We start from the raw sequence: 57,671 nt of genomic DNA, 5'->3' as shown, positions 1-57,671 counted from the left end.
CCCACGACGATCGCGCCGGCGCGCTGCGCCTCGAGGGCGAGGATGCCGATCATCGCCTCGTGGTCGTAGGTGACGTAGGTGCCCTCGGAGGCGGGGGAGCCGTCGGGGATCCACCAGAGGCGGAACAGGCCCAGCACGTGGTCGATCCGCAGGGCGCCCGCATGGCGCAGCAGCGTGCGCAGCTGGTCGCGCCAGGGCCGGTACCCGGCCGCCGCGAGGGCCTCCGGATGCCAGGGCGGCTGATGCCAGTTCTGCCCCTGCTGGTTGTACTGGTCGGCGGGAGCGCCCACGCCCACGCCCCGCGCGAGGACGTCCCCGAGCCGCCAGGCGTCCGCGCCCACTTCGGTGACGCCCACGGCCAGGTCGTGCATGAGCCCGATCCGCATGCCGCCCTCGCGCGCTCCCGCCTGGGCGGCCGCGAGCTGCTCGTCGAGCACCCACTGCACCCAGGCGTGGAAGGTGCTGCGGTCCGCGAGCTCGGTCCGGGCCTGCTGCGCGGCGGGGGAGTCGGGCGAGGCGAGCTCCTCCCGTGTCCGGTCGGGCAGCTCCTCGCGGTGCTCGTCCAGCGCGCACCAGAGGGCGAAGTCCTCGAGGCCCCGGCCCTCGCGCGCCCGATAGGCGTCGAACAGAGCCTGGCGCGCGGGGGTGCGGGGCGCCGCGAAGATCTCCTCGAGCGCCTCCATCTTCGACGCGAGCACGGGGTCGCGCTCGAGGCGATCGGCCCGCGTGTTCGCGGGGGAGACCTCGCTGCGCAGCGCGGCGATCCGCTGACGGGCGTGCTCCGGCAGGTCCCGGAACTCGGGGACGTCCTCGGGGCGCACGTACAGGGCACTCGTGAAGCGCCGGGTCACCGGCAGGTAGGGGGAGGGCAGCATCGGCGGCAGGGGCCGGGAGGCGTGCAGCGGGTTGATGAGCAGGAAATCGGCGCCGTGGCGCACACCCAGGATCGCGGCGAGGTCGCGGGCGTCGGCCAGGTCGCCGATGCCCCAGGAGCGGGGCGAGCGCACCGAGTACAGCTGCGCCTGCACACCCATGGCCCGGCGATCGCCGAGCCCGTCCTGCACGGTGATGCGCGTCGGGGTCACCACGAGCGGGCACTCGCGCTCGCCCTCGCTCGTGTGCGCGCGGATCGTGTGCCACCCCAGGGGCAGGCCGCGCGGGATCCGGAACGAGGCCTGGCCCCGCCGGGTCCCGTCGAGGTCGTAGGGCGCGGTGAAGTCCTCGACCTGCGTCAGGGGCCGACGGGAGCCGTCCTCGAGAATCGCCTCGACGTCGACGGGGGTGCCGTCCACGACGTGCACGGCCAGCGACTCCTCGCGGTCCTCGCGCAGGACGACCACGCGGGGCAGCGTCGCCGCCCAGGCGGCGCGGGCGCGATCGGCGCGGATGCGGCGCACGTCGGCGTCGTCGGCGACCTCGTGGCCGAGGGCGGCCAGCACGCGCACCAGGGTCGTATCGGCCACCTGCTTGCGGGTGCCGTCCCACCCCCAGAAGTCCGTGCTGACGCCGAGGTCGCGGGCGAGGGAGCGCAGCGCTCCGGGATCCAGGGACATGGCCACATGCTAGTGGCGTCGGCCACGTGCGGCGCCTTCAGGTCCGTGCGGCTCCGATCAGGTCCAGCTGGGCAGCCACATCCTCCACTCCCACTGGTCGACGTCGATCACCTGACCCGTCCAGATCGGCCAGAAGAACGCGGAGACCAGCACGATCAGCGTGAGCAGGCTGCCGGCGAGAAGGGTCCCCGCGAGCCGGCGCTCGCCGTCGGCCGACCGGGAGCCGACGAGCAGACCGATCACGTACGCGAGGCACAGGATCATCCAGGGCTCGTAGACCACGGAGTAGAAGGTGAAGATCGTGCGGTCCATGTACATCAGCCACGGCAGGTAGCCGCCGATGATGCCCGTCAGCGCCGCCCACGCCCGGCCGTCGCGCTTCCAGATCGCGACCACGAGCACGATCAGGATGCTGAGCGCGCCGAACCACCAGATGAGGGGATTTCCGACGGACAGCACCTGGGAGGCGCACTTCTCGACCTCGCAGCCCATCTCCCCGTAGTCGTAGGAGCGGTAGTAGAAGTTCGTGGGCCGGATCTGCAGGAGCCAGCCCAGCGGGTTCGCCTGGTAGGGGTGCGGGGAGTCCAGGTGGATGTGGAAGTCGTAGGCCTGCGCGTGGTAGTGCCACAGGGAGCGCAGTGCGTTGATCACGGGATTGCCTCCCGCGTGGCCGTTCTCCTCGGCCCAGTGGCGCATGTACCCCTTGGAGGACGCGAACCATCCGGACCACGAGGCCACGTAGACCACGAGCGAGGTGCCGACCATCGCGACGAACGCGGGAACCGCGTCGCGGAACAGACCGTTCTCCCACCAGCGCCGTTCGCCCACCCGCCGGCGGGCCCACCAGTCCCACAGCACGGTCATGATGCCGAAGACCGCGAGGAAGTAGATGCCCGACCACTTCACCGAGCAGGCGAGCCCGAGCAGCACGCCGGCGCTCAGGCGCCAGGGCCGGAAACCGGCCCGGTAGCCCAGCAGCGGGAGCTCCTCGCCGCGGGCGCGGGCGGCGGCGACCGAGCGCGCCAGGCCTTCGCGGAAGCGGTCGCGGTCGATGAGCAGAGCCCCGAACGCGGCCAGCGCGAAGAACATGAGCACGAGGTCCAGCAGCGAGGTGCGGGACATGACCAGGTGCAGGCCGTCGACCGCGAGCAGCAGGCCCGCGATCAGGCCGATGCCCGTGGAGCGGAACAGACGCCGCCCGATCCGCGCGAGCATGAGCACCGAGAGAGCCCCCAGCAGCGCGACGGAGATCCGCCAGCCCCACGCGGAGTCCCCGCCGAGGGCGAGCATCCCCAGGCCGATGACCCATTTGCCGATCGGCGGATGCACCACGTACTCGCCGCTGTCCTCGGAGGAGTTCACGTCGCCCGAGGTGAAGGCGGGGTCGGGGTCGTCGGGCCAGCTCATCTCGACGCCGTGGTGGACGATCGTCCAGCCGTCCTTGACGTAGTAGGTCTCGTCGAAGATCAGCTCGTGGATCGAGCCCAGGTGGTAGAGCCGGAGGACCAGGGCGAGGGCGAAGAGGAGCAGCGCCCCGAGCCAGGGCTTCGTGCGCCCCGTGAGATCCATGCAGTGCAGGCGCGTGCGCAGCGACGCCAGGAGCGTGCCCTCGCTCTCGGCCTCGACGGCGTCCTCCCGGGCATCGCGCAGGTGCCGGTGCGGCGCCGCGTGATCGGACTCGGTGCCGACGGTCCCGTTGCCGACAATCCCGGTGCCGACGGCCTCGGGCCCGTCGGTCCCGGGTTCGGGGCTCCGGGGACCCTCCGGCCCCTCGGCCGCGTCCGCTGGCGTGGTCTGCTGCACGCGGTCATGCTAGGCCATGCCACCTGCGGATCCTCGGTCGACGGGGCCGGGGCGGGGTGGACGTCGGCCCGATCCGACCGCCCTATCATGGGGCGCATGCTCGCCCCCGGAGTCCTGGTCCTGGCCGCCACCCCGATCGGCAACCCGCTGGACGCCTCGGTGCGCCTCGTGCGCGCGCTGGGCGAGGCCGATCTGATCGCCGCCGAGGACACGCGGCGGCTGCGGCGCCTGACCCGCGAGCTCGAGGTCGAGCCGACCGGCCGGGTCATCTCCTACCACGAGCACAATGAGGACGAGCGGACGCCCTGGCTGCTCGACGCCCTGCGCGAGGGGCAGCGCGTGCTGCTGGTGACAGACGCCGGCATGCCCGTGGTCTCCGACCCCGGCTACCGGGCGGTGCGGGCCGCGGCCGAGGCGGGCCTGCCGGTGCAGGTGATCCCCGGCCCCTCGGCCGTCCTCACCGCGCTCGCCGTCTCGGGGCTGGCACCCGACCGCTTCTCCTTCGAAGGGTTCGTGCCGCGCGGTCCCGGGCAGCGCGAGAACCTCTTCGCCCAGCTCGCCGACGCCCGGCGCACGCTCGTGTTCTTCGAGTCACCGCGCCGCACGTCGTCCGCGCTCGCCGCGATGCGCGACGGCTTCGGGCCCGAGCGCCGCGCCGTGCTCGCCCGCGAGCTCACCAAGACCCACGAGGAGGTGCTGCGCGGCACCCTGGCCGAGCTCGCCGCGCACACCGCCGAGCACGAGGTGCTGGGTGAGGTCGCGATCGTCGTCGCGGGCGCGGACACCGTCGAGGCGGACCCGGAGGACCTCGTGGCGGAGGTGCTGCGCCGCACCGAGGCGGGGGAGCGGATGAAGGACGCGGCGAAGGCCGTCGCCCGCGGCGCCTCGGGCGTGGGGGCCCGCGAGCTCTACGACGGCGCGCAGAAGCGGCGCGGCTGAGCGCGCTCGGGGAGCGAGCGCGTTCCGAGGAGCGGCGCCGGACCCCGGACATGCGAGAGGGCCCCGACCATGCGGTCGGGGCCCTCTCGGGAGTATCTGCTGCGGGAGATCAGTCGTCGATCTCGATCAGGCCGCGCTGGTAGGCCTTCGCCAGGCGGCGCGGCACGGACGCGGTGCGACCGCGGACCGTCACCTGCACGAGGTCGGCGTTCTGGGCCTTCCACTGCGATCGACGCGAGTGGGTGCGAGCCCGGGACATCTTGAACTTGGGCACTGCCATGGGAACGCTCCTTGACGGTCCTGGATGATGGTCGACGAGGGTGTCCGCCCAGCGGGCTGGCCCGTCCCGGAGGACTGAGGCGACACGGGGCCGCCGGGCGCGCGGAAGGACACGCAACGGTCGATCATTCTGCCACATTCCCCTGGCCACGGCCCGGGCGGGGCAGGTGAGATGCACCACCGGCCTCGCCGTCGACGCCGGCGGGCTCCATCGGGCGCGCGCGGGGTCCCGCCTACGATGTTCCCATGCCGAACGCCCCCGAGGACCCGCGCGCAGGGTCCGCAGCGCCCGACCCCGTCGCGCCCGTGCACCACCGCGAGGACCTCGACCCCCGGCGCTCCTCGCGCGACCGCTCCTGGCCGCCGGTCCCGGAGGCGCTGCCGTCGGTCGTGATCGACAACCACTGCCACCTCGACTTCGCCGACGGCGAGGAGGGGCTGAGCATCGCCGAGCACGTCGCCCGCGCTGCGGAGGCGGGCATCGCCGCGCAGATCACCATCGGCTCGGACCGCGAGGCGGCCCTGTGGACCGCGCGCCTCGTGGGTGCGCAGGACTGCCCGCCCAGCCTGCGCGGCGGCGTCGCCGTCCACCCCAACGAGGCCGCGCTGCACGCCCGCGGCCACGACCACGAGGGCCGCGAGCTCATCGGCCTGGACGACGCGCTCGCGGAGATCGACTCCCTGGTGCGCGGCCCCGGGATGGTCGTCGTCGGCGAGACGGGCCTGGACTGGTTCCGCACGTCGAAGAAGGACGAGCAGGCGCGCTCCGCGCAGATCGACTCCTTCCGCCACCACATCGCGCTGGCCAAGGAGACCGGCCTGCCGATGCAGATCCACGACCGCGACGCCCACGCCGACGTCCTGGAGGTCCTCGACGCCGACGGCGCGCCCGAGCGGACCGTCCTGCACTGCTTCTCCGGGGACGTGGAGTTCGCGCGCGAGTGCGTCGCGCGCGGCTTCTACCTCTCCTTCGCCGGGAATGTGACGTTCAAGAACGCCCAGAAGCTGCGCGACGCCCTCGCCGACGTGGGCCTGGGGCGCGTGATGGTCGAGACCGACGCCCCCTTCCTCACACCCGTGCCCTACCGCGGGCGCCCGAACTCCTCGTACCTGATCCCGCACACGATGGCGACGATCGCCGAGGTCACCGGCACCGACCTCGGCGCCGCCTGCGAGCGGATCGCCGCGACCACGCGGGAGGTCTACGGATGGCCGGCGGCATGAGCGGGGACGCGGGCACGGGGGAGAGCGGCTCGATCCTGCTCAGCGGTCGCGACATCCGCGCTCTCGCCGAGGGCGCGGGCCTGAGCCCCAGCAAGCAGCGCGGCCAGAACTTCGTGGTGGATCCCAACACCGTCCGCGTCATCGTCGAGCGCGCCGGGGTGCGCGCGGGGGAGGCGGTCCTCGAGGTCGGTCCGGGGCTCGGCTCCCTCACCCTGGGCCTCCTCGAGGCGGGGGCCGACGTCGCCGCGATCGAGCTCGACAGGGGCCTGGCCGATCTGCTCCCGCGCACGCTCACGGGCCGCGGCATCGACGAGGACCGCTTCCGGCTGGTCCACGCCGATGCGCTGGCCGTCACCGAGCTGCCTGCGCTGCCGGGGGCGGGGGAGCCGACAGCGCTGGTCGCAAACCTCCCCTACAACGTCGCGACCCCGATCCTGCTGACCGTCCTCGAGCGCTTCCCGGGCATCGAGCGCTGCCTGGTCATGGTGCAGTCCGAGGTCGTCGACCGTCTGGCCGCCGAGCCCGGCTCGCGCGTCTACGGCGCCCCGAGCGCGAAGGCCGCCTGGTACGGGGAGCGGGAGCACGCGGGCCGGATCTCCCGGCGCGTGTTCTGGCCGGTCCCGAACGTCGACTCCGCGCTCGTGCTGCTCACCCGGCGCGCCGAGGCGCTCGGCACCGAGGACGAGCGCGAGCGGACCTTCCGCGTGATCGACGGGGCCTTCGCCCAGCGCCGCAAGATGCTGCGCGCGGCCCTCTCGGGCTGGGCCGGGGGCTCCGCCCGCGCGGGCGACATCATCGCGTCGGCCGGGATCGATCCCACCCGCCGCGGGGAGACGCTCGCGATCGAGGACTTCCTCGCCATCGCGCGAGCCGGCGCCGAGGCGGGCGCCGGGGCCGAGGGGGCGGCGCCGCCGGCGTGAGACCGCACGCCCCTCGGCGGCGCGTCGCCTGTAGCGTGAGATCGGTGCCGTCCGCCGCAGGGGCGGGCGCCAGGTTCGGACGGAGCGGGACGCGACCCCATGTGCGGAATCGTCGGCATGGTCGGCAACGGGCCGGTCAACCAGGACATCTACGACGCCCTCCTGCTGCTGCAGCATCGCGGGCAGGACGCGACCGGGATCGCGACCGCCGAGGCGGACGCGATGATGCACATCGCCAAGGGCCAGGGCATGGTCCGCGAGGCCTTCCGCACGCGGGACATGCGCGCCCTGCGCGGCGAGACGGGCCTGGGCCACGTCCGCTACGCGACCAAGGGCGAGGCCTCCCGCGAGGAGGAGGCGCAGCCCTTCTACGTCAACGCGCCCTACGGGATCGTCCTCATCCACAACGGGAACCTCACCAACACCCGTGAGCTCGCCGAGGAGATGGCCCGGCGCGATCGCCGCCACGTGAACTCCACCAGCGACACCGAGCTGCTCGTGAACGTCCTGGCCGGGGAGCTGCAGGAGACCACGTCCTCGGAGCTCCTCGAGCCCGAGGCGATCTTCGAGGCCGTCGGCCGCACCCACGCCCGCATCCGCGGCGCCTATGCCGTGATCTCCGTGATCGCCGGCCACGGGCTGCTCGCCTTCCGCGACCCCCACGGCATCCGCCCGCTGATCCTGGGGCGGCGCCCGGGAGCGACGAGCGAGGAGCACGACGAGTGGGCCGTGGCCAGCGAGTCCCTGGTCCTGGAGAACGGCGGCTACGAGATCGTCCGCGACGTGGAGCCCGGCGAGGCCGTCTTCATCCGGCACGACGGAGCCCTGTTCATGCGCCAGTGCGCAGCCGCCGAGGGCGCCTCTCCCGCCGCGTGCACCCCGTGCGCCTTCGAGTACGTCTACCTCGCCCGCCCCGACTCCGTGATGAACGGCGTGAGCGTCTACGAGTCGCGCCTGCGGATGGGGGAGAGGCTCGCCGCCACCATCGCCGCCCACGTGCCCGTCGAGGAGATCGACGTGGTGATGCCGATCCCGGACTCCTCGCGGCCCGCTGCGATGGAGGTCGCCCGCAGGCTCGGCATCGAGTACCGCGAGGGCTTCTACAAGAACCACTACGTCGGCCGCACCTTCATCATGCCCGGTCAGGCCGTGCGCCGGCGCAGCGTGCGTCAGAAGCTCAATGCGATGTCCCTCGAGTTCCGCGGCAAGCACGTGCTGCTGATCGACGACTCGATCGTGCGCGGCACCACCAGCCAGCAGATCATCGAGATGGCCCGCCGCGCGGGCGCCGCCTCCGTCACCTTCGCCTCCGCCGCGCCGCCGATCCGCCACCCCCACGTGTACGGGATCAACATGCCCTCGCGCGAGGAGCTCGTGGCCCACGGCCGCACGATCCCCGAGATCGCCGAGGTGCTGGGCGCCGACCATCTCGTCTACCAGGAGATCGAGGACCTGCGTGCGGCGATCGTCGAGGGCTCCGAGCTCACCGACCTGGACATGTGCTGCTTCGACGGCCGCTACGTCACGGGCGACATCGACGAGGAGCATCTCGCCTGGGTGCAGGCGTCGCAGGCGTCGTGAGCCGTCGCGGGGCCGGGGTGCTGTAGTCCTCGCCGTTTCGCCTGGTCAACGCCGATTTCGCGTCCGGCGACCTCGCCTTCGCCTGCACGATGACCGGTGTCATCCAGCAGATGCTCGCCGTGGTCTCCGAGCGCTTCGGCCCGGACCTGGGCAGCCGCTCGATGAGCGCCGCCCCGTTCATCACGTGCGCTAACTGTTCGTGCGCATCCGGTCCCGGCGCCAGCTGGGCGGGCAGGAGTCCACGATCGGACTCGGCATCCGCGAGAACAATCCCGAGGCCACCCGCACCGCCGAGCAGCTCGCCACGATCGTCCGGCTGCGCCTGGGCGAGGCGCTCTTTGCCGACGAGGTCTCCTACCCCGCGCTCCACATCGCCCGGATGACGCTCGATGCCGGGGTCACGAGGCTGATTGAGACTTCCCCGGCGCGAGTAGTGCCTCGGGGCGGGAGCAGGGCGGGGCGGCGTCGTGACGGGACGGAATGGGCGCGTCGGCGTCCTGGGCGTTTCTGAGCGCGTCGAGTCCTCGGCGGAGATTCGCTGATCGGTTCCCCCACAATGGGGTGTTTTCCACGGGGTTATCCACTGCTGAGAGGGTGGAGGCGGGGGAGGGGAAGCTCTTTCGCTGGCTTGTCCACATTCTCGATAGGGGTCTGGTTTTCTGGTGTGCGGCGGGATAGAATTGGACATATCGATCAGGGGTGAGAGGTCGCGGCTTCATTGGTGAGGCCGACGAATCTTGCGGTTGCGCCAGTTGAATCAGTATCCCGATCTAGATATGTCGTGTGGGTCGGTGGAATGTCAGGGGAGGGGGTGGGTGTCGTGAGTGCGGTGGAGCAGCCGGAGTCGCAGGGGCGGCTGGACCTGCCCGGGGAGCCGGCGATCGAGTCGACCTTCTCGATCCTCGACGATCTGGAGAAGATGTCCGAGCGTCAGCGCGAGGACATGCACGTGCACACGCCCCGGTTCGTGGCCGCGCCCCCGGAGGGTGTGAAGCCCTTGTTCTTCGTGAAGGAATCCAAGAAGCCGGTGTGCAGGGATGTGGTGGCACGCAGGGTCAAGGCCCGCCCGGATGCGGAGCTCACTGCGCAGGTCCGTGCCCTGTGGGACGAGGGAGTCGATGAGTCCTATGAGCTCTCCCGGCGTTTCGTGGCCCTGGCGCCGTTCTGGGCGGGTCGTGAGGACATGGACGCGGACCCGTACGAGGTCGAGCAGCAGGACCTGATGGTCGCGGTGGCGATGCGCTGCACTCGCGGTCAGGCTGCGAAGGCCATCACGGACGCCCACCGGGCCGTGGACCTCCTCCCACGCTGCACTCAAGCATTGGAGGCGGGGGAGTTTCCTGCGGAGTGGTTCCGGACCCTGTTGCGGCGCACTGCGGATTTCACGCCGGCGGAAATGGTGCTGGTGGATGTCACGGTCGCTTCGTGGTGTTTGGCGATCATGCCGAGGGTGTTCACGAAATGCCTCGACCTGCTGGTGACGAAGATTCAGCAGCGACACCCGAAAGAACCCGAAGAAGTCTCCGCCACCCGTCGCCGCATGGTCCTGGACCCCGGAACTCTCGACGGCGTCGCGTCCCTGCGGATCATCGGCCCGGCCCCCGAGATCAAAGCATTGGCCGGGAAGTTCGATCAGGCGGCTCGTGCGATCCAGAACGCCCAGCGTCACGCCCTGATGGAGGGCACCGAGATCCCGCTGGATCCGGATCGTCGGGTGGAGAACGAGGGCATGCCCCTGTCGCTCAACCTGATCCGGTATCACCTCGCCCATGCCGCCCAGCTCGACACCGGTGGCATCACCGTCCCGGAGGCACGGTTCCGGTTGAACGTCCTCGTCCCCTTCCTCACCCTGGCCGGCGGCGACGACGCCCCCGGCGTCCTCGAGGACGGGACCCCGATCCCCGCGCAGATGGCGAGAGAGATCGCCGGAAAGAGCGAGGAATGGTTCCGAGTGCTGACGGATCCCTCGTCGGGGGAGTTCTTGCCGCGTCCGGCGGACAAGTACCGGCCCACGGGGGCGATGCTCGAACACCTCCGCCTCCGCGGCCAGTCCTGCGGCGTCCCCGGCTGCGAACGCGCAGCGTCGGTCGCCTCGGAGGCCGATCACATCGTGGAGTACAACCATGCGGACCCGGTGTGTGGTGGTCGGACGGCGGTGGAGAACCTGCACTTCCTGTGCTGGTTCCACCACGCGATGAAAACCGCCGGGAAACTCGACCCCGTCCGTGTCGAGGCGGACGAGTCCCCGGCAGGGACCGCGGGCACGGTGTGGGAGATGCACGAACGCTTCCGCGTGTTCCGCGAAGACGACACCGACCTCCTCACACCCCAAGCCGTCGCCCAACTCGACGCCGTCTGGGACTCGACGCAACGCAGGCAAGACGACTACGAGCAGCAACGCGATGCCGAGGACGGAACCAGTGCAGAGGCACCGACTCCCGATCCCTCCCGGTTGGACTCGCCCTGGCCGATCCGGCCCGGGCCACCTGACCCGTGGCCCCGCGTGAACATGGACCACGCCGGCGCCTCTGATCTCGAAGAGGTCCCGGTCGAGAAACCCGTCCGGCGCAGGTACCAACCGCTCCCGACGTTCCATTACGACGGAGACATCCCCATCAGCGCCACCACCCGAAGGCCACGCAAACGCCAGGATCCACCTCCGAAGTTCGACCCCGGACCACCACCCTTCTGACCCGCAGGACCAGCCCGCCATCGCAGGCCAGCAAGGTCAGAACCCCGAAAGCAACACCACCCACCCCCACCTGTAGAGGGACACACCACCGTGCCCCTCTACAGGCATGCCCGGAAACGAAGTTGCGGCGGGGCGAGTGGGGGAGTGGGATCGGCAGTATGAGCGATTCCAGCCCAGCGCCGGACCAACACGTCCCGAATTCAGTGTTCCTCGAGGTGCCGGCGGACCAGAGGGTCGCGCAGAACGAGCTCGTCTTCGCCCTCCGCGATACGAATCCGGTCTCCCCTGGGCACACGCTCATCATCCCGTTCCGCCAGATCACGACCTGGTTCGATGCGGACCCGAGCGAGTGGGCCGCCGCGTGGGACCTCATCGGTCGCTGCAAGGATGAGCTCGACAGCGCGCTCGCTCCCGACGGGTACAACGTCGGGTTCAATGCGGGACGAGCGGCAGGGCAGACGGTCCCGCATGCCCATCTCCACCTGATCCCGCGCTTCGCCGGCGACGTGCAGGACCCGGTAGGGGGAGTACGGCACGCCGTGATCGGGCGCGGATTCTACGAGTGACCCGACCGGAGCGCGGCCGACGGCGGCACCAGCCGCAGCGGCGGCACCGCACCCACTGTCGGAGTGAGGCGCTCAGCCCACCTGCTCGGACAACTCCAGCCAGCGCTCCTCGGTCTCGGCGAGCTCGCCCTGGACCTCCTGGAGCGTCGCGCCGAGCTCCTGGAGCCCGGAGACGTCCCCCGGATCGTGCGAGGTCATCTGCGCGGTGAGCTCCTCGGCGCGCCGGGTCAGCTTCTCCATCCGCCTCTCGACGGCGGACAGCGCCTTCTGCGCCTCCCTCAGCTCGCGGCCCGAGAGGCCGGTGACGGGGGAGGCCGCCGTCGGCTGAGCATCGGGGGCCGGCGCCGACGCCTCCGACGCCCCCGCCGACGTCCGTGCGTCGCCCTCGCCTGCGCCCGCCGCCCGCAGCGCGAGGTACTGCTCGACGCCGCCCGGCAGGTGCCGCACGTGGCCGTCCAGCACCGCGTACTGGAGGTCCGTCACGCGCTCGAGCAGGTACCGGTCGTGGGAGACCACGATCAGCGGTCCCGGCCAGGTGTCCAGAAGATCCTCCATGGCCGCGAGCATGTCGGTGTCCATGTCGTTCGTCGGCTCGTCGAGCACCAGCACGTTGGGCTCGTCCAGCAGCGTCAGCAGCAGATCCAGTCGCCGCTGCTGCCCGCCGGAGAGGGAGCCCACGCGCACCTTCTGATGCGCGGTGGTGAAACCGAGGCGCTCGAGCAGCTGGCCCGGGGTGACCTCGTCCTTGCCCGCCCGGAACGTGGTGCGGTAACGGCCGACGACGTCGCTGACCCGCTCGTCCAGATGTTCGGCGAGGCCCTCGAGCTTCTGGGTGACCTGCTGGACGGTGACGGTCTTCCCGCGCTTCACGCGTCCGGCCATCGGGTCCAGATCCCCGGTGACCAGGGCCAGCAGCGTCGACTTGCCGGCGCCGTTCGGGCCCAGCACGCCGATCCTGTCCGCCGGGCCCACATGGAGGGTGACGTCCTGGATCACCGCGCGTCCCTCGTACCCGGCGGTCACGCCCTCGAGGTCGATGACGTCGCGGCCCAGTCGCGAGGTCGCCAGCTGCGTGAGCTCGACCGTGTCCCGCAGGGGCGGCTCGCCGGCGATCAGCTCGTTCGCGGCGTCGATCCGGAACTTCGGCTTCGACGTGCGTGCGGGAGCCCCGCGGCGCAGCCACGCGAGCTCCTTGCGCATGAGGTTCTGGCGCTTGGCCTCGATCGCGGCGGCCTGGCGGTCGCGCTCCACCCTCTGCAGGACGTACGCCGCGTACCCGCCCTCGAAGGGGTCGACCACGCCGTCGTGCACCTCCCACATGCGGGTGCAGACCTCGTCGAGGAACCAGCGGTCGTGGGTGACGACCACGATGCCCCCGCTGCGCGAGGGCCAGCGCCGCTTCAGGTGGCCCGCCAGCCAGGAGATGCCCTCGACGTCCAGATGGTTCGTGGGCTCGTCCAGGAGCATCACGTCCACGTCGCGCACGAGCAGCTCGGCGAGGTGCACGCGGCGCAGCTGCCCTCCGGAGAGGCTCGTGAGCTCGGCGTCGAGGTCGAGCTCGCCCAGCAGGCCGGAGAGCACGTCGCGGATCCGGGGGTCCGAGGCCCACTCGTGCTCGGGGCGGTCGCCGACCACGCGCGAGCGGACGCTCTCCCCGATCTCGGCCACGTCCTGCTGGGACAGCGCGCCCACGCGCAGGCCGCCGCGCACGGTCACGCGTCCGTCGTCGGGCGTCTGAGCCCCCGCGAGCACGCGCAGCAGCGTGGACTTGCCGTCGCCGTTGCGTCCGACGACGCCGATGCGGTCGCCGTCCTCGATGCCCAGGGTGACGGCGTCCAGGAGGACGCGGTCGGGCAGGGCGACGTGGATCTTCTCGGCTCCCAGCAGATGGGCCATGCGGTCGGGGCTCCGTATCGGTTTCCGCGGGCCCGTGCCGGTGGCAAGGGCCCGCGTCGGTGGTTCTGGTGCGTCAGTTCTCGGTCTCGAAGGGCAGCAGCAGCTCGCGCAGCGCCCTGGCGAGCATCGCGCCGTCGGCGCGCTGCCCGTCGACCTCGTGCCCGTCGGCCCGCTGCTCCTCGTGGCCGCCGCCGAGGACCTCGCGCTCGGCCTCCAGGAGGATCTCCATGGCGGCGTCGACCTTCTCGGTGCCCGCGGGCTCGAGGCTCACGCGCACGGCGCGGCCGTCCCGCGGATCCTTCTCGCGCCGCACGAGCCCGCGCGAGGCGAGCTTCTCGAGACGCGTGGACATGGTGCCGCTGGTCACGAGCGTCTGCCGCATGAGCGCGCCGGGGCTCAGGGGCTCGCTTCCCGCGCGGCGCAGGGCCGAGAGGACGTCGAACTCCCAGCCCTCCAGGCCCGTCGCGGTGAAGGCTGCGCGGCGCGCGGTCTCCAGGTGGCGGGCGAGGCGCGAGATGCGGGAGAAGACCTCGAGGGGCGAGGTGTCCAGATCGGGCCGGGCCTGGGCCCAGCCGGCGACGATCCGGTCGACCTCGTCGGTGCGTGGGGCGGCAGGCGGCATGGGGGCGAGTCTACGGAATCGCCGGGGAGGAGCTGATGCGCACCTGGGCGGCGCTCCACCCCCGCCTCCGATCCCCGCCTCCGCTCCCGGCCTCACTTCCCGCGCAGCTGCGGGTCCTTCTGCAGGGCGCCCAGGCCGAACCAGGAGAGGTTCACCATCCGTGCGGCCACGTCCTCCTTCGCGGGGATGCGCGTCTCGAGCCACCACTGGCCGGTGAAGGCGACCATGCCCACGAGCATCTGCGCGTACAGGGCTGCGTCGGCCGCGGTGTAGCGGCGCAGCCGCAGCTGCGCGGTGAGGATCGACTCGACCTTCGCGGCGACGTCCCCGAGCAGCGTCGAGTACGAGCCGCCCTGGTGGGTCGCGGGGGAGTCCCGCACCAGGATCCGGAAGCCGTCCTCGCGCTCGTCGATGTAGGTGAGGAAGGCGAGCGCCGCGCGCTCCATGAGCGTGCGCGGATGAGCCCGGTGATCGTCCAGCGCCGCCTCGAGCGCGCCCAGCAGCGTCGAGGTCTCGCGGTCCACGATCACCGCGTACAGCCCCTCCTTGCCGCCGAAGTGCTCGTAGACGATCGGCTTCGAGACCTGGGCCCGGGCGGCGATCTCCTCGACGCTGGTGGCGTCGTAGCCCTTCTGGGCGAACACCGAGCGGCCGATCATCACGAGCTGCTCGCGGCGCTCGCGCCCGCTCATCCGAGGGGAGCGCGCGCGGGAGCCGCCGGCGCGGGCGGACGGCTTCTCGGAAGCGGTGGCCATGAGGCGAGTCTCCCATGCCTCGCCCCGCCGCTCGCCCGCCGGACGTCGGCCGATAGGATCCCGATGGCCCCGCCCCGGGGCGCTCCGCCATGGTGTAATCGGCAACACCTCAGATTTTGGTTCTGAAGTTTCAGGTTCGAGTCCTGATGGCGGAACGGTCCGCCGGCGCTCGCGTCGGCGCCGGATCCGGAACCGTGCCAGCGCCCAGCGCACCGAGGAGAACCACGTGAACGTCCCCGCACCTGCCGCCGTCATCGTGCTCGCCGCAGGAGCCGGCACCCGCATGAGATCCAGGACCCCCAAGGTCCTGCACCCCTTGTGCGGCCGCTCCCTGCTGCTGCACGCGATCGAGGCCGCTCGCGGCACCTCGCCCGCCCAGCTGATCGCCGTGGTCCGCCACGAGCGCGAGAAGGTCGCCGGCCACCTCGCCGAGCACGCGCCCGACGTCCTCATCGCGGACCAGGACGCCGTCCCCGGCACGGGACGCGCCGTCCAGTGCGGACTCGAGCAGGTAGGCGCCTCCTCCGGCACCGTGCTCGTCACCTACGGGGACGTGCCGCTGCTGGATGCGGCGACGCTCACCGAGCTCGTCGCCGCGCACGAGGGCGCGGGGAGCGCCGTCACCGTGCTCACCGCCCGCGTCGCGGACCCCACCGGCTACGGCCGCATCCTGCGCGACGCGCAGTCCGGCGAGGTCGCCGCGATCGTCGAGCACAAGGACGCCGACGAGGAGCAGCGCGCGATCGACGAGATCAACTCCGGCATCTACGCCTTCGACGTCGACGTGCTGCGCCGTGCCCTCGGCCAGCTCACCACCGACAACGCCCAGGGCGAGATGTACCTCACCGACGTGCTCGCGATCGCGCGCGCCGAGGGCGGAGCAGTGCGCTCCCTGGTCACCGAGGACGCGATGCTCGTCGAGGGCGTGAACGACCGCGTCCAGCTCGCCCAGCTCGGGTCCGAGATGCGTCGCCGCCTCCTCGAGCGCCACATGCGCGCGGGCGTCACGATCGTCGATCCCGCGACCACCTGGGTCGACGCCGAGGTCTCGATCGGCCAGGACACCGTGATCCAGCCCGGCGTGCAGCTGCTGGGCGCGACCACGATCGGCGAGGACGTCCGCCTGGGCCCCGACTCGACCCTCGAGGACACCGAGGTCGACGACGGCGCGAGCGTGGTGCGCACCCACGCCCTGCTCGCCGAGATCGGCCCCGGGGCGTCCGTCGGCCCCTTCACCTACCTGCGTCCGGGCACCGTGCTGGGCGCGGACGGCAAGATCGGCGGCTTCTGCGAGACGAAGAACGCCCAGATCGGCGACGGCGCGAAGGTGCCCCACCTCAGCTACGTGGGGGACGCCGAGATCGGCGAGGGCACCAACATCGGGGCCGCCACGATCTTCGCGAACTACGACGGGGTCGACAAGCACCGCTCGCGGGTCGGCCGTCATGCGAAGGTCGGCGCCGACAACGTGATCATCGCCCCCGTCGAGATCGGTGACGGGGCGGTGACCGGCGGCGGCACCACGATCCTCGAGGACGTCCCGCCCGGGGCGCTGGCCGTCAACGACACCACCATGAAGATCGTGGAAGGATGGACCTCGCGCCGACGGCCCGGCACCGTCGCCGACGAGGCGGCGCGCGCCGCCCAGGTCGGCGCCGGCGAGACGGAGGCGTCTTCGTCCGAGGACGGGAAGGAACAGGAGAACTGATGAGCGGTATCACCGCGACAGGCGAGAAGCGGCTGGTCCTGGTCTCCGGGAGGGCTCATCCCGTGCTCGCCCAGGAGGTCGCCGAGGAGCTCGGGGTCGACGTGCTCCCGATGGACGCCTGGGACTTCGCCAACGGCGAGATCTACGTGCGCTACGGCGAGTCGGTGCGCGGCGCCGACGCCTTCGTGCTCCAGTCCACGCCCGCCCCGATCAACCAGTGGGTGATGGAGCACCTGATCATGATCGATGCGCTCAAGCGGGCCTCCGCCAAGCGCGTCACCGCGATCGCCCCCTCCTTCCCCTACGCCCGCCAGGACAAGAAGCACCGCGGCCGCGAGCCGATCTCCGCGCGCCTCATGGCCGACCTCTACGAGACCGCCGGCATCGACCGCATGATCTCCGTGGACCTGCACGCCCCGCAGGTCCAGGGCTACTTCAACAGCCCGCTCGACCACCTCATGGCGCTGCCGATCCTCGCGGACTACGTGAGCTCGAAGTACGGCGAGGAGGACCTCACGGTCGTCTCGCCCGACGCCGGCCGCATCCGCGTGGCCGAGCAGTGGGCCAAGCGCCTGGGCGGCGTGAACCTGGCCTTCATCCACAAGTCGCGCGACCCCAAGAAGCCCAACCAGGCCGTCGCCAAGCGCGTCATCGGCGACGTGGCGGGGAAGACCTGCGTGCTGGTGGACGACATGATCGACACCGCCGGCACCATCGTGCAGGCCGTCGAGGCGCTGAAGGCGAACGGCGCCGCGAGCGTCATCGTGGCGACCACCCACCCGATCCTCTCCGACCCCGCCGCCGAGCGCCTGCGCAGCAGCAGCGTGCGCGAGGTCATCTGCACCAACACCCTGCCGATCCCCGAGGAGAAGTGGTTCGACGGGCTCACCCAGCTCTCGATCGCCCCGCTGCTCGCCCGCGCCATCCGCGCGGTCTTCGACGACGGCTCCGTCACCAGCCTCTTCGACGGCGAGGTCTGACCCCGGGCGGACGCATCGGCAGTCGCATCGGCGGACGGCCGGGCGCGGGGCTGTGAGCCCCCTCGCCCGGCCGTCCTGCGTCGGGCCAGCCCGTGGTAATCTCCCCGGGTCACTTCGGCGAGGGAGAGCATCCGCTCTCCGTGATCGACGCGGTGCGGGACGGCTCCCTCGGCGAGGGCGCCCGGTTCCGCGGCGTGCGCTCGCCGCCCGGAAACCGCAAGGAGCATCCCCATGGCTGAGAAGCTGAACGTCGAGAAGCGCGAGGAGTTCGGCAAGGGCGCTGCCCGCCGCATCCGCAGCGAGAACAAGATCCCCGCCGTCCTGTACGGCCACGGCACCGATCCGGTGCACCTCGTGCTGCCCGGCCACGAGACCGCACTGGCCGCCCGCAACGCCAACGCGCTGCTGGACCTCACCCTCCCCGACGGCGAGTCGCACCTGGGCCTCATCAAGGAGATCCAGCGCCACCCGCTGTCGCGCAACATCACCCACCTCGACCTGATCCTCGTCCGCCGCGGCGAGAAGGTCGAGGTCGACATCCCCGTCTACGTCACCGGCGAGCCCGTCTCCCCGGCGATCGCGGTCGTCGACGCCCAGTCGCTTACCCTCTCCGTGGACGCCCTCGCGGTGCCCGAGAGCATCGAGATCTCCGTCGAGGAGCAGGAGGACGGCTACCAGCTGTTCGCCGGCGACGTCGTCCTTCCCCAGGGCACCGAGCTCATCACCGATCCGGAGCTGCTCGTCGTCGCGGTGCAGCTGCCGCGCGTCGAGGAGGAGCCCGAGGAGGAGACCGAGGGCGAGGAGACCGCCGAGGGCGAGGAGTCCTCGGAGGACGCCGAGGAGTCCTCGGAGGAGTCCGAGAAGGAGGAGTGAGCCCGGGCGGTCGCCCCTGCGATCGCTTGCTCACAGCTCGTGACCGGGGCGTCGCGCACTGCGCGGCGCCCCGGTAGCGTCTCCCAGGTCCCCGCCCCACATCGCCCCTGGAGGATGCCCCCATGACCACCGCGAACGAGACCTTCCTCGTCGTCGGCCTCGGCAACCCGGGCCCCTCCTACGCGACCACCCGGCACAACATCGGCCAGATGGTGCTCGACCGCGTCGCCGCCCAGACCGGCGGTCGCTTCAAATCGGCCCGACGCGCCCCCGCCGTCGTCATCGAGGGACGGATGGGCCCGCCCGGGGCGGGCGCCCGCACGATCCTCGCGAAGTCCACCGGGTTCATGAACACCTCCGGCGGCCCCGTCTCCGCCCTCGCCTCCTTCTACGGCGTCGATCCCGAGCACGTGATCGTCGTGCACGACGAGGTCGACCTCCCCTTCGGCGCCCTCCGCCTCAAACGGGGCGGGGGAGAGGGCGGCCACAACGGGCTGCGGGACATCACCAAGGCCCTCGGCACCAAGGACTACCTGCGTGTGCGCGTCGGGGTGGGCCGGCCGCCCGGCCGTCAGGACACCGCGGATCACGTGCTCGCGCCCTTCCGCCCCGCCGAGCGCAAGGAGCTCGACCTCGTGATCGACGAGGCTGGGGACGCGCTCGAGCTGCTCGTCCTCGAGGGCCTCACCGCCGCCCAGCAGACCGTCCACTCCCGGGAGGCCCGATGACCGCCTCGAACCCGCCGGCTCCGTCGGCCCCGCTCGCCCCGCTGCTCGACCTCGTCGCGGGCGGTGAGGACCTCGCGCGCCTGCGCGAGCTCGTCGCCCCCGACCCGGCCGCCTCCGACGTCCCCGTCGAGGAGTCGGCGACCGTCGCCCCGACCTCCCTGGTGCCCTTCGCGGTCGCCGACCTCGCGCGCAGCGCCACGCCCGAGTCGCCCCTCGTCGTGCTCACCGCCACGACCCGTGCGGCCGAGGACGCGCGCGCCGCCCTCGAGGCGATGGTCGGCACCGCGCACGTGGCCGAGCTGCCCGCCTGGGAGACCCTCCCGCACGAGCGGCTGTCCCCGCGCGCCGACACCGTCGCCCGGCGCCTGCAGACCCTGCGGCGCATCGCCCACCCCGAGACCGAGCAGGGCGTCAGCGTGCTCCTGCTCCCGGTGCGCAGCCTGTTGCAGCCGATCGCGAAGGGACTCGGCGACCTGCGCGCCGTGCGCGCCCGCGTGGGTGACGACTATCCGCTCGAGCGCCTCGAGCAGGACCTCGTCGACGCCGCCTACGTGCGCACCGACATGGTCGAGAAGCGCGGCGAGTTCGCCGTGCGCGGCGGGATCCTCGACGTCTTCCCGCCCACCGAGCCCCACCCCGTGCGCGTGGACCTGTTCGGCGACGAGGTCGACGAGGTCCGGTACTTCTCCATCGCCGACCAGCGCTCCCTGGAGTCCGTGCCCCACGGGCTGGACGCCGCGCCCTGCCGCGAGATCCTGCTCAGCGAGACCGTGCGCGAGCGCGCCCGGGACATGGCCGAGAAGCTCCCGGGCGTGCGCGACATGCTCGAGCGGATCGCCGCCGGCATCGCCGTGGACGGGATGGAATCGCTCAGCCCCGTGCTGGTGGGGGAGATGGAGCAGGTCGTCGACGTGCTCCCCGCGGACTCCCGCTTCCTCGTGATCGACCCCGAGCGCGTGCGCGCCCGGGGGGCGGAGCTGGTCTCCACGACCGACGAGTTCCTCGCCGCGGCCTGGTCGAGCGCCGCCGCGGGCGGCGGACTTCCCATCGACGTGGGCGAGGCGAGCTTCGTGCCGCTCCCGGACGTGCACGAGCACGCCCGCTCCCGCGGCCAGCGCTGGCACACCCTCGCACCCTTCGGCCTCGAGACCGACGTCGACCTCACCGCGCGCGCCGTGAACCACCCCGGATACTCCGGTCGCGGCGAGGACATCGCGAAGGACCTCACCGCCCGCCGCACCGAGGGCTGGCGGATCGTGGTCACGATGACCGGCAGCGGCGGGGCCCGCCACGCCGCCGAGTCGCTCCAGGAACAGAGCGTGCCCGCGCGGTACGTCCATCCGCTCGACGTGCCGCCCGCACCGGGCGAGCCGATCGTCACGGTCGGCCCCTTCGCCGACGGCCTCGTCGACGAGTCGCTCCGGCTCATGGTGATCTCCGAGCGCGACGTCACCGGCAAGACGGGCCAGCGCCGCGCCGGGGGCGAGCGGCGGATCCCCTCGCGCCGCCGCAACGTCGTGGACCCCCTGCAGCTGCGGCCGGGCGACCACGTCGTCCACGCGCACCACGGCGTCGGCCGCTTCGTCGAGATGACCAGCCGCACCGTGGGCTCCGGCGCCAAGGCGACCACCCGCGAGTACCTCGTCATCGAGTACGCGGCCTCGAAGAAGGGGCAGCCGGGGGACCGGCTGTACGTCCCCAGCGACCAGCTCGACCAGGTCACCAAGTACGTCGGCGGCGAGGACCCCACGGTCAACCGCATGGGCGGCGCCGACTGGGCGAAGACCAAGTCGCGGGCCCGCAAGGCGATCCGCGAGATCGCCGACGAGCTCGTCCGCCTGTACTCCGCGCGCCAGAGCGCGCCCGGCCACTCCTTCGGCCCCGACACCCCCTGGCAGCGCGAGCTCGAGGACTCCTTCGAGTTCGTCGAGACCCCCGATCAGCTCTCCACGATCGACGACGTCAAGGGCGACATGGAGAAGGCGGTCCCGATGGACCGCCTGATCCTCGGCGACGTCGGCTACGGCAAGACGGAGATCGCGGTGCGCGCCGCCTTCAAGGCCGTCCAGGACGGCAAGCAGGTCGCCGTGCTCGCCCCCACGACGCTGCTCTCCCAGCAGCATCTGGACACCTTCACCGAGCGCTTCACGGGCTTCCCCGTCACCGTGCGCGGGCTCTCCCGCTTCCAGTCCGATGCCGACTCCCAGGCCACCATCGAGGGCCTGCGCGACGGCAGCGTCGACGTGGTCATCGGCACCCACCGCCTGATCACGGGGCAGGTGCGATTCAAGGACCTGGGCCTGCTGATCATCGACGAGGAGCAGCGCTTCGGCGTCGAGCACAAGGAGACCCTCAAGGCGATGCGCACGAACGTGGACGTGCTGTCCATGTCCGCCACGCCGATCCCGCGCACCCTCGAGATGGCCGTGACCGGCATCCGTGAGATGTCCACGCTCGCGACCCCGCCCGAGGAGCGCCATCCCGTGCTCACCTACGTGGGTGCGGAGGACGACAAGCAGATCACCGCCGCGATCCGCCGCGAGCTGCTGCGGGAGGGCCAGGTCTTCTTCATCCACAACCGCGTCGAGGACATCGACGCCACCGCCCAGCGGCTGCGCGAGCTCGTGCCCGACGCGCGCGTGCAGGTCGCCCACGGCAAGATGAACGAGAACCAGCTCGAGCGGGTCATCGTCGACTTCTGGGAGAAGGAGTTCGACGTGCTCGTGTGCACCACGATCGTCGAGACCGGCCTGGACATCGCCAACGCCAACACGCTGATCGTCGAGAACGCCGACCGCTTCGGCCTCTCCCAGCTGCACCAGCTGCGCGGTCGCGTGGGCCGCTCGAGCGAGCGCGCCTACTCGTACTTCCTCTACGACGGGTCGAAGCCGCTCACCGAGACCGCCTCGGACCGCCTCACCACGCTGGCCACCAACACCGATCTCGGCGCGGGCATGCAGGTCGCCATGAAGGACCTCGAGATCCGCGGCGCCGGCAACCTGCTGGGCGGCGAGCAGTCCGGACACATCGCCGGCGTCGGCTTCGACCTCTACGTGCGGATGGTGGGGGAGGCCGTCGCGGCCTTCCGCGGCGAGTCCACCGCGCCCACCAAGGACGTCAAGGTCGAGCTGCCGCTGGACGCCCATGTGCCCCACGACTACATCGCCTCCGAGCGCCTGCGCCTCGAGGCCTACTCGAAGCTCTCCGGTGCGAGCGATCCCGCGACCATCGAGGAGGTCCGCGCCGAGCTCACGGACCGCTACGGCGCGCCGCCGGCCCCGGTCGAGGTGCTGCTGGACGTGGCCCGCTTCCGCCTGGAATGCCGCGACGCCGGCCTCGAGGAGGTGCAGGCGCAGGGCAAGATGATCCGCTTCGCCCACCTCGATCTGCCCGACTCGGTGGCCATGCGCATGAAGCGCCTGTACCCGGGCACCATGCTCAAGCCCGCCGTGCGCCAGGTGCTCGTCCCCCGGCCGACGACCTCGCGTGTGGGAGGCACCGAGCTGCGCGACCACGAGCTCCTCGCCTGGGCCCGGAAGGTGCTCGGCGTGCTCAAGCCGGCCCCGGCGGAGGACGCGGCGTGAGCACTGACCAGCCGGAGGACCGGGGCACGGCGCGGGGGAGCGAGCTGCTGCGCGCCGTCGCCGTGATGGACGCCCTGCGCGCCCCCGACGGGGACGCCTGGAGCGCCCTGCAGACCCATCACTCTCTCGCCCGCTACCTCCTCGAGGAGACCCACGAGGTCCTCGAGGCGATCGAGGAGAGGACCGACGGGACGGGCCCGTCCGCCGCGGGTCATCTGCCCGACGAGCTCGGCGACCTGCTCTTCCAGATCCTCTTCCACGCCCGTCTCGGGCAGGAGGAGGACCCCGCCTGGGACGTCGACGACGTGGCCCGCGCCTTCGTCGAGAAGATGGAGCGGCGCAACCCGCACGTCTTCGGCGCGGACCGCGAGGACGCGCTCGGGGACCGCGGCGACGTCGAGCAGATCATCGCCCAGTGGCACGCCGTGAAGGCGCAGGAGCGGGCGGAGGAGGACGGGCCGCACGGCTCCGACGCGGCAGGCGCCCTCCCCACCGCCTGGTTCGAGGGCATCCCGCACGCCCTGCCCGCGCTGCAGGCAGCGGCCAAGAGCGTCCACAGATCGCGGTCCGACGGGCGGATCGACGAGCTCACCGCTGCCGCGGAGACCGCCGCGTCGGCCCCGGACGGCGAGGACTGGGGCGCGGACATCGCCCTGCGGCTGCTCGACGTGGTGCGCGAGGCCGAGGCCCGCGACGTCGACCCCGAATCCGCGCTGCGCACCCTGCTCACGCGCGCCCGCGACCGCTCGCGCTGAGGGGCCCGCGCCCGCCGTGGGCGCCCCAGGATCGGTCCCCGGTCGGCGACTAGACTGGTCCCGACACCGGGGCCGCCCGCGCGGCGCCGGACCTGACCTCACCGAAGGAAGGAAACCCACATGGCTCTCATCGACGCCGTCCTGTCCCGCGAGATCCTCGACTCGCGAGGCAACCCCACCGTCGAGGTCGAGGTGCTGCTCGACGACGGCACCTTCGCCCGCGCCGAGGTGCCCTCCGGCGCCTCCACCGGCCAGTTCGAGGCCGTCGAGCTGCGCGACGGCGACAAGGGCCGCTACCTCGGCAAGGGCGTGACCAAGGCCGTCCAGGCCGTCGTCGACTCCCTGGGCCCGGAGGTCGTGGGACTGGACGCGCAGGAGCAGCGCGCCATCGACCAGGCCATGATCGAGGCGGACGGCACCGCCAACAAGGGCACCCTGGGCGCGAACGCGATCCTCGGCGTCTCCCTCGCGGTCGCCCGCGCCGCCGCCGACTCCTCGGCCCTCCCGCTCTACCAGTACGTCGGCGGCCCGAACGCCCACGTGCTCCCCGTCCCGATGATGAACATCCTCAACGGCGGGTCCCACGCGGACTCCAACGTCGACATCCAGGAGTTCATGATCGCGCCGATCGGTGCGAGCAGCTTCGTCGAGGCCGTCCGCATGGGCGCCGAGGTGTACCACGCGCTCAAGGCCGTCCTCAAGGAGCGCGGCCTGTCCACGGGCCTCGGCGACGAGGGCGGCTTCGCGCCGAACCTCGAGTCCAACCGTGCGGCGCTCGACCTCATCCTCGAGGCGATCCGCAACGCGGGCTACGCCCCCGGCACCGACGTGGCGCTCGCGCTCGACGTCGCCGCCTCCGAGTTCTTCGAGGACGGCTCCTACGCCTTCGAGGGCGGCAAGAAGTCCAGCCAGGAGCTCATCGACTACTACACCGAGCTCGTGGACGCCTACCCGCTGGTCTCCATCGAGGACCCGCTGGACGAGGAGGACTGGGACGGCTGGAAGGCCATCACCGACGCCCTGGGCGACAAGGTCCAGATCGTGGGCGACGACCTCTTCGTCACCAACCCCGAGCGCCTGGGCAAGGGCATCGACCTCGGCGCCGCCAACGCGCTGCTGGTCAAGGTCAACCAGATCGGCTCGCTCACCGAGACCCTCGACGCGGTCGACCTCGCGCACCGCAGCGGCTACCGCTGCATGATGTCGCACCGCTCGGGCGAGACCGAGGACACCACGATCGCCGACCTCGCGGTCGCCGTGAACTGCGGCCAGATCAAGTCCGGCGCCCCCGCCCGCGGCGAGCGCGTGAACAAGTACAACCAGCTGATCCGCATCGAGGAGGAGCTGGGCGAGGCCGCGACCTACGCCGGCGCCTCGGCGTTCCCGCGGTTCTCCGCCTGAGCGCGCTACCCTCGAGCGCATGACTGCACGACGACCGGGCGCCCCGCGATCCACGGGACGCCCGGTCGCCGCGTCCGGGGGCCGGCGCGGCGATCGCGCCCGCGCCTCCGGCGATCGGCGACCGGGCAGCGCCTCCTCGCGCCCCGCCTCCGCCTCCCGCCCGCGCAGCGTGCCCCGCGGCACGGATCCGGCCGACGAGCCCGACGGCCCGGTCATCACGATCACGCGTCGGGCGCTCATCCTCATCGCGGTGATCGTCGTGGCACTCGCCACTCTCGTGCCGACGCTCAACACCTTCATCGCCCAGCGCCAGGAGCTCGCCTCCCTCCAGGACCAGGTCTCCGACCAGCGGGACGAGGTCGCCGATCTCCAGACGCAGGTCGACCGCTGGGACGACCCGAACTACGTGGCCGCCCAGGCCCGCGAGCGCCTGCTCTACGCGATGCCGGGGGAGACGCAGTACCGGCTCATGGACTCCTCGGGGAACGACGTCCCGCTCACGGAGGCCCAGCAGAAGCAGGCGGAGGCCTCCTCCGGCGACTGGTACACGACCCTGTGGAGCAGCGTCGAGGGCGCGAGCCGCGCCGACCCCGGCACCACGTCGGTCTCGCCCGCCGACGGCAGGGCCGACGACCCGCAGGCCCCCGGCACGGGCAAGAACAACGGATCCGGCGCCTCCGACGCGGGCGGCGACGCCGACTCACCCAGCGACCAGGACGACGAGTGACCACGCTTCCCCAGCCCCTTCCCACCCCGTTCCCCGGCGCGCTCCCGCCGCTGCCGCACGAGACCCCCGCGAGCGACGACGACCTCGCCCGGATGCGGGACCAGGTGGGCCGCGAGATGCGCGGCGTCCACTCGGTCGCGCGCCGCTGCGCCTGCGGGCGCCCCGCCGTGGTGCGCACCCTGCCCCGGCTCCCCGGCGGCACGCCGTTCCCGACCTCGTTCTATCTCACCCTGCCCAGCATGGTGCAGGCCGCCTCGCACCTCGAGGCCGCGGGGCGCCTCACCGAGCTCACCGCGCAGCTCGGCGAGGATCCCGAGCTCGCCGCGGGCTATCGCCGTGCCCACGAGCGCTACCTCGAGCGCCGCGCCGAGCTCGGGAGCGTCGAGGAGATCGAGGGCATCAGCGCGGGCGGCATGCCCGGCCGCGTGAAGTGCCTGCACGCGATCATCGGCCACGGACTGGCCGAGGGGCCCGGGATCAACCCCGTGGCCGATCTCGTCCTCGCCGAGATCGCGCCCGACACCGAGATCTCCGTCTGCCGCTGCGAGAGCTTCGAGCAGGCCGCCGAGGAGGAGGACGAGCGATGAGCGCCGCCGAGAGCTCCGCGCCCCCCGTCGCCGCGATCGACTGCGGCACGAACTCCATCCGCCTGCTGATCGCCCGCGGCTCGGCCGACGGCGGTCTCGTGGACGTCGAGCGCAGGATGGAGGTCGTGCGCCTGGGCTACGGCGTGGACCGCACCGGGCGGTTCGACCCCGCCGCGATCGAGCGCACCCTCGCGGCGACGCGCGAGTACGCCGCGGCGATCTCCGCGCACGGCGCCGAGCGGATCCGCTTCGTCGCCACCTCCGCGACGCGCGACGCCGCCAACCGCGAGGAGTTCATCGACGGCGTCCGGGAGATCCTCGGGGTCGATCCCGAGGTCGTCCCCGGGGATGTCGAGGCCGAGCTGTCCTTCCGCGGAGCCGTGAGCACCCTCGACGGACTCGTCCCGGGGCAGCGCCTGGTCGTGGACATCGGCGGCGGCTCCACCGAGCTCGTCGCCGGCGTCGAGGCGCCCGAGCACCGGATCAGCCTGGACATGGGCTCCGTCCGTCTCACCGAGCGCCACCTGCGCTCCGACCCGCCGAGCACCGCGGAGATCGAAGCCGCGAGCGCGGACATCGACTCCCTGCTCGACCGCGCCGAGGAGACCGTGCCGCTGGCACCCACCCGCACCCTCGTCGGCGTCGCCGGGACGGTCACCACGCTGACCGCTCTCGCCCAGGGCCTCGAGGTCTACACGCCCGATGCCACCCACGGCGCGCGCCTGGAGATCGCCCGCGTGCGCGAGGTCTGCCTCGAGGTGCTCGCCATGAGCACGGACGAGCGCCGCCGCCGCCCGATCATCCATCCCGGGCGGATCGACGTGATCGGCGCCGGCGCGCTGATCTGGGAGCGCGTGCTCGCGCGGGTGCAGAACGCCTCCGGGATCGTCGAGGTGCGCTCCTCCGAGCACGACATCCTCGATGGCATCGCGCTGTCCCTGTTGTGATCTGAACCACCGCGCGGGAAGCGGCGACCTGCACGAACGTGCGGGCAGTGGCGCAGAAACGACCCCGCAGCGGCGATGTCTTGCCGAGCGGAGGTTTTTTCCTCGCACAGCCGCTTGGCCCTATCCTGTCGGTATGAACACCATCACCGGCGGAAAGCCCCATGTCCTCATCCTCGGCGGCGGGTCCGTCGGGCTCACCACGGCCAGCGAGCTGCGCAAGTCGCTCGGCTCCGACATCGCGATCACGGTCGTGGACTCGCGCCCGTACCTGACCTTCGCTCCCTTCCTCCCCGAGGTGGGCTCCGGCTCGATCGACCCGCGCAACGCGCTGGCCCCGCTGCGCAAGGCGCTCTCGGGCACCAAGGTCGTCACCGGTGCCGTCACCGGCGTGAAGAGCTCCGAGAAGGTCGTCTCGGTCGAGACCGAGGACGGCGACGACCTCGAGATCTCCTACGACTACCTCGTGCTGGGCCTGGGCTCCGTGCCGCGTCTGCTGCCGATCCCCGGCCTCGCCGAGAACGCGATCGGCTTCAAGTGGGTCGAGGAGGCCGTGGCCGTGCGCGACCGCATCCTCGCGAACCTCGCGGAGGCCGCGTCGACCAAGGATCCCCGCACCCGCAAGCGCCTGCTGACCTTCACCTTCATCGGCGGCGGCTTCGCCGGCGGCGAGGCCGTGGCGGAGGCCGAGGACATGGTCCGCGACGCCCTGCGCTACTACCCCGACCTGCACTCCTCGGACGTGCGCTTCGTGCTCATCGACGCCGCGCCCTTCATCTTCCCCGAGGTCAGCGAGGAGCAGCGCGCCTACGCGCTCAACCAGCTGCGCGAGCGCGGCGTCGAGGTCAAGCTCGAGACGTTCGTGAACTCCTGCGAGAACAACGTCATCAAGACCAGCGACGACGACGAGTTCGAGACCGACCTGATCGTCTGGAACGCGGGCGTGAAGCCGAACCCGCTGCTGAGCGAGGCCGAGGCCTTCGACATCCCCGTGCTCTCCGAGCGCGGCCCGAAGATGGGCAAGCTCGAGTGCCTCCCCGACCTGCGCGTCAAGGGCGCCGACGGCGCCATGGACGACGTGTTCGCCGGCGGCGACTGCGCGGCCGTCCCGGACCTGGCCTCCGGCGAGGACAAGATCTGCCCGCCCAACGCCCAGCACGCCGTGCGCCAGGGCAAGCGGATCGCGGACAACGTCACGCGCTCCGTGCAGGGACGCCCGCTCGTGGACTACTACCACAAGAACATGGGAACCATGGCGACCCTCGGCATGTACAAGGGCATGGGCTACGTGCTGCTCGGCGACAAGCGCATCGAGCTCAAGGGCCTCCCGGCCTGGGCCGCAGCGCGCGCCTACCACCTGTACACGATGCCGACGATCGGCCGGAAGGCCGCCGTCGTCGCCGACTGGGTGAGCACCGCGATCTCGCGCCGCGACATCATCGGCATCCCGCAGTCGACCAACCCCCGCGGCGCCTTCGAGCTCGCGGCCGGTCCGAAGAAGAAGTGACGCGCTGACCGCCACGCGCATGAGGCGCTGACGCGCCAGGACGCCGACGGGCCCCGGGGAACCTTTCCCCGGGGCCCGTCGGCGTTCTGCTGTCCGGACTCTCGGCCCCGATGATCGGTCGCGCACAGCAGGCCCGCCGAGCGCGCTCCAGGTCGTCCCCCGTGCCTTATGATGTGACCGTACGTGATCGGCGGACGTTCGAACCGGTCATGCTCGATCATCGCTGAGTCGTCCGTCGGGTGCTGCCCGAGCCGGACGGCGGACTGCAGGAGGACCCGTGGAGATCATCATCGCGAAGGACGCCGAGCAGGCGGCCGCCGTCGTCGCCGACCGTTTCGAGGAGGTCCTGCACGCGCGCGGCGAGGACGGCGCCGTGCTCGGTCTGGCGACCGGCTCGAGCCCGGTCCTCACCTATCGCGAGCTGATCTCGCGCCACCGCGAGCAGGGACTGAGCTTCGCCCACGCCCGCGCCTTCCTGCTCGACGAGTACATCGGCCTCAGCGCCGACCACGAGCAGAGCTACCACCGCTTCATCCGTGACACCTTCACCGGCCACGTGGACATCCCCGATGAGCTCGTGCTCTCGCCCGACGGCGAGGCGCCCGACCCGCGTGCGGAGGCCGTGCGCTACGACGCCTCGATCGGCGAGGCCGGCGGCGTGGACATCCAGATCCTCGGCATCGGCGCCAACGGTCACATCGGCTTCAACGAGCCCACCAGCTCCTTCGGCTCCCGCACCCGCGTGAAGACCCTCACCGAGCAGACCGTGCGCGACAACGCGCGCTTCTTCTCGAGCTCCGACGAGGTCCCGATCCACGTCCTCACCCAGGGCCTCGAGACCATCCGCGAGGCGCGCCGGATCGTGCTCATAGCGACCGGCGAGGGGAAGGCCCGGGCCGTGCGGGACATGGTCGAGGGGCCCGTGAGCGCGGCCTGCCCGGCGAGCATCCTGCAGATGCACCCCGCGGTCACGGTCGTCGTGGACGAGTCCGCGGCGCGTGATCTCACGCACGCCGACTACTACCGCTTCATCCAGTCGCAGAAGGACCGACTGGACAGCTGAGCAGTGCGTGCGCTCGGCTCTTGTCCGCCGAGCGCACACGCCCCCGGGCGTCCGCAGCGCCGATCCGGCCCGCGGGGAGCGTCCGCCGCACCGGCCCAGGGGGCGTCCCGCGCGCGTGCGCCGATAGCATCTGGACATGCACACGACGCCCCCCGGCACGACCGCGCCCGCCCCCACCGGCGCCCCCTCAGGCATCGACCGCTTCTTCGGGATCAGCGCCCGCGGCTCGAGCGTCGGCCGCGAGGTGCGCGGCGGCATCGTCACCTTCTTCGCGATGTGCTACATCGTGGTGCTGAACCCGCTGATCATCGGCACGGTCCCCGACTCCACCGGGCACTACCTGGGCGGCGGCACCGAGCCGAACCTGCCCGCGGTCGCCGCGGGCACCGCGCTCGTGGCCGGACTGCTCACGATCCTCATGGGCGCCTGGGCGAAGTTCCCCCTGGCCCTCGCCGCGGGCCTCGGCCTGAACGCCGTGATCGCCTACTCGGTCGCGCCGCTGCCGGGCATGACATGGGCGGGCGCGATGGGCCTCGTGGTCATCGAGGGCATCGTCGTGCTGATCCTGGTGCTCACCGGGTTCCGCCGGGCCGTCTTCAACGCGGTGCCCCCGTTCATGAAGACCGCGATCGGCGTGGGCCTGGGCCTGTTCATCGCCTTCGTGGGCCTGTTCAACGCCCGCTTCATCACCCCCGCCGACGGCACCCCGGTCCAGCTGGGGGCGGACGGCTCCCTGGCGGGCTGGCCGATCCTCGTCTTCATCGTGGGCCTGGTCCTCATGTTCGCGCTGTACGTGCGCAGGATCCCCGGCGCCATCCTCATCGCGATCGTCGCCGCGACCGTGCTCGCGATCGTCATCGAGAAGCTCGTCGGCGTGGGCGCGTACTCCGACGGGTCCGACGGCGGCGCCGCGAACCCGCACGGGTGGAGCCTGAACGTGCCGAGCCTCGGCGGCTCGCCCCTGCAGATGCCCGACTTCTCGACCCTGTTCACCGTCGACCCCATCGGGGGCATCACCGCGGCCGGCGCCGTGGGCGCGACCACGATCGTGTTCTCGCTGCTGCTGGCCGACTTCTTCGACACCATGGGCACCATGGTCGCGGTCGCCGCCGAGGGCGACATGCTCGACGAGGACGGCGACATCCCCCATTCCCAGCGGATCCTGGTGGTCGACTCCCTCGCGGCGATCGCCGGCGGCGTCGGCGGCGTCTCCTCCGCCACGAGCTACGCCGAGTCGGCGTCGGGCGTCGCCGAAGGCGCCCGCACGGGCCTGGCGGCGGTCGTCGCGGGCCTGGCGTTCCTGCTCAGCACCCTGCTCTCACCGCTCGTCGCGATGGTGCCCTACGAGGCGGCCACCCCGGCGCTGGTGATGGTCGGCTTCCTCATGATGACCCAGGTGACCTCGATCGACTTCACCGACGTCGAGAAGGCGATCCCCGCCTTCCTCACCATCATGCTCATGCCCTTCACGTACTCGATCACGGTGGGCATGGGCGCGGGCTTCCTCATGTACGTCGTGATCCGGATCGTGCGCGGCAAGGCCCGCGAGGTCCACTGGCTCATGTACGTGGTGGCCGTGCTGTTCGTGCTCTACTTCCTGCGCGGCCCCCTCGAGAGCCTGCTGACGTGAGCGACCCGGCTCGCGAGGCGCACGTCGACGACATCGTCGCGGACCTCCACCGCGTGCTGCTGGTGTCCTCGCGGCGCCTGCGCTCGCGCGCCGCCTCCGACGAGGTCTCCGTGGCCCAGTTCTCCGTCCTCGCCTACCTCCACCGGGAGGGCGAGGCGACGCCGGGGCGCGTCGCCGACTTCGAGCGCGTGAGCCCGCCCGTGATGACCCGCATCATCGCGCGGCTCGAGGAGGCGGGCTGGGTCGCCCGGCGCCCCCACCCGGGCGACCGGAGACAGGTCCTGCTCGCCCTCACCGAGGCGGGCGCGACGATCGTCGAGGAGGGCCGACGGGCCCGCAGCGCCTGGCTGCGCGAGAGGGTCGACGGCCTCGACGACACCCAGCTCGGGCAGCTGGAGACGGCCGCCCGCATGCTGCGCGACGTCCTCCTGGACGCTCCGCGCGAGGGCGTCCGCGAGTAGCCGCGCCGGAGCGGTGCGAAGGAAGGGCCCGGGCCGACGGCTCGAGGGCCATCCGGCCCGGGCCCTTCGCCCGGGTGGTCCGATCCGTCTCCGCGACCGGTCCTCTGCTCAGCCCTCCCGCAGGGCGTCCAGGACGTGGTCGAGGACCGCGATCAGGGCGCGCACGTCGGACTCCGGCACCGCGGGGAACGTCGCGACCCGCAGCTGATTGCGGCCGAGCTTCCGGTACGGCTCGATGTCCACGATCCCGCGCGAGCGCAGCAGCGAGGCGATGCCCGCGGCGTCGACGTCGTCGGCCAGGTCGAGCGTCGTCACGACCTGCGAGCGCAGCGACGGCTCCTTGACGAAGGGGGAGACCTCTTCACGTGTCGCGGCCCAGTCCTGCAGCAGGCCGCTCGTGGCACGGGTGCGGGCGTCGGCCCAGGCGAGGCCCCCCTGGGCGAGGATCCACTCGATCTGCTCCGCGAGCAGCACGAGCGTGGCGATCGCCGGGGTGTTCAGCGTCTGGTTCTTGCGGGAGTTGCTGATCGCGGCCGTGAGCGAGAGGAACTCGGGGATCCAGCGGTCGCCGTCGGCGAGCCGCTCGGCGCGCTCGATCGCGGCGGGGGAGAGGGCCGCGATCCAGAGCCCGCCGTCGGAGGCGAAGGACTTCTGCGGGGCGAAGTAGTACGCGTCGGTCTGCGCGATGTCCACGGCCACCCCGCCCGCGGCGCTCGTCGCGTCGACGAGGACGAGCTGGCCCTCGTCGGCTCCCTCCGGCCGACGCACCGGGAGCATGACTCCGGTCGAGGTCTCGTTCTGCGGCCAGGCGTAGGCGTCCACCGCGGCATCCGCCCGGGGAGCGATGCCGGTCCCGGGCTCAGCGCGCAGCACCGAGGGATCCGCGAGATGGGGCGCGCCGTCGGTCTCCGCCGCGAACTTCGAGGAGAACTCGCCGAGGACGAGGTGCTGCGCGCGCTCGCGGATCAGACCGAAGGCGGCCGCATCCCAGAACGCGGTCGAGCCGCCGTTGCCCAGGACGATCTCGTACCCCTCGGGGAGGGAGAAGAGCTCCGCGAGGCCCTCGCGGACCCGGCGCACGAGGTCCTTGACGGGCGCCTGTCGGTGGGAGGTCCCCATGACGCTCGAGCCGACGGCCGAGAGAGCGGCCATCTGCTCGGGACGGATCCGCGAGGGACCGGAGCCGAACCGACCGTCCGTCGGGAGCAGCTCTTCGGGGATGGTGATGCGGTCGAGCGCGGGCACTGGGCCTCCTGCGAGGTGAGGATGGTGGACAGGGCGCGGCGGCCGCGGCGCCGGAGAGCGCCGCGTCGGCGCCGACCATGCCATTGTCCGATGAGGCTCCCTCTCCGTGCGACACGGCTCCGCTGTGTGGACGGTCCCGTAGGGGACGGACGAGGGCCCGAGTTCTGGCAGTATCGGAGGCATGAACCGCGCGGACCTCGACAAGAACCCCTACGACGTCGCCGGGATGTTCGACGGCATCGCGCGCAGGTACGACCTGATGAACGACCTCGCCGCCCTGGGCCAGGTGCGCTCGTGGCGACGTGCCATGGTGGACTCGCTCGACATCTCCCCGGGCCAGCAGGTCCTGGACCTCGCCGCCGGCACGGGCACATCGACGGCCGCGCTGGTCGACGCCGGCGCCGACGCCGTGGCCGCGGACTTCTCTCTGGGCATGATGGAGGAGGGCCGCCGGCGCCAGCCGCACATCCCGTTCGTCGCCGCCGATGCACAGGCGCTGCCGTTCGCCGATGACTCCTTCGACGCAGCCGTCATCTCCTTCGGTCTGCGCAACGTGCAGCGGCCCCGGACCGCGATCGGCGAGATGGCGCGCGTGGTCCGGCCCGGCGGGCGGGTCGTCATCTGCGAGTTCTCGACGCCCACCTCCACCGTGTTCCGCACGGTCTACAGCAGGTACCTGCTGCGCGCGATCCCCGCGGTCGCCCATCGGGTGACGCAGAGCCCCGAGGCGTACGACTACCTCTCGGAGTCGATCCTCGACTGGCCGGACCAGGAGGAGCTGCGCACCTGGATGCTCGAGGAGGGCCTGAAGCAGGTCCAGTTCCGCAACCTCACCGGCGGCATCGTCGCCCTGCATCGCGGCGTGGTGCCGTCCGTCTGAGTCTCGGCCCCAGGGCCCGTGCCCACGCCCAGGACCCGTGCCCACGCCCCGGGTCCGGCCTCGCAGGTCTGCGGCAACCCTCCACAGGCACGGCGCGAGGGCTCCGAGCACGCGAGAGAGGAGACTCCGGCGCCGACGAGCGGGGCCCACGCGGCCGCACGTGGTGCAGAACACGCTCTGACCAGGGGCTGTGGAGTTGACGTGGGGGCTCGGGGTGCGTAAGTTATTACCTCGTGCCCGGCCGACAGGTTCGGGGGATCGGAAATGTTGTTTCTGGTTTCTCGGATGGGATCGGGTGCTCCGGTTAATCTAATAGTCAGTTTCGGCGGTAGCCCAGATCACAGGGTGCCGAGTTGACATGGGGAACCGGTTGCTCCTAAGCTTTAGGGGTTGCCTCGGAGAGAAGGCCCGGAAGGGTGCGGATCGCTGAGTGCGCGTGTTGTTTGAGATCTCAATAGCGTGTCTGTTTGTTGATGCCAAATTTTTTGTTTTGGCATGACGGATGATGTAGCAGATTTATATGAATGTGCTAGTCGTTTGTTTTGTCGGGATTATAGTTTTTCATTTTTTGATGGAGAGTTTGATCCTGGCTCAGGACGAACGCTGGCGGCGTGCTTAACACATGCAAGTCGAACGATGATGGCCGTGCTTGCACGGCTGGATTAGTGGCGAACGGGTGAGTAACACGTGAGTAACCTGCCCTCCACTTCGGGATAACCTCGGGAAATCGGGGCTAATACCGGATATGAGCACCTACTGCATGGTGGGTGTTGGAAAGTTTTTCGGTGGGGGATGGACTCGCGGCCTATCAGCTTGTTGGTGAGGTAGTGGCTCACCAAGGCGTTGACGGGTAGCCGGCCTGAGAGGGCGACCGGCCACACTGGGACTGAGACACGGCCCAGACTCCTACGGGAGGCAGCAGTGGGGAATATTGCACAATGGGCGAAAGCCTGATGCAGCGACGCCGCGTGAGGGATGACGGCCTTCGGGTTGTAAACCTCTTTCAGCAGGGAAGAAGCGAGAGTGACGGTACCTGCAGAAGAAGCGCCGGCTAACTACGTGCCAGCAGCCGCGGTAATACGTAGGGCGCAAGCGTTGTCCGGAATTATTGGGCGTAAAGAGCTTGTAGGTGGCTTGTCGCGTCTGCCGTGAAAACCCGAGGCTCAACCTCGGGCGTGCGGTGGGTACGGGCAGGCTAGAGTGTGGTAGGGGAGACTGGAACTCCTGGTGTAGCGGTGAAATGCGCAGATATCAGGAAGAACACCGATGGCGAAGGCAGGTCTCTGGGCCATTACTGACACTGAGAAGCGAAAGCATGGGGAGCGAACAGGATTAGATACCCTGGTAGTCCATGCCGTAAACGTTGGGCACTAGGTGTGGGGGACATTCCACGTTTTCCGCGCCGTAGCTAACGCATTAAGTGCCCCGCCTGGGGAGTACGGCCGCAAGGCTAAAACTCAAAGGAATTGACGGGGGCCCGCACAAGCGGCGGAGCATGCGGATTAATTCGATGCAACGCGAAGAACCTTACCAAGGCTTGACATGCACCGGACAGCTGCAGAGATGTGGCCTTCTTTGGACTGGTGCACAGGTGGTGCATGGTTGTCGTCAGCTCGTGTCGTGAGATGTTGGGTTAAGTCCCGCAACGAGCGCAACCCTCGTTCCATGTTGCCAGCACGTGATGGTGGGGACTCATGGGAGACTGCCGGGGTCAACTCGGAGGAAGGTGGGGACGACGTCAAATCATCATGCCCCTTATGTCTTGGGCTTCACGCATGCTACAATGGCCGGTACAATGGGTTGCGATACTGTGAGGTGGAGCGAATCCCAAAAAGCCGGTCTCAGTTCGGATTGGGGTCTGCAACTCGACCCCATGAAGTCGGAGTCGCTAGTAATCGCAGATCAGCAACGCTGCGGTGAATACGTTCCCGGGCCTTGTACACACCGCCCGTCAAGTCACGAAAGTCGGTAACACCCGAAGCCGGTGGCCCATCCCTTGTGGGGGGAGCCGTCGAAGGTGGGATCGGTGATTGGGACTAAGTCGTAACAAGGTAGCCGTACCGGAAGGTGCGGCTGGATCACCTCCTTTCTAAGGAGCATCACCAGTATTGGTGGCCATCTGCCTGCCCGTTCGTGGTGGGGGTGGTTGCTCATGGGTGGAACATCAACGGATGGGCGCTTCGCTCGCTGGCCGCGGGATTGTCGTAGTACTCCTCCTTGGGGGGATGGAACGGATGGTCTGGCTGGTGGGTTCGAGGTGGAGGCACGCTATTGGGTTTTGAGGCTGCACGCAGCCCTGCCCCCTTTCGGGGGTTGGGGTGTGTGGCTGGTCCTCCCCGTCATGATCTGCCGTGTGGTGGGTTGTGGTGGTGTGGGGTTGTTTTTTGAGAACTGCATAGTGGACGCGAGCATCTTGTAAGCAATTTTTAGTGTCTTTGTGATATTTTTTTGTGTTGCCTAAGTCTTCAAGGGCGCACGGTGAATGCCTGGGCACGAGGAGCCGATGAAGGACGTAGGAGTCTGCGATAAGCCTCGGGGAGGTGACAACCGACCTGTGATCCGGGGATGTCCGAATGGGGAAACCCACCAGGGGTCATGCTCTGGTACCCGCCACTGAATGTATAGGTGGTGTGGAGGGAACGTGGGGAAGTGAAACATCTCAGTACCCACAGGAAGAGAAAACAATAGTGATTCCGTGAGTAGTGGCGAGCGAAAGCGGAGGTGGCTAAACCGGATCTGTGCGATACCCGGCAGGGGTTGCAGGTTCGGGGTTGTTGGGACGTGTCTGATTCTTCTGCCGGAGGGTCGACGTTTGGCATGCTGCTAGTCGAAGCCGTGGTGAGTGCGGTGGCGTAGAGGGTGTGACTCCCGTAGACGAAAGTGGTGTGTGGCGTGACGCTGTTCCCGAGTAGCACCGGGCCCGTGAAATCCGGTGTGAATCTGCCAGGACCACCTGGTAAGCCTGAATACTACCTCGTGACCGATAGCGGACAAGTACCGTGAGGGAAAGGTGAAAAGTACCCCGGGAGGGGAGTGAAATAGTACCTGAAACCGTGTGCTTACAATCCGTCGGAGCCTTACGGGGTGACGGCGTGCCTTTTGAAGAATGAGCCTGCGAGTTAGTGGTCGGTGGCGAGGTTAACCCGTGTGGGGTAGCCGTAGCGAAAGCGAGTCTGAACGGGGCGTTCAGTCGCCGGCTCTAGACCCGAAGCGAAGTGATCTATCCATGGGCAGTGTGAAGCGCGGGTAAGACCGCGTGGAGGCGCGAACCCACTTCAGTTGAAAATGGAGGGGATGACCTGTGGATAGGGGTGAAAGGCCAATCAAACTTCGTGATAGCTGGTTCTCCCCGAAATGCATTTAGGTGCAGCGTTGCGTGTTTCGTGCCGGAGGTAGAGCACTGGATAGGCGATGGGCCCCACCGGGTTACTGACCTTAACCAAACTCCGAATGCCGGTACGTGAGAGCGCAGCAGTGAGACGGTGGGGGATAAGCTTCATCGTCGAGAGGGAAACAGCCCAGAACATCAGCTAAGGCCCCTAAGCGTGTGCTAAGTGGAAAAGGATGTGGAGTTGCTGAGACAACCAGGAGGTTGGCTTAGAAGCAGCCACCCTTGAAAGAGTGCGTAATAGCTCACTGGTCAAGTGATTCTGCGCCGACAATGTAGCGGGGCTCAAGTACACCGCCGAAGCTGTGTCACTCCGGATTTGGTCCGGGGTGGGTAGGGGAGCGTCGTGCAGGCAGTGAAGCTGCGGGGTAACCCAGTGGTGGAGACTGCACGAGTGAGAATGCAGGCATGAGTAGCGAAAGACGGGTGAGAAACCCGTCCGCCGATTGATCAAGGGTTCCAGGGCCAGGTTAATCCGCCCTGGGTTAGTCGGGACCTAAGGCGAGGCCGACAGGCGTAGTCGATGGACATCGGGTTGATATTCCCGAACCGATCGTAGGAGGACCCATACCGAGGCGTGTGATGCTAACCACCCGAGTCTCCTCCATGTCCTTCGGGATGTGGGTGGGGGTGAGGCTGGGAACCAAGCATGTAGTAGGTCAGCGCATGGGATGACGCAGTGAGGTAGCTTCCGCGGACTTAATGGAATAGTCCGTCTAAGCGTGCAGCCCGCGCACCGGTAATGCGGTGCCGTATGGGGTGAGACGTGATGGGGATCCCGTATGGGCGTAGGTGAGTGATCCTGTACTGCCGAGAAAAGTTCCGGCGTGACGAATACGGTCGCCCGTACCCGAAACCGACTCAGGTGATCAGGTAGAGAATACCGAGGCGTTCGAGAGAATCGTGGTTAAGGAACTCGGCAAAATGCCCCCGTAACTTCGGGAGAAGGGGGGCCTGAGCAGTGAGAGCTGTGAGGGCCGCAGAGACCAGGGAGAAGCGACTGTTTACTAAAAACACAGGTCCGTGCGAAGTCGTAAGACGCTGTATACGGACTGACGCCTGCCCGGTGCTGGAAGGTTAAGAGGACTGGTTAGCGCCCTTGTGGTGCGAAGCTGAGAATTTAAGCCCCAGTAAACGGCGGTGGTAACTATAACCATCCTAAGGTAGCGAAATTCCTTGTCGGGTAAGTTCCGACCTGCACGAATGGCGTAACGACTTCTCCACTGTCTCAACCGCGAACTCGGCGAAATTGCATTACGAGTAAAGATGCTCGTTACGCGCAGCAGGACGGAAAGACCCCGGGACCTTTACTATAGTTTGGTATTGGTGTTCGGGACGGCTTGTGTAGGATAGGTGGGAGACTGGGAAGCATGGACGCTAGTTCGTGTGGAGTCGTTGTTGAAATACCACTCTGGTCGTTCTGGATTCCTAACCTCGGTCCGTGATCCGGATCAGGGACAGTGCCTGATGGGTAGTTTAACTGGGGCGGTTGCCTCCTAAAGAGTAACGGAGGCGCTCAAAGGTTCCCTCATCCTGGTTGGCAATCAGGTGTTGAGTGTAAGTGCACAAGGGAGCTTGACTGCGAGACAGACATGTCGGGCAGGTGCGAAAGCAGGAACTAGTGATCCGGCACCTCATTGTGGAATGGGTGTCGCTCAACGGATAAAAGGTACCCCGGGGATAACAGGCTGATCTTGCCCAAGAGCTCATATCGACGGCATGGTTTGGCACCTCGATGTCGGCTCGTCGCATCCTGGGGCTGGAGTTGGTCCCAAGGGTTAGGCTGTTCGCCTATTAAAGCGGTACGCGAGCTGGGTTTAGAACGTCGTGAGACAGTTCGGTCCCTATCCGCTGCGCGCGTTGGATATTTGAGAAGACCTGTCCCTAGTACGAGAGGACCGGGATGGACTGACCTCTGGTGTGCCAGTTGTTCTGCCAAGGGCATGGCTGGTTGGCTACGTCGGGAAGGGATAACCGCTGAAAGCATCTAAGCGGGAAGCCTGCTTCAAGATGAGATATCCGTGCACCCTTGTGGTGTGGGAGGCCCCCAGGAGATGACTGGGTTGATAGGCCAGATGTGGAAGCACAGTAATGTGTGGAGCTGACTGGTACTAATGGCCGATGACTTATCAACACAAATTTTGAGAATTGTGTGCTGTGCTCGCGTCTACTGTGTGGTTCTCGGGAAACAACCCCCGGGCCCCTTCTTTGTGTGGGGGTGTGGTGGGTTGGTGTTGTCTCGTGGTGTTACGGCGGTCATAGCGTTGGGGAAACGCCCGGTTCCATTCCGAACCCGGTAGCTAAGCCCTTCTGCGCCGATGGTACTGCACTCGGGAGGGTGTGGGAGAGTAGGACGCCGCCGGACGTTCTTTTGTGGAGAGGGTTGTGGCTCGTTGCCAGCTGCTCCTCGGACTCGATTGATCGGGTTCGGGTGGAGCGCGGTGACGAGCCACAACCCTTTTCTGCGTCCGTACGTACTTTTCTCGCCGCTGCGGTGTCTGCACTGAGGCGGCCAGGGAGTGCGTGCACGCACAGTCACAGTTCGGCGATGAGCATGCAGCGCTGCGTGGACCGCGCGACTCCACTCGACGGTGTTCCGACGGTGCTTGGGTCGGGAGGTGCTCGTGGTTCACGGCTCTGCACACCGCGCGGTGGGCCGGCGTTGCGGATGGCCCGTGAGCGCGTGAGGCGACGTGCGCCACGCCGCGGACTCCCCGCCCCGTGGAGTCAGTCACCGCGACCGGGAGAACCCTCGGTGCTGGTGCCGCCGTCACCTAACCTGTGAGCCCTAGGCAGTACTCATAGAGACTTTCGAGGGTGGAGAACGTGGCGGACGAGAGCACAGGGAGCCGATCGGGCGGCTCGCACGAGGACCGTGGACACTCCGGTCGCGCCCAGCATCAAGGTCGTCCGGCCCGCGGAGCCGACCGTCCCCGCCAAGGCGGCCAGGGCGACGCGCAGCGTTCGCAGCGCCCGAACGATCGCTCCGGTCAGCGCCGGCAGGAGGACCGTCGGGGCCCTGGTCGGGATTCCGATCGTCGCGGTGGATACCGCGGTCAGGGCGGTAGCCGGCAGGGTGGTTCCTCCCGGAGTGGCGATGATCGGCGCGGACCTCGAGGTGACGGCGACCAGCAGCCGTTCCGACGTGAGGGGGCAGGTTCAGGACAGCGCAGGGACGGCGATCGCCGGAGCTATGCCCGTGACGACGACCGGCGGGGCCCTCGCCGGGATGGCCCCTCGCGCGACTCACGTCGAGACGACGACAGGCGCGGCCCCCGTCGGGATGACGACCGCCGGAGCCCTCGCCGCGATGACGACAAGCGCAGCTTCCGGCGCGACGACAGCCGCCGCGATGGTCGCCCTGACGGCGACCGTCGCGTGCGTCGCGATGACGATCGGCGGGGCCCCCGCAGGGACGACGACCGACGAGGCCCCCGCAGGTACGACGACCGACGGGGCCCTCGCCACGATCGCGACCAGCGCGGCGGCGGGCGGTTCGGCGGCCCGAGGGACTCCTCCTCGCAGAGGCCGGGCGAGGCGCGTCGCAGCTCCCGGCCGCCGGAGCCCGCTCTGGACGAGGCCATCACGGGTCGCGAGCTCGACCGGGACATCTCCGACGAGCTCCGCTCTCTGCGCAAGGAGACCGCGGAGCGCACGAGCCGCCACCTCGTCGCCGCCATCGCGGCGCTCGACGAGGACGACCTGCCTCTCGCGCTGGCTCACGCCCAGTTCGCCGCGAGCATCGGCGGACGCGTCGGCATCACCCGGGAGATCTACGGCATCGCCGCCTACCGCAGCGAGGAGTTCCGCACCGCAGCCCGGGAGTTCCGCACCGCGATGCGCATCTCCGGCCGCGTGGACCTGCTGCCGATGCTCGCCGACTGCGAGCGCGGCATCGGCCGTCCGGAGCGCGCGCTGGAGATCGCCGCCTCGGACGACGCCTCGACTCTCGACGTCTCCGGGACGATCGAGCTGATGATCGTCGTGGCCGGCGCCTACGCCGACACCGGCGACATCGAGACCGCCCTCGGGACGCTCGACATCCCCGCTCTGCGCAGCAAGGTCGACGGTCGCTGGCAGGTACGGCTGTGGGTCGCCTACGCCGACCTTCTCGAGCGCGCCGGACGGGGCGATGAGGCGCACCGCTGGCTCACGCTGGCCGCCGATGCCGACACCGACCACGAGACGGACGCCGCCGAGCGCCTGGGCCGCCCCGTGCCGGAGCCCGAGGTCGAGGATCTGCCCTGGGACGACTCCGAGGAGCTCAGCGTCCTCGACGCCTTCGACGACTCCGAGGACGTCGAGGAATCCGACGACTCCGAGGAGCAGGAGGACGGCGCCTCCGAGAGCGACGCGACCGGTGAGGACGATCCGTCCGAGGCGGACGCCGCCACGTCGTCGGAGACCGATCCCGACACCGATCGGACCCGGGATCCCGTGGATGGTGCCGAGGATGACGGCGGGCAGGAGCGCGAGCACGAGCGCGCCGAGCTCGAGGACGAGGAGCACGAGCGCAACGAGCCCGAGGAGGACGCGCAGGATGAGGCGGGGGAGTCCCGCGACGAGGCTGCGGTGACCGCACAGGCGGATCCTCAGCAGGGGCCGCGGGCATGAGCGCGCGCGGACACGACCTCAGCATGCTCGGGCGGTACGACGCCCTCCTCCTCGACCTCGACGGCACCCTCATGCACGGCACGCGTCCCATCCCGCACGCCGCGGCGGCCGTGCGCACCGCGCGGGATCGGGGTCTGAAGATCGGCTTCGTCACCAACAACGCCTCTCGCACCCCCGAGCAGGCCGTGGCGCACCTCGCCACGGTCGATGTCGAGGCGGCGCCCGAGGAGATCGCCTCCTCCCCGCAGATCGCGGTGCAGCTCCTCGCGGAGCACGCGCCGGCCGGCTCCACGATCCTCGTGCTCGGCGCCGACGGCCTGATGGAGGCCGTCGCCTCCGCAGGGTTCACCCCCGTGCGCGAGGACGGCGACGAGGTCGCGGCCGTCGTCCAGGGGTTCTCCCCGGACCTCGGCTGGGCGCAGCTCGCCGAGGGCGGCTACGCACTGCGCCGGGGCATCCCCTGGATCGCGACCAACACCGATGCGACCCTGCCCACCGAACGGGGCATCGCGCCGGGCAACGGCGCGCTCGTGCAGGCGCTCGTGCACGCCACCGGTCGCACGCCGCTGGTGGCGGGCAAGCCCGAGCCGGCCATGTTCTCCCTCGCCGCGAAGGCGCTGGGAGCCCGCCGCCCCCTCGCCGTCGGCGATCGCCTCGACACCGACATCGAGGGCGGCAACCGCGCCGGCATCGACACCCTTCTCGTCCTCACGGGCGTCGACAGCATCGAGACCGCGCTGCGCGCCGAGCCGGTCCGTCGGCCGACGTGGATCCTGCCCGACCTCTCCTCGCTCACCGACCCCGCGCCCGAGGCCGTCGTCGACGGCGCGACGGCGCGCTGCGGAGCCGCCTCCGCCGGACTCGAGGACGAGGACCTCGTCCTCTCCGGACGCACGGGGACCCCGCAGGCCCTCACCGCGGCCCTCGGGCTGCTCGCGGCGCGTCTGCCCGAGAGCGCCCTGTCCGGCGCGGTGCGCACCCAGGACTCGTGACCGCGGGCGGCGGAGCCCGGCGGCTCGACGTGGCACTGGCCGCCGCGGGCCTCGCGTCCTCCCGCACCCACGCCCGTCGGATCGTCGAGGAGGGCAGGGCCCTCGTCGACGGCCGACCCGCCCACAAGCCGTCCGCGACCGTCGCCGCGGACGCCCTCCTCGAGGTCACCGGCGTCCCCGAGGGAGGGGAGTACGCCTCCCGGGCCGCCCACAAGCTCCTCGGTGCGCTCGACGCGGCGGGGCTGGACCCCCGCGATCTCGTCTGCCTGGACGCGGGCGCGTCCACCGGCGGGTTCACCGACGTCCTGCTGCGTCGCGGGGCGCGCGAGGTGCGCGCGGTGGACATCGGCCACGACCAGCTGCACCCGCGCCTGCGCGAGGACCCGCGCGTCGCGGTGCACGAGGGCACCTCGATCCGGGGACTGGACCCCGCGGACGTCGGCGGGCCGGCGCAGCTCGTCGTCGGCGACCTCTCCTTCATCTCCCTCGTCACCCTCATGGCGGACCTCGCCGTGCTCACCGCGCCCGGCGGCGACCTGCTGCTCATGGTCAAGCCCCAGTTCGAGGTCGGGCGCCGCAGGCTCCCGCGCTCGGGCGTGGTCGCGGACCCCGCACTGCGCCGCGAGGCCGTGCTCGGCGTCGTCGAGGAGGCCGACGCCCGCGGGCTCGACCTGCGCGGCGTCGCCGAGAGCCCCCTGCCGGGACAGGACGGGAACCACGAGTACTTCCTGCATCTGCATCGTCGCGACGTCCCCTCACGCGCAGAGGACACGTACGCAGAGGATCCGCGACCCGCCGGAGCGGCGCGCAGGATCCCGCGCGCCGCCTATGACATGATCGAGCAGGTGCTCCCGCGTACGCGCGCAGGCTCCCGCGCCGGACGTCGGCGCGCGCAGGTCACGGAGCACGTCACGGAGCATGACCAGGGCCCGCGTCGGGCCGATGGGCACAGGACCGAGCTGAGGACGAGGGAAGGGGACCGCCGAGCATGAGGCGCTTCCTGCTGTACGCGCACTCGGGGCGCGCCGCCGCCCTCGAGGCGCTGATGAGAGTCCTGGCCGAGCTCGGGAACCGCGGAGTGCGCGCCGTCATCACCGACGAGCAGTACGACCAGATCCGCATGTCGCCGCCGGCGAGCCTGCCCGAGGGGCTCCTGGACATCCTTGACTCCGAGGAGGTCGACGTCGTGGACGCCGTCTCCGCGGCGGACCTCGTCGAGCTCGGCATCGTGCTCGGAGGCGACGGGACGATCCTGCGCGCCCTCGAAGTGGTGCGCGAGGCCGAGATCCCCGTGCACGGCGTGAACCTCGGGCACGTGGGCTTCCTCGCCGAGAGCGAGGTCGAGGAGCTCTCGACGACGGTGCGGCGCCTGCTGGACGGCGACTACGACATCGAGGAGCGGTCGACCCTCGACATCGTCATCCGCGGCCCCAAGGACCAGATCCTCCACACCGACTGGGCGCTGAACGACGCGAGCCTCGAGAAGGCCGACCGCCAGAAGATGATCTACGTGGTCATCGAGATCGACGGCCGCCCCGTCTCCTCCTTCGGCTGCGACGGCGTGCTGCTGACCAGCCCCACGGGCTCGACCGCCTACGGCTTCAGCGCCGGTGGCCCCATCATCTGGCCCGAGGTGGACGCCTTCCTCGTCGTCCCGCTCGCCGCCCACGCCCTGTTCTCGCGTCCCCTCGTGCTGGGGCGCTCGTCCGAGGCGGCGATCGAGCTCACCGTCGAGAACCGCGACGAGGGAGTGCTCACCCTCGACGGCCGCCGCACCATCGACATCACCCCCGGCATGCGCGTCGAGGGCCGGCTCTCCCCCCGCTCCGTGCGGCTCGTGCGCCTGACCACCACACCTTTCGCCGATCGCCTCGTGGAGAAGTTCCAGCTGCCGGTCGTGGGCTGGCGCGGACGCGTCGGCCGCGACGTCTGAGCGGGAGCCGCCGTGCTCTCCACCCTCCGCATCCGCCGCATCGGCGTGATCGACGACGCCACCCTCGAGTTCGGTCCCGGCTTCACCGCGCTGACCGGCGAGACCGGCGCGGGCAAGACCATGATCGTCACCGGGCTCTCGATGCTCCTGGGCGCGCGGCTGGACCGCGGCCGTGCGGGCACCGCCGGGACCGTCGACGGCACGCTCGTGCTCACCGGCCACGACGAGCTCGAGTCGGCCCTGGACGAGCTCGGCGCCGAGGACGAGGACGGCGAGGTGCTCGTCGTCCGCCGCGTCACCAAGGACGGCCGCTCCCGGGCCCAGATCGGCGGGGTGCCCGTGCCGATCGGGACGCTGGCCCGGCTCGTCGGCTCCGCGGTCACCGTCCACGGCCAGGCCGACCAGGCCCGCCTGCGCGAGGCCGACCAGCAGCGCGAGGCCCTCGACCGCTTCGCCGGCGACACCGTCGGCCCCCTGCTGCAGCGCCACCGCGAGCTCTGGGACCGTCACCAGGAGCTGCGCGGTCGCATCGAGGAGCTCGAGCGCCTCGTCGCCGAGCGCGACCGCCGAGGGGACGAGCTGCGCACGGCCCTCGAGCGCATCGAGGAGGTCGACCCGCAGGACGGCGAGGACGAGAGCCTGCGCGCCCAGCTCGAGAGGCTCAACCACGCCGTGGACCTCCGCGCCGCCGCCGAGCAGGCGTCCACGCTGCTGCTCGGACAGGACGACGGCCCCGCGGCCGGCTCCCTCCTCGACCTCGCGATCGACCAGGTGCGCACCGCATCCGGCACGGACCCCGAGCTCGAGGGCACCCTCGGCAGGCTCGAGAGCCTGCGCCTCGACCTCTCCGACGCCGCCGCCGACCTCTCCCGCTACGCGGACGGCATCGACGCCTCTCCCGGGAGCGTCGAGCAGGCCAACGAGCGCCTCCACGAGGTGACCACGCTGGTGCGGGACCTCGGGCCCGTCCTCGGCGGCGCCGCGACCATCGGCGAGCTGCTCGAGAGCTCCCGCACCGCCGCCGCCGACCTCGACCGCTTCGACGGCGCCGAGACCGAGCTGTCCGCCGCCCGCGAGGAGATGACGGGCCTCGAGACCGCCCTCGACGAGGCCGCGGAGGCGCTCACCGGGGCCCGGGGCGACGCCGCCTCGCGCCTCGCGCGCGCCGTCGAGTCCGAGCTCGTCCACCTCGAGATGCCGCAGGCGAGCCTCGAGGTCGAGGTCGCCCCGCACTCGCCCCGTCCGCACGGCCGCGATCGCGTGGCGTTCCTCCTCGCGCCCCACCCGGGCGCCGACCACCTGCCCGTCGCGACCGCCGCGAGCGGCGGCGAGCTCTCGCGCGTCATGCTCGCCCTCGAGGTCGCGCTCGGCTCCTCCCGCGACGACCGCACCGCCGCCCCCGTGTTCGTCTTCGACGAGATCGACGCGGGCATCGGCGGCCGCGCAGCCCTCGCCGTCGGCCAGCGCCTCCAGCGGCTCGCCGAGAACGCGCAGGTCATCGTCGTCACGCACCTCCCGCAGGTCGCCTCCCACGCCTCCACCCACCTGCAGATCGTCAAGCACAGCGAGGACGGCGGCACGAGCTCCACCGTGCAGAGACTGGACCGCGAGGGGCGCATCGGCGAGCTCGCCCGCATGCTCTCCGGGGAGACCAGCGACCTCGCCCTCGCCCACGCACGGGAGCTGCTCGACGACTCGGCGGACCCGTCGGCGCAGGAGTCCGCGCCGGGGCAGGCGCCGGGGGAGGGGCGATGAGCACGACCGTCGGCACCGTCCTGGGGACCGCGCGCATCGGCCGGCGCACGAAGGACCTCACCAAGCGCCTCGAGCCCGGCGACATCGCGGTCATCGACCACGAGGACATCGACCGCGTCGCCGCCGAGGCGCTCGTCGAGAAGGCGCCCGCTGCCGTCCTCAACGCCGCCCGCTCCACCTCCGGCCGGTACCCGAACGCCGGGCCGCAGATCCTCGTGGACCACGGCATCGCGCTCGTCGACGACTGCGGCCCCGAGCTGTTCGAGAAGGTCCGCGAGGGCGCCCGCCTCACCGTCGCCGACGGCGTCGTCCGCGAGGGCGGGAGTACGCTCGCGCGTGGGACCCGCCAGGACCCCGCCACGATCGCCGCCTCCCTCGAGGCCTCCCGCGAGGGCCTCTCCGAGCAGCTCGAGCTGTTCGCCCGCAACACCCTGGAGTACATGCTCCTGGAGAAGGACCTGCTGCTGGACGGCGTGGGCGCGCCCGAGGTGCGCACCGTCATGGACCGCCGCCCCGTCCTGATCGTCGTGCGCGGCTACCACTACAAGGAGGACCTCGCGACGCTCGGTCCGTTCCTGCGCGAGAACCGACCCGTGGTGATCGGCGTCGACGGCGGCGCCGACGCGGTCCTCGAGGCCGGCTGGAAGCCCGACATGATCATCGGGGACATGGACTCCGTCTCCGACAGGGCGCTGGCATCGGGCGCCGAGCTCGTGGTGCACGCCTATCGCGACGGCCGCGCCCCGGGCATGGAGCGCCTGGCGGAGCTCGATCTCGCCGAGGACGCCGTGGTGTTCCCCGCCGCCGGCACCAGCGAGGACATCGCGATGCTCCTGGCCGACGAGAAGGGCGCGAGCGTGATCGTGGCCGTCGGCACCCACGGCACCCTCGAGGAGTTCCTCGACAAGGGCCGCGCCGGCATGAGCTCGACCTTCCTCACCCGGCTGCGCGTGGGCTCCAAGCTCGTGGACGCCAAGGGCGTCTCCCGGCTCTATCGCCAGCGGATCTCCACCCTGCAGCTCGTGCTGCTGGCCGTCGCCGGCCTGCTCGCCCTCTCCGTGGCCATGTGGGCCACGCCCGGCGGACAGGCGCTCTTCCAGATCCTCGGTGCACGATGGGACGACGCCATCTCATGGTTCACCTCCCTGTTCGCCACCCGACCCGCCACCGGAACCTAGGAGCCTCGGTCCGTGATCGACTTCCGCTACCACCTGGTCTCCCTGATCTCCGTGTTCCTCGCCCTCGCGGTGGGGATCGTGCTCGGGGCCGGACCTCTGCGCGAGAACCTGGGCTCCCAGCTCACCGGCCAGGTCGAGCAGCTGCGCACGGAGAAGGACGACCTGCGCACCTCCAACGACTCTCTGACCTCGCAGAACGACGAGCTCAGCGCGTTCATCTCGCAGACCTCGCCCGAGCTCGTCGCGGGCACCCTGAGCGGACGCAGCACCGCCGTGGTCTACGACGACGACTCTGTGCGCAACCAGGTCAGCACTCTCGACTCCCTGCTGGACGAGGCGGGCGCGGGCACGCCGCTGAGCGTGCGCCTGGACAGCTCCCTGTGGGACCCCGAGCAGGAGGACACCCGCACCACGGCCCTCGACTCCCTCCGGGAGGCGGACAGCGCGCTCGTCACGGCGGCCGAGTCCGACACCGATTCCAGCTCCGGTGCTCTCTCCACGATCATCGGCCACCTGCTCGTGGACACCTCGATCGGCGACGAGCAGCGCCAGAAGCTGTGGGCCGTGCTGACGGACGCCCGCCTCGTCGACGTCGACGGCAGCACCGACGCCCCCGTGGACTCGATGATCTTCGCGAGCGCCGCGCCCACGGACCTCACCGTGGGCGGGGACGACGCCTCGACCGCGGCCGAGCGCGCCCAGATGCTGCTCGAGGCCCAGACCGGGCTGCTCGAGCGCATGGTCGGCGCGAAGATCCCCACGGTGGTCTCGGGCTCGACCCCCTCGAACGACGACAGCGCGGGCCTGCTGCGCACGGTGCGCGGGGACTCGCGCTTCACCGACCTCTCCAGCGGCGACCGCCTGCAGGAGCCCGACGGGCCGACGATCGCCGTGCTCGCCCTCGCCGAGCAGGTGCGCGGCGAGCAGGGGAGCTACGGGACCGCCGCCGACGCCCAGGACCGCGTGCCGGAGGTGCCCGGCGGGGCCGGGGACTCGTCGGGCTCCGGGGCGGGATCCGGCGCGAGCGACGGAGGCGAGGGATGACGGGTGGGATGTCCGGCGCCCTGCGCCGCACGAACCACGCCGGTCGCAGCGTGACCCTCGCGGAGGGCGTCGCCGTGGCCGGGGGAGCGGTGGCCGCTCTCGCCGCGCGCGGCCTGCGCGGCGATGCGCTCGCCGTCGCCGCCGTCGGCGGACTGGGTCTCGCCGACGACGTCCTCGAGCCCTGGCTGCGCTCCCGCGGGATCACCCCGACCAAGGGGCTGCGCGGCCACCTCGGCGCCCTGCGTCGCGGACGCCTGACCACGGGCGCCGCGAAGGCCCTGGGGATCCCCGTGGTCTGCCTGCTCGACGCCGCCGCGGCCCGTGTCCGCACGGCGAGGACCCTCGGTCCGGACGCGGGCGCGTCGACGGAAGCCGGCGCGCCGACGGACGCGCGCGCCCTCCCCGCCGGAGCCGGGGCCGGGGCCGGGGCCGGCACACTGGTCGACGCGGGCGTCGCCGCGGGCGCCGCGAACCTCGCGAACCTCCTGGACCTGCGCCCCGGGCGCGCGCTCAAGGCCACCACGGCCTGCGCGCTCGTGCTCGCCCTCCCGCCCGCCCGCAGCCCGCGCGCACGGGAGGGCAGGGCCCTCGCCGCGATCGCCGCCGTCGCCGGGCTCGCGGCCCTGCCCGGCGACCTCGCCGAGCGCGGCATGCTCGGCGACACCGGCGCCAACGCCCTCGGCGCCCTGGTGGGCGCGGCGGCCGCGCGCCGACTCCCCGCGGGACCCCGCCTCCTCGTGCTCGGCGGTCTCGGGGCCCTCACCCTCGCGAGCGAGCGCGTGAGCTTCAGCGCCGTCATCGACGCGACGCCCGCGCTGCGCCGCCTCGACCGCTGGGGCCGCCGCGCACCCGATCCCGCGGGATCCGAGGACGAGGGGAGCACTCCCGCATGAGCGCCCCGTCCTCGACCGCACGGGTCATCGTGCGCGGCGCGACGGTGATCCTCGTGGTCACCCTCGTCGCGCGCATCGTCGGCTTCCTGCGCTACCTCGTCTTCGGCGCGAGCGTGGGCGCAGGTGACGTCGGCACCGCGTACTCGAGCGCGAACCTCGTCCCGAACCTCCTGTTCGAGGTCGCCGCCGGCGGCGCGCTCGCCGCCAGTGTGGTCCCGCTCGTGGCGGGCCTGGTCGAGAACGACGAGACCGGGGAGGGCAGGCGACGGGCCGACGGCATCATCTCCGCGATGCTGAGCTGGATGCTCCTGCTCACGATCCCGCTCGCCCTCCTCGTCGGCCTGCTCGCCGGCCCGATCGCCTCGCTCGTCCTCACCAGCGGCGACTCCGACGAGTCGGTCGTCGAGCTCGGCGCGTCGATGCTGCGGATCTTCGCGCTGCAGCTGCCGATGTACGGGGTGACGGTGGTGCTGGGCGCGTACCTCCAGGCCCGCAAGCGGTTCCTGTGGCCCGCCCTGGTGCCGCTGCTGTCCTCGCTCGTCGTGATCATCTCCTACCGCGTGTACGCGGCCGCGGTGCCCGCCGTGGCGACGGCCTCGACGATCTCCCCGTTCGCGCACGGAGTGCTCGCCTGGGGCACGACGGCCGGGGTCGTCGTGATGGCGCTGTCGGTGCTCGTGCCGGCCGCACGCGCCGGGCTGCGCCTGCGCCCCACCCTGCGGATGCCCGCCGGGATGGGCAGCAGGGCCCTGCGCCTCGCGGGAGCCGGGCTCGGCGCGGTCGGCGCGCAGCAGCTCGCCCTCGCGCTCGTGCTGCTGCTGGCCATGCGCACGGGCGGCACCGGCACCCTGCCCGTGTTCCAGTACGGGCAGGCGATCTACCTGCTGCCCTACGCCGTGCTCGTGGTCCCGCTGATCACGAGCGTGTTCCCGCATCTGTCCGAGCAGCGCCTGGTCGGGGACCTGCGGGGCTTCGCCGTCACCGCCCGCGCGTCCCTGCGCTCGGTCGTCGTGATCGGGACCGTGGGCGCGGCGACGCTGTTCGCCGCCGGCCCGGCCCTCGAGGCCTTCTTCCACCACATCGACCGCGCGGGCGCGGTCGGCGTCGGCGCGGTCGTCGCCGCCCTCTCCGTGGGGCTGCTGCCGTACGCGATCACCATGCAGTGCACCCGGGTGCTGTCCGCGGCGATGCGGGCGCGGGACGCGCTGCTCGTGGGCTCCGTCGGCTGGGTCGTGGGCGGGATCCTCATCGTGGTCGTGGCGGTGCTCTCGAACTCCGGCAGCTCGGCCGTGGCCGCGACCGCCTTCGCCTTCGCCCTGAGCGCTGGCATGTGGGTCTCGGGCATCACCGGCCTCGCGCGGGTCGCCGATCTCCTCGAGGGCGTCGAGGGCGGCGCGCCCCTGGTGCGCGTCGTGCCGATCGGGGCCGTGGTCTCCGTGGCCGCGGCGATCCCGGGACTGCTCCTGGGACGCGCGATGGTCACCCAGGGCACGTCCGAGCTGCTGTGCGTGCTGATCGGGGTGCTCACCGGCGGCATCGGCATGGTCCTCGCCCTCGTCGCCATGACCCTCGCCGACCGCCGCACCGCGGCCTCGCTGCTGGCGCGCCTGCGCCGCGGGCGCACGGAGCAGGCGTGAGGCGCATGCAGGAGGGGGAGCGGCCGTCCGCCGGCCGCACGCCCCGCGTGCTGATCGTCGAGCCCGCCGCGAGCGGGGGACTGGCGGCGCACGTGCGGATGGAGCGCGCCGTGCTCTCGGAGGCCGGTGTCGAACTGCCCGAGGCGGGCGTGCGGATCTCCTCGCGCCCCGCGCCGGCGGACGTCCGCACCGTGCGCACCCTGCGCGAGCGCATGCGCGCGACCGGAGCCCGGCCCCCGGTCGACGCGGTCCATGGCCACGGGCTGCGCGCCGGGGCGCTCGCCGCTCTCGCCCGCGGGCCGCGCGGCCGCGGACCCCGCCTCGTGGTGACGCTGCACAACCGCGTCGTCGGACCGCGTGCGGTGCGCGCCATGGGACGCCTCCTGCTGCGGGTCGTCCGCTCCCGCGCCGACGCGGTCCTCACCGTGTCCCCGGACCTCGACCCGCTCGTGCGGGGCGTCCCGGAGGTCGAGCACGCTCTCATCCCCGCGCTGCCCGGGCCCGGGGCGCACGCCGCCGCGCGGGTCACCGCACCCGACGCGTCGGCGGATCCCGCCCGGGACGAGCACGGCGAACCCGTTGAACCCGACGAGCCCGGCGTGCTCGACGTGCTCGTCGTCGCCCGGCTCGCCCCGCAGAAGGGGCTCGACGACCTCCTGGACGCCCTGGGCCTGCTCGTCGCCGAGGCCGTCCCGGCCGCTCCCGGGCTCCGCGTGCGGATCGCGGGGGACGGGCCCCTCGCGTCGCATCTCAGCGGGCGCATCCGCGCCGAGCACCTTCCCGTCGAGCTGCTCGGCAGGCGCGAGGACGTTCCCGATCTGCTCGCCGACTGCGACCTCGTGGTCTCCTCGGCGCTGTGGGAGGGACAGCCGGTGTTCCTGCAGGAGGCCCTGCGCGCCGGCCGCGCGATCGTCGCGACCGACGCCGGCGGCACCCGCCTGGTCACGGGACGGGCGGCGCACCTCGTCCCCGTCGGGGACCCGGCCGCCCTCGCCCGGGCGATCACCTCCCTGCGCGAGGAGGGGGCGCGGCGGAGCGCCGAGCGGGCCTCCCGCGAGCGCTCCCACGAGCTGAGCGGACCCGACGACCTGCTCGCGCAGCTCACGCAGGTGCTGCGGATCTCCCTGCGCTGACGCGGCCGTCCGTGGCCCGACGGCGCCTCATCCGCATGGAACACCTCGCACATCCGCGGGTGTCGGGAGCGCCGAGGGGCCGTTCGATGCTAGGTTGAGACTCCGTGGCAGACAGCAGCGTGAACCCCCCGCGAACCCCGTCCGCATCGACCGCCCGCCCCGGCTCCGGCCCGGCAGCGAAGCCCTTCCGGAATCCCGGCACCACCAAGCACATCTTCGTCACCGGCGGCGTCGTCTCGAGCCTCGGCAAGGGGCTGACCGCCTCCTCGCTCGGGATGCTCCTGAAGAACCGCGGCCTGCGGGTGACCATGCAGAAGCTGGACCCGTACCTCAACGTGGACCCGGGCACCATGAACCCGTTCCAGCACGGCGAGGTCTTCGTGACCGAGGACGGCGCGGAGACGGACCTCGACATCGGCCATTACGAGCGCTTCCTCGACGAGAACCTCTCGGCCGACTCCAACGTGACCACCGGCCAGGTCTACTCCGGCGTCATCGCCAAGGAGCGCCGCGGCGAGTACCTCGGCGACACCGTCCAGGTCATCCCGCACATCACGAACGCCATCAAGGAGTCGATGCGCGCTCAGGCGAGCGACGAGGTCGACGTGGTCATCACCGAGATCGGCGGCACCGTCGGCGACATCGAGTCCCAGCCGTTCCTCGAGGCCGCCCGGCAGGTCCGCCAGGACGTCGGCCGCGACAACGTCTTCTTCGTGCACGTCTCCCTGGTGCCATTCATCGGCCCCAGCCAGGAGCTGAAGACCAAGCCCACGCAGCACTCGATCGCGGCCCTGCGCTCGATCGGCATCCAGCCCGACGCCATCGTGCTGCGCGCCGACCGCGCCCTGCCCGCCTCGGTGAAGGCGAAGATCGCCTCCATGTGCGACGTGGACCTCGACGCCGTCGTCACCTGCCCGGACGCGCCCTCGATCTACGACATCCCGCACGTGCTGCACGACGAGGGCCTGGACGCCTACGCGATCCGCCGCCTCGACCTCCTCAGCCACGACGTCGACTGGTCGCTGTGGGACGGGCTCCTCGAGCGCGTCCACCACCCCGAGTACGAGGTCGCCGTGGGCCTCGTGGGCAAGTACATCGACCTGCCGGACGCCTATCTCTCGGTCACCGAGGCGCTGCGCGCCGGAGGCTTCCACCACGACGCCCGCGTGAGGATCTCCTGGGTCGAGTCCGATGCCTGCTCCACCCCCGAGGGCGCCCAGGCGGCCCTCAAGGACCTCGACGCGATCGTGGTGCCCGGCGGCTTCGGCATCCGCGGCGTCGACGGCAAGGTCGGCGCGCTGCGCTTCGCCCGCGAGAAGGGCATCCCCGCCCTCGGCCTGTGCCTGGGCATGCAGTGCATGGTCATCGAGTACGCCCGCACCGAGCTGGGCTGGGCCGATGCGCAGTCCACCGAGTTCGAGGCCGACACGGCGCACCCCGTGATCGCGACCATGGCCGAGCAGGCCGACATCGTCTCGGGCGAGGGCGACCTGGGCGGCACCATGCGCCTGGGCGCCTACGACCACGAGCTCACCCCCGGCAGCCTCGCCGCCCGCACCTACGGGACCACGAAGGTCTCCGAGCGCCACCGCCACCGCTACGAGGTGAACAACGCCTACCGCAAGGACCTCGAGACGGCGGGCCTGGTGATCTCCGGCGTCTCCGCGGACCGTTCCCTCGTCGAGTTCGTCGAGCTGCCCTCCGAGGTGCACCCGTACTACATCGGCACCCAGGCGCACCCCGAGCTGAAGTCGCGCCCCACCCGGCCGCACCCGCTGTTCGCGGGCCTGATCGGCGCCGCCGTCGACCTGCAGAAGGCCACCCGTCTGCTCGAGGTCCCCGCCGAGCGCGGGGCCGAGGAGACCGGCGAGGCGGGATCCGGCGCGGACCCCGCCGTGCAGTCCGACGGGGCCGACGAGGCCGGGGAGTGACAGGGTCGCTCCGGGACGAGGACGGTGCACGTCCGGTCCTCTCCCGGAGCACCGCCTTCCGCGGCGCGATCTGGGACGTGGTGCGCGACGAGGTCGACTTCGCTCCCGGCGTCCGCTTCACCCGCGAGTACATCGCCCACACGGGCGCCGCCGCCGTGCTCGCGCTCGACGACGAGGGCGCGAGCGACGTGCGCGATGCGCGGGTGCTGCTCATCCGCCAGTACCGCCATCCTGCGGGGCGCACCTTCTGGGAGCTGCCCGCGGGCCTGCTCGACCACGAGGGCGAGGACCCGATGCAGGCCGCGGGGCGCGAGCTCACCGAGGAGACCGGTCACCGGGCCGAGCACCTCCGGCACCTGCTGGACATCCATCCCTCGGCCGGCAGCTCGAGCGAACGCATCCGGATCTTCCTCGCGACCGGCATCGGCGAGGCCGTCACGGACTTCGTGCGCGAGGACGAGGAGTCGGAGATCGAGCTGCGCTGGGCGCGCCTGGGCGAGGTGCTCGATGCGATCCGCGACGGCCGCCTGACGAATGCGACTCTCGTGGCCGCGGTGCTCGCGGTCGCGGCCCTCGGGGTCTGAGACCGGCCGGTCCGTCGCGGTCGCGCGCTGGGCGGCGGCCCCGGGGGCCCTACTCGGTGGGAGCGTCCGACGCGACGGGCGCGGCGGCGAGGACGGGGGCGACGATCTCCGCCTGCCAGTCGCGGGCGCCGAGCCCCGAGAGCTCGGCGCGGATCTCCTCCGCGTCGCCGGGCGTCTCGTGCTCCCAGACCCACTGGCGCAGCAGACCCGGGGTGAGCAGGTTCTCCGAGGGCACGTGCAGCTGCTCCGCGCGCTCCGCGACCGCCTCGCGGATCGGCAGGTAGCGCTCCCACACCTCGGGCCACTTCTTGGACCAGAGCTTGTGGGGCGGCGGGTAGCTGGGCTCCGAGCGCGAGGGCAGGTGCGCCTCGGGGAGGTTCACGCCCGCGCGCGCCGCCTGCCACCAGGTCTCCTTGCCGTGCATCGGCTTGGGCAGGGCGGCGAGGAAGGCCGTGTGCGAGGCGGTCGAGACCTTCGCGGCGTCGACGATCGCGCGGTCCTTGATCACGCGGTGAGGGGACAGGTCCTGCTCACGGGCGATCTGGTCGCGCCGCTCCCACATGGCGCGGGCGGCCGCGAGCTGGCGCGGCGTGCGCAGGGCGCCCAGGCCGTGCAGCTTCCGCCAGGGCTCCGCGCGCGCCGCGGGCAGGGGATGGGCGACCTCGTGCGCGAACTCCTCGCGCGCCCAGCGGGTCTTGTCCGTCTCCTCGAGACGGGCGGCGAGGATGTCGCGCACCTCGACGAGGACCTCGACGTCCAGGGCCGCGTACACGAGCCACGGCTCGGGCAGCGGGCGCTTGGACCAGTCCGCGGCGGAGTGCTCCTTGGCCAGGCGCAGGTGCACCGTGTCCTCGACGACCGCGCCCAGGCCCACACGGGGCATGCCCAGCAGCCTCGCGGCGAGCTCCGTGTCGAACAGCGACGCGGGGTGCAGGCCCAGCTCGCCCAGGCTCGGCAGGTCCTGGGTGGCGGCGTGCAGCACCCACTCCCGGGAGTTCATGAGCTCCACGAACGAGGTGGGCAGGGTGAAGGCCGTGGGGTCGATGAGGGCCGTGCCCGCCGCCTCGGTGCGGATCTGCACGAGATAGGCCTTCGCGCTGTAGCGGTAGGAGGAGGCCCGCTCGGCGTCGACCGCGATCGGCTCCTCGGGCGCGCTCGCGGCGCGCTCGCACCACTCCAGCAGCGGCTGGATGCGATCGATCACGGGGACCAGCCCGTCGCGCGGGGCGCCCAGAGGGGTCGGCTCGATCGCGGGGGAGTCGGCGCCGAGGTCGTCGCCGGTCCTGCCCGTGTCCGTCGTGCCGGTGGCGGTCGTCGGCGCGGTGCGCGCCGTGGTCGCGCTGTCCGCGGGTGCGCCGTCCTCGGTGCGTCGGGCGCGGGCGGCGGAGCGGTTGCGGGTCCTCATGGGGTCAGTCCTCCTCGTTCGCCGAGCCCTGCCGGGGGCGGGCGCGGTGGGAGGGGACGAGCGGCGCCACCTGGGCGGGAGCGGGAGGCAGGCCGCCGGCCGCCGCGAGCATGGCCGTCCAGGCGGCGAAGTGCGGGGCCAGGTCGGAGCTCGTCGGCGTCCAGGACACGCGCATCTCGACGTCGACGGTCGAGGGGCGCCCGGCGAGCGCGCCGTAGCTCTGGGACACCACGCGGGTGGCGGTGCACCCGAGCTCGCGGGACTCGGCGTCGAAGAGCTCGAGGGACTCGGTGACCCACGACCAGGCCACGTCGCCGAGCATCGCCTCGATCGCGAACTCGGGCTCGAGCTGGGCCTGGACGAGGACCACCATCCGGTACTCGCCCTTCCACGCCTCCTCGCCCGCGGGATCGTGCAGGACCACCAGGCGGCCGCTGGCGACCTCCTCGTCGTGCAGGATCACCTCGCCGTTGGCCGCCCACGTGTGCGGGGCCATCCGGCCGGGAGCGGGGATCGAGGTCCAGTGGACCTCAGGACGCAGGGGCGCACGGGTCATCTCCTCGATCGCCGTGCTGAAGGCGCGGGCGGCGGCGGGGAACTGGTGGACGGGCACGGCCGCGAGCCTAGCCCGCGACCCGTCACCACGGACCGAGGCGCGCCGTCGACCCGCCGACGACCTCTCCCCGGCCTCCGGCCGACCCGTCGGCCGGGGGTGCGGAGGCTCCAGCGGGTCCTCGTCGAGCGGGCCTCAGTCCTCGTGGACGAGGCTCAGGGAGTTGATGCAGTAGCGCTGGTCGGTGGGGGTCGCGAAGCCCTCGCCCTCGAAGACGTGCCCCAGGTGCGAGCCGCAGTTCGCGCAGCGCACCTCGGTGCGGACCATCCCCAGCGAGGCGTCCTCGAGCAGCTCCACTGCGTCGTTGTCCTGCGGGGCCCAGAAGGCGGGCCAGCCGCAGTGCGCGTCGAACTGCTCGTCGGCGCGGAACAGCACCGCCCCGCACGCTCGGCAGGCGTAGGTCCCGGCCGGGCGCACCTCCTCGTACTCCCCGCTGAACGGTCGTTCGGTGCCCGCCTGGCGCAGCACCTGGTACTCCTCCGGCGAGAGCTTCTCCCGCCACGCGGCGTCGTCCAGCTGGATGGCGTAGTGACCGCTTCCGATGGGCTTGGTGCTCATGGCTCATACCTCCGGGTTCGGGTGCCGACGGGTGGGGCGGGGATCGCCTCGGACCCGCGGCGTCACCTGCGATCCTACGGCGGACGTAGACTGCGCGTCATGATGCGCCT

45 protein-coding genes, 1 tRNA gene and 3 rRNA genes (2 of these 49 cut by a window edge) are annotated in these 57,671 nt (G+C 71.2%); 39 read left to right on the top strand and 10 right to left on the bottom strand.

From position 1 onward, the window contains the following. Positions 1-1,553, bottom strand: the 5' portion of a protein-coding gene (gene malQ, locus M4486_RS07070) for a 4-alpha-glucanotransferase (RefSeq protein ID WP_249480419.1). The gene continues 589 nt to the left of window position 1, outside the view; 1,553 of the gene's 2,142 nt are visible here — the first part of the coding sequence; its start codon is at positions 1,551-1,553; its stop codon lies off the left edge, out of view. A 57-nt stretch (positions 1,554-1,610) separates the two neighbouring features. After that, entirely contained in the window at positions 1,611-3,356 is a 1,746-nt protein-coding gene (locus M4486_RS07065; protein WP_249480417.1) for a dolichyl-phosphate-mannose--protein mannosyltransferase, read from the bottom strand. A 96-nt stretch (positions 3,357-3,452) separates the two neighbouring features. Here M4486_RS07065 and rsmI point away from each other — a divergent pair, with 96 nt between their 5' ends. Further along, positions 3,453-4,295 (top strand): 16S rRNA (cytidine(1402)-2'-O)-methyltransferase, encoded by an 843-nt coding sequence (gene rsmI / locus M4486_RS07060; RefSeq protein ID WP_249480416.1) that lies wholly within the window; start codon positions 3,453-3,455, stop codon positions 4,293-4,295. Positions 4,296-4,404: 109 nt separating this feature from the next. Here the strand turns inward: rsmI and rpmF are convergent, their stop codons facing one another. After that, positions 4,405-4,575 carry a 50S ribosomal protein L32 gene (gene rpmF / locus M4486_RS07055; protein WP_152353254.1) on the bottom strand — a complete coding sequence of 57 codons (171 nt, stop codon included), beginning with the start codon at positions 4,573-4,575 and terminating at the stop codon, positions 4,405-4,407. Between the two features lie 245 nt (positions 4,576-4,820). Between rpmF and M4486_RS07050 the strand changes: the two genes are divergently transcribed. From M4486_RS07050 to M4486_RS07025, 6 genes are all read left to right on the top strand, one after another. Continuing rightward, positions 4,821-5,798, top strand: a complete 978-nt coding sequence (locus M4486_RS07050; protein WP_249480415.1) for a TatD family hydrolase — start codon at positions 4,821-4,823, stop codon at positions 5,796-5,798. Next, positions 5,795-6,718 (top strand): 16S rRNA (adenine(1518)-N(6)/adenine(1519)-N(6))-dimethyltransferase RsmA, encoded by a 924-nt coding sequence (rsmA, locus tag M4486_RS07045; protein ID WP_249480414.1) that lies wholly within the window; start codon positions 5,795-5,797, stop codon positions 6,716-6,718. Before M4486_RS07050 ends, rsmA begins: the two co-directional genes overlap by 4 nt. A 99-nt stretch (positions 6,719-6,817) precedes the next feature. Then, complete coding sequence (purF, locus tag M4486_RS07040) at positions 6,818-8,299, top strand: amidophosphoribosyltransferase (protein ID WP_249480413.1); 1,482 nt, start codon at positions 6,818-6,820, stop codon at positions 8,297-8,299. A gap of 199 nt (positions 8,300-8,498) precedes the next feature. Then, positions 8,499-8,810, top strand: coding sequence for a hypothetical protein (locus M4486_RS07035; RefSeq protein ID WP_249480412.1), 312 nt, complete (start codon positions 8,499-8,501; stop codon positions 8,808-8,810). Positions 8,811-9,020: 210 nt separating this feature from the next. Next, positions 9,021-10,991: an HNH endonuclease signature motif containing protein gene (locus M4486_RS07030; RefSeq protein ID WP_249480411.1), complete on the top strand. Its 1,971-nt coding sequence runs from the start codon at positions 9,021-9,023 to the stop codon at positions 10,989-10,991. A gap of 158 nt (positions 10,992-11,149) precedes the next feature. Continuing rightward, entirely contained in the window at positions 11,150-11,557 is a 408-nt protein-coding gene (locus M4486_RS07025) for an HIT family protein (protein ID WP_249480410.1), read from the top strand. 72 nt (positions 11,558-11,629) lie between these two features. Here the strand turns inward: M4486_RS07025 and M4486_RS07020 are convergent, their stop codons facing one another. From M4486_RS07020 to M4486_RS07010, 3 genes are all read right to left on the bottom strand, one after another. Further along, positions 11,630-13,453 (bottom strand): ABC-F family ATP-binding cassette domain-containing protein, encoded by a 1,824-nt coding sequence (locus tag M4486_RS07020; protein ID WP_249480409.1) that lies wholly within the window; start codon positions 13,451-13,453, stop codon positions 11,630-11,632. Positions 13,454-13,526: 73 nt separating this feature from the next. Beyond that, on the bottom strand, positions 13,527-14,075 hold the full coding sequence (locus M4486_RS07015) for a MarR family winged helix-turn-helix transcriptional regulator (RefSeq protein WP_249480408.1): 549 nt from the start codon (positions 14,073-14,075) through the stop codon (positions 13,527-13,529). Between the two features lie 92 nt (positions 14,076-14,167). After that, the gene (locus M4486_RS07010) at positions 14,168-14,830 is read right to left on the bottom strand and encodes a TetR/AcrR family transcriptional regulator (RefSeq protein ID WP_249480407.1); all 663 of its coding nucleotides are present in this window, start codon (positions 14,828-14,830) and stop codon (positions 14,168-14,170) included. An 83-nt stretch (positions 14,831-14,913) separates the two neighbouring features. Between M4486_RS07010 and M4486_RS07005 the strand changes: the two genes are divergently transcribed. The 15 genes from M4486_RS07005 to M4486_RS06935 all read left to right on the top strand — a co-directional run bounded on the left by M4486_RS07005 (position 14,914) and on the right by M4486_RS06935 (position 31,778). Then, positions 14,914-14,985 (top strand) — tRNA-Gln (locus tag M4486_RS07005). Positions 14,986-15,056: 71 nt separating this feature from the next. After that, entirely contained in the window at positions 15,057-16,538 is a 1,482-nt protein-coding gene (gene glmU, locus M4486_RS07000; RefSeq protein WP_283257964.1) for a bifunctional UDP-N-acetylglucosamine diphosphorylase/glucosamine-1-phosphate N-acetyltransferase GlmU, read from the top strand. Beyond that, positions 16,538-17,518, top strand: a complete 981-nt coding sequence (locus M4486_RS06995) for a ribose-phosphate diphosphokinase (RefSeq protein ID WP_152353240.1) — start codon at positions 16,538-16,540, stop codon at positions 17,516-17,518. Before glmU ends, M4486_RS06995 begins: the two co-directional genes overlap by 1 nt. Before the next feature lie 231 nt (positions 17,519-17,749). Then, positions 17,750-18,391, top strand: a complete 642-nt coding sequence (locus tag M4486_RS06990; RefSeq protein WP_249480406.1) for a 50S ribosomal protein L25/general stress protein Ctc — start codon at positions 17,750-17,752, stop codon at positions 18,389-18,391. A 122-nt stretch (positions 18,392-18,513) separates the two neighbouring features. Continuing rightward, positions 18,514-19,119: an aminoacyl-tRNA hydrolase gene (gene pth, locus M4486_RS06985; RefSeq protein ID WP_249480405.1), complete on the top strand. Its 606-nt coding sequence runs from the start codon at positions 18,514-18,516 to the stop codon at positions 19,117-19,119. Next, a complete protein-coding gene (gene mfd, locus M4486_RS06980) occupies positions 19,116-22,703 on the top strand; it encodes a transcription-repair coupling factor (RefSeq protein ID WP_249480404.1) in 3,588 nt (1,195 codons plus the stop codon). Before pth ends, mfd begins: the two co-directional genes overlap by 4 nt. Next, on the top strand, positions 22,700-23,458 hold the full coding sequence (locus tag M4486_RS06975) for a MazG nucleotide pyrophosphohydrolase domain-containing protein (protein ID WP_249480403.1): 759 nt from the start codon (positions 22,700-22,702) through the stop codon (positions 23,456-23,458). Before mfd ends, M4486_RS06975 begins: the two co-directional genes overlap by 4 nt. A 120-nt stretch (positions 23,459-23,578) precedes the next feature. Then, on the top strand, positions 23,579-24,859 hold the full coding sequence (eno, locus tag M4486_RS06970) for a phosphopyruvate hydratase (RefSeq protein WP_239203373.1): 1,281 nt from the start codon (positions 23,579-23,581) through the stop codon (positions 24,857-24,859). Positions 24,860-24,878: 19 nt separating this feature from the next. Continuing rightward, entirely contained in the window at positions 24,879-25,586 is a 708-nt protein-coding gene (locus M4486_RS06965) for an FtsB family cell division protein (RefSeq protein ID WP_249480402.1), read from the top strand. Further along, positions 25,583-26,173 (top strand): DUF501 domain-containing protein, encoded by a 591-nt coding sequence (locus tag M4486_RS06960; protein ID WP_429798327.1) that lies wholly within the window; start codon positions 25,583-25,585, stop codon positions 26,171-26,173. The genes M4486_RS06965 and M4486_RS06960 overlap by 4 nt, the downstream gene beginning before the upstream one ends. After that, the gene (locus M4486_RS06955) at positions 26,170-27,120 is read left to right on the top strand and encodes a Ppx/GppA phosphatase family protein (RefSeq protein ID WP_249480401.1); all 951 of its coding nucleotides are present in this window, start codon (positions 26,170-26,172) and stop codon (positions 27,118-27,120) included. The genes M4486_RS06960 and M4486_RS06955 overlap by 4 nt, the downstream gene beginning before the upstream one ends. Before the next feature lie 133 nt (positions 27,121-27,253). Continuing rightward, the gene (locus tag M4486_RS06950) at positions 27,254-28,624 is read left to right on the top strand and encodes an NAD(P)/FAD-dependent oxidoreductase (protein ID WP_152353233.1); all 1,371 of its coding nucleotides are present in this window, start codon (positions 27,254-27,256) and stop codon (positions 28,622-28,624) included. Positions 28,625-28,901: 277 nt separating this feature from the next. Continuing rightward, entirely contained in the window at positions 28,902-29,687 is a 786-nt protein-coding gene (gene nagB / locus M4486_RS06945; RefSeq protein ID WP_249480400.1) for a glucosamine-6-phosphate deaminase, read from the top strand. 136 nt (positions 29,688-29,823) lie between these two features. Then, positions 29,824-31,317, top strand: coding sequence for an NCS2 family permease (locus M4486_RS06940; protein WP_249480399.1), 1,494 nt, complete (start codon positions 29,824-29,826; stop codon positions 31,315-31,317). After that, complete coding sequence (locus M4486_RS06935; RefSeq protein WP_249480398.1) at positions 31,314-31,778, top strand: MarR family winged helix-turn-helix transcriptional regulator; 465 nt, start codon at positions 31,314-31,316, stop codon at positions 31,776-31,778. The genes M4486_RS06940 and M4486_RS06935 overlap by 4 nt, the downstream gene beginning before the upstream one ends. Positions 31,779-31,886: 108 nt before the next feature. Here the strand turns inward: M4486_RS06935 and serC are convergent, their stop codons facing one another. Next, the gene (gene serC, locus M4486_RS06930) at positions 31,887-33,023 is read right to left on the bottom strand and encodes a phosphoserine transaminase (RefSeq protein ID WP_249480397.1); all 1,137 of its coding nucleotides are present in this window, start codon (positions 33,021-33,023) and stop codon (positions 31,887-31,889) included. 181 nt (positions 33,024-33,204) lie between these two features. Between serC and M4486_RS06925 the strand changes: the two genes are divergently transcribed. The 16 genes from M4486_RS06925 to M4486_RS06850 all read left to right on the top strand — a co-directional run bounded on the left by M4486_RS06925 (position 33,205) and on the right by M4486_RS06850 (position 54,985). Next, complete coding sequence (locus tag M4486_RS06925; protein WP_249480396.1) at positions 33,205-33,903, top strand: demethylmenaquinone methyltransferase; 699 nt, start codon at positions 33,205-33,207, stop codon at positions 33,901-33,903. A gap of 568 nt (positions 33,904-34,471) precedes the next feature. Further along, a 16S ribosomal RNA gene (locus tag M4486_RS06920) occupies positions 34,472-35,992 on the top strand. Positions 35,993-36,357: 365 nt separating this feature from the next. After that, positions 36,358-39,425: ribosomal RNA gene (locus M4486_RS06915) — 23S ribosomal RNA — on the top strand. Between the two features lie 114 nt (positions 39,426-39,539). After that, a 5S ribosomal RNA gene (rrf, locus tag M4486_RS06910) occupies positions 39,540-39,656 on the top strand. The 16S, 23S and 5S rRNA genes sit together here, the layout of an rRNA operon. 1,013 nt (positions 39,657-40,669) lie before the next feature. After that, positions 40,670-41,905, top strand: a complete 1,236-nt coding sequence (locus M4486_RS06905; RefSeq protein WP_249480395.1) for a hypothetical protein — start codon at positions 40,670-40,672, stop codon at positions 41,903-41,905. Continuing rightward, on the top strand, positions 41,902-42,897 hold the full coding sequence (locus M4486_RS06900) for an HAD-IIA family hydrolase (protein ID WP_249480394.1): 996 nt from the start codon (positions 41,902-41,904) through the stop codon (positions 42,895-42,897). The genes M4486_RS06905 and M4486_RS06900 overlap by 4 nt, the downstream gene beginning before the upstream one ends. 29 nt (positions 42,898-42,926) lie before the next feature. After that, on the top strand, positions 42,927-43,889 hold the full coding sequence (locus M4486_RS06895; RefSeq protein ID WP_346731775.1) for a TlyA family RNA methyltransferase: 963 nt from the start codon (positions 42,927-42,929) through the stop codon (positions 43,887-43,889). Then, on the top strand, positions 43,886-44,830 hold the full coding sequence (locus M4486_RS06890) for an NAD kinase (protein ID WP_152353168.1): 945 nt from the start codon (positions 43,886-43,888) through the stop codon (positions 44,828-44,830). Before M4486_RS06895 ends, M4486_RS06890 begins: the two co-directional genes overlap by 4 nt. A gap of 12 nt (positions 44,831-44,842) precedes the next feature. Continuing rightward, complete coding sequence (gene recN, locus M4486_RS06885; RefSeq protein ID WP_249480393.1) at positions 44,843-46,585, top strand: DNA repair protein RecN; 1,743 nt, start codon at positions 44,843-44,845, stop codon at positions 46,583-46,585. After that, positions 46,582-47,763: a putative cytokinetic ring protein SteA gene (gene steA / locus M4486_RS06880; RefSeq protein ID WP_200500498.1), complete on the top strand. Its 1,182-nt coding sequence runs from the start codon at positions 46,582-46,584 to the stop codon at positions 47,761-47,763. The genes recN and steA overlap by 4 nt, the downstream gene beginning before the upstream one ends. A 12-nt stretch (positions 47,764-47,775) precedes the next feature. Next, positions 47,776-48,807, top strand: coding sequence for a copper transporter (locus M4486_RS06875; RefSeq protein ID WP_249480392.1), 1,032 nt, complete (start codon positions 47,776-47,778; stop codon positions 48,805-48,807). Then, positions 48,804-49,700: a hypothetical protein gene (locus M4486_RS06870; protein WP_249480391.1), complete on the top strand. Its 897-nt coding sequence runs from the start codon at positions 48,804-48,806 to the stop codon at positions 49,698-49,700. The genes M4486_RS06875 and M4486_RS06870 overlap by 4 nt, the downstream gene beginning before the upstream one ends. Beyond that, a complete protein-coding gene (gene murJ, locus M4486_RS06865) occupies positions 49,697-51,337 on the top strand; it encodes a murein biosynthesis integral membrane protein MurJ (protein WP_249480390.1) in 1,641 nt (546 codons plus the stop codon). The genes M4486_RS06870 and murJ overlap by 4 nt, the downstream gene beginning before the upstream one ends. A 5-nt stretch (positions 51,338-51,342) precedes the next feature. Then, a complete protein-coding gene (locus tag M4486_RS06860) occupies positions 51,343-52,470 on the top strand; it encodes a glycosyltransferase (RefSeq protein WP_249481090.1) in 1,128 nt (375 codons plus the stop codon). A gap of 212 nt (positions 52,471-52,682) precedes the next feature. Beyond that, complete coding sequence (gene pyrG / locus M4486_RS06855; protein WP_249481089.1) at positions 52,683-54,401, top strand: CTP synthase; 1,719 nt, start codon at positions 52,683-52,685, stop codon at positions 54,399-54,401. Continuing rightward, entirely contained in the window at positions 54,398-54,985 is a 588-nt protein-coding gene (locus M4486_RS06850; protein WP_249480389.1) for an NUDIX domain-containing protein, read from the top strand. Before pyrG ends, M4486_RS06850 begins: the two co-directional genes overlap by 4 nt. A 49-nt stretch (positions 54,986-55,034) precedes the next feature. Here the strand turns inward: M4486_RS06850 and M4486_RS06845 are convergent, their stop codons facing one another. The 3 genes from M4486_RS06845 to msrB form a co-directional block, all read right to left on the bottom strand. Then, the gene (locus M4486_RS06845; RefSeq protein WP_249480388.1) at positions 55,035-56,390 is read right to left on the bottom strand and encodes an HRDC domain-containing protein; all 1,356 of its coding nucleotides are present in this window, start codon (positions 56,388-56,390) and stop codon (positions 55,035-55,037) included. A gap of 4 nt (positions 56,391-56,394) precedes the next feature. Further along, positions 56,395-57,003: a DUF3000 domain-containing protein gene (locus tag M4486_RS06840; protein ID WP_249480387.1), complete on the bottom strand. Its 609-nt coding sequence runs from the start codon at positions 57,001-57,003 to the stop codon at positions 56,395-56,397. 135 nt (positions 57,004-57,138) lie between these two features. Then, on the bottom strand, positions 57,139-57,561 hold the full coding sequence (msrB, locus tag M4486_RS06835; protein WP_249480386.1) for a peptide-methionine (R)-S-oxide reductase MsrB: 423 nt from the start codon (positions 57,559-57,561) through the stop codon (positions 57,139-57,141). Between the two features lie 99 nt (positions 57,562-57,660). Here msrB and M4486_RS06830 point away from each other — a divergent pair, with 99 nt between their 5' ends. Further along, positions 57,661-57,671: the start of an alpha/beta hydrolase family protein gene (locus M4486_RS06830; protein WP_249480385.1), read on the top strand. The gene runs 1,396 nt beyond the window's last position; the window shows 11 of its 1,407 coding nt (coding positions 1-11); it begins with the start codon at positions 57,661-57,663; its stop codon lies off the right edge, out of view.

It is taken from the genome of Brachybacterium kimchii, from assembly GCF_023373525.1.
Lineage (GTDB): Bacteria > Actinomycetota > Actinomycetes > Actinomycetales > Dermabacteraceae > Brachybacterium > Brachybacterium kimchii.
This window is presented reverse-complemented; position numbering and strand designations above follow the sequence as displayed.

Coding starts and splice junctions, on each gene's coding strand:
- murJ (WP_249480390.1), top strand. CDS start 49,697: ATGAGCGCCCCGTCCTCGACCGCACGGGTCATCGTGCGCGGCGCGACG.
- M4486_RS06955 (WP_249480401.1), top strand. CDS start 26,170: ATGAGCGCCGCCGAGAGCTCCGCGCCCCCCGTCGCCGCGATCGACTGC.
- M4486_RS06845 (WP_249480388.1), bottom strand. CDS start 56,390: ATGAGGACCCGCAACCGCTCCGCCGCCCGCGCCCGACGCACCGAGGAC.
- rsmI (WP_249480416.1), top strand. CDS start 3,453: ATGCTCGCCCCCGGAGTCCTGGTCCTGGCCGCCACCCCGATCGGCAAC.
- M4486_RS06940 (WP_249480399.1), top strand. CDS start 29,824: ATGCACACGACGCCCCCCGGCACGACCGCGCCCGCCCCCACCGGCGCC.
- steA (WP_200500498.1), top strand. CDS start 46,582: ATGAGCACGACCGTCGGCACCGTCCTGGGGACCGCGCGCATCGGCCGG.
- M4486_RS06995 (WP_152353240.1), top strand. CDS start 16,538: ATGAGCGGTATCACCGCGACAGGCGAGAAGCGGCTGGTCCTGGTCTCC.
- M4486_RS06900 (WP_249480394.1), top strand. CDS start 41,902: ATGAGCGCGCGCGGACACGACCTCAGCATGCTCGGGCGGTACGACGCC.
- rsmA (WP_249480414.1), top strand. CDS start 5,795: ATGAGCGGGGACGCGGGCACGGGGGAGAGCGGCTCGATCCTGCTCAGC.
- M4486_RS07010 (WP_249480407.1), bottom strand. CDS start 14,830: ATGGCCACCGCTTCCGAGAAGCCGTCCGCCCGCGCCGGCGGCTCCCGC.
- msrB (WP_249480386.1), bottom strand. CDS start 57,561: ATGAGCACCAAGCCCATCGGAAGCGGTCACTACGCCATCCAGCTGGAC.
- M4486_RS07015 (WP_249480408.1), bottom strand. CDS start 14,075: ATGCCGCCTGCCGCCCCACGCACCGACGAGGTCGACCGGATCGTCGCC.
- M4486_RS06890 (WP_152353168.1), top strand. CDS start 43,886: ATGAGGCGCTTCCTGCTGTACGCGCACTCGGGGCGCGCCGCCGCCCTC.
- M4486_RS06965 (WP_249480402.1), top strand. CDS start 24,879: ATGACTGCACGACGACCGGGCGCCCCGCGATCCACGGGACGCCCGGTC.
- M4486_RS06870 (WP_249480391.1), top strand. CDS start 48,804: ATGACGGGTGGGATGTCCGGCGCCCTGCGCCGCACGAACCACGCCGGT.
- mfd (WP_249480404.1), top strand. CDS start 19,116: ATGACCGCCTCGAACCCGCCGGCTCCGTCGGCCCCGCTCGCCCCGCTG.
- M4486_RS07020 (WP_249480409.1), bottom strand. CDS start 13,453: ATGGCCCATCTGCTGGGAGCCGAGAAGATCCACGTCGCCCTGCCCGAC.
- M4486_RS06925 (WP_249480396.1), top strand. CDS start 33,205: ATGAACCGCGCGGACCTCGACAAGAACCCCTACGACGTCGCCGGGATG.
- pth (WP_249480405.1), top strand. CDS start 18,514: ATGACCACCGCGAACGAGACCTTCCTCGTCGTCGGCCTCGGCAACCCG.
- M4486_RS06990 (WP_249480406.1), top strand. CDS start 17,750: ATGGCTGAGAAGCTGAACGTCGAGAAGCGCGAGGAGTTCGGCAAGGGC.
- eno (WP_239203373.1), top strand. CDS start 23,579: ATGGCTCTCATCGACGCCGTCCTGTCCCGCGAGATCCTCGACTCGCGA.
- purF (WP_249480413.1), top strand. CDS start 6,818: ATGTGCGGAATCGTCGGCATGGTCGGCAACGGGCCGGTCAACCAGGAC.
- rpmF (WP_152353254.1), bottom strand. CDS start 4,575: ATGGCAGTGCCCAAGTTCAAGATGTCCCGGGCTCGCACCCACTCGCGT.
- M4486_RS07050 (WP_249480415.1), top strand. CDS start 4,821: ATGCCGAACGCCCCCGAGGACCCGCGCGCAGGGTCCGCAGCGCCCGAC.
- M4486_RS06860 (WP_249481090.1), top strand. CDS start 51,343: ATGCAGGAGGGGGAGCGGCCGTCCGCCGGCCGCACGCCCCGCGTGCTG.
- M4486_RS07025 (WP_249480410.1), top strand. CDS start 11,150: ATGAGCGATTCCAGCCCAGCGCCGGACCAACACGTCCCGAATTCAGTG.
- M4486_RS06950 (WP_152353233.1), top strand. CDS start 27,254: ATGAACACCATCACCGGCGGAAAGCCCCATGTCCTCATCCTCGGCGGC.